We start from the raw sequence: 51921 nt of genomic DNA, 5'->3' as shown, positions 1-51921 counted from the left end.
AGAACAAACGGATTCTGAAGTACAAGGCAAAGTTTGCTGCATAAAAAGAGCTACCACCATTTGGCAGTAGCTATTCAATAACCATGTTTTAATTATTTCCCTGGTCTACATTGACAGGGGCGGATCACAAAACTTCATGGGCTGTTTTTCTTTGTAATATCAATATTGATTTCTTTTCCGAGATATATTCAGCAAAGCGAAAGCATAGAATATTATTCCGGTTGCGATTAATACGGCAATATGCAGCCACGGCTCAGCAACCCAGTCGCCGTACTTATAAGTAACACCGAGGTCCAGTTTGAACTTATCGTATGATGAAGCCGGCAAATTTGCAAAGCCCGTATCCATTGCCTTGCCCATAAGGAGTTGCCTGAATAGTGCCGCCGCATGTGCACATGGGAAACACTTAAGAACACGTCGTCCATAGTGCCGTGTAATACCTCAAAGCCCTCTATGTAGTTTTTGATGGGCGGCAGTATATCCAGTGCATCAATTGTTGTTTTAATTCTGACATCTAAGAACTCTTCGGATGACTGCCATTTCATATTCTGTTCTTCTAAGTACTTAATTACAGAGTCTTTATGTTCAGCCTTAACTTTAAGCCGTATATGGTCATAGCTATACTTTTCTTTCATCTCATAGGGTGTCCCTTGGGCGACAATAAGGCCATTATCTATTATCACAACATAGTCCGCTTTTGCTGCTTCTTCCATATAGTGAGTCGTCAAGAAGATGGTCATTTTATTTTCTTTTTGGAGTTTTTCAACAGTAGCCCAAATATGTCTCCTTGTTTGAGGGTCAAGACCTGTTGTTGGCTCATCTAAAAACAAAATTTCCGGGGTATTAAGCAAGGCTCTGGCAATATCTGCACGCCGCCTTTGCCCGCCGGAGAGTGAGCCATACTGCCTGTCAATAAAATCTCCAATCTCAGCACATTCGGCAGCTTTTGCAATTGCTTCTTTAATCTCACTTTTCTTCTTATAATAAAAGCCCGCGCGAATTTGTAGATTTTCTCTTACTGTCAGATTCTTGTCCAGTACGCTGTCCTGAAAAACAACGCCGATTTTTTTTCTTATTTGCTCAGCGTCTTTCTCTAAATCATATCCGGCAATGCTAATTTGTCCCTCATCAAATTTGTTGAGCGTACAAAGTATATCAATCGTTGTTGATTTTCCCGCACCATTTGGGCCTAAAAAAGCAAACAGGGAACCTTTCTTGACGGTAAAATCAATGCCTTTTACGGCTTCGACCTTGCCATAAGACTTTTTCAACGAAGAAACCTTGATAATGTCACTCATAGCTTTCATCCTTTCGCGCTTTATAAATCCATTATTATGGTAAGGGCTTCATTGTAGCTTGCAGGATCAACGGATATTTTGTTATTCAACGATGCCTTTGCTATAAATCTCAGTTAATTCTGAACGCCGCAAATTGGCACATGCAGATTTTAATTATGGTTCTGATTATAAAATTATGTATATTATATACAATAATAATTAAATCTGTTTAACTTAAGCATTTATAAAATAATACTATTTTTACATATGATTCGTCAATTCTTTTATGCTACGATCTCAGCACCAATAATAGGAAATATAAAATAATTAATAAAAAATATTTACAAAATCGATTTAGTATAGTTGAATATTGCCAAAGATTGTAGTATAATGCAGGTAATATATGGTGACTGATTACAAGGAGAGCGGTATGACAAAGAAAACGCGCAGACGGGTAATATGGTGTTCTGTAATCGCGGTGGTGGTGCTTGCCGGCGGCGCGGCGGCAGCGGCGGCGCTGCATATACATGTTAAAAGCGAGCAAAGTGACGAAATAGTTTTTGCAAATATCGGTGAGCCCTGCATGGGTAAGTCAGGGTTCTATTATCAAAAACAGAATCAAAATGATAACCGATACTATTATTTCGACTATAATTCAAAAGAAAGTGTGGTTTTATGTAATCGCCCGAATTGCACTCACGAAGATGAAACAACATGCGACGCATATTTTGACGGTATACCGTTGCTTGCACAGTATAACGACAAGTTGTATTTTTTAGTGCCGGGGTACGAAAATTCAGTAATCTATGTGGCAAATTCCGATGGTTCTAACAAAAAGCGGTTGATATCGATAAATGGCAATTTAGGCTTTAGGTTGGCGATTGCGGATAATAAGCTGTTTTATGAAAAAACCGTGCAGCAATATGACGAAAATTTAAATCCGATTGGTAACCCCAAAGTTAGTATCGGTATGTATGATCTGGCGGCACACAAAGACAGTACGCTTACCAAAGTACGAAGTGGTATTGACGCGTCGATAAGACTTCTCGGTTATTACAATAACGCAGTGTACTACATGTACCAGGATAATAAGAAGAAAGCGGATCCCAATATAGATTACAATGAAGCTAACTTGTCATATTTTAAGTCGCTAATAGGCCATCAATCCATATACCGTTATGATATTTCGACCGGCAAAGAGACTGAAATTCTCAATTCGCTTGATAAATTCGGCATTTCGCCAACATTGTATCAGAGTATTTTTTACATGACAACAGACAAATCATCCCATGTTACGACCCTTTACCGATACTTACTTTACAATGATGAACTGCAAATAATTGCATCGGGCAAGGATTTGTATAATGGGATTATAGAATGTGCCGACGGCAAGGTGTTTTATTCGCGCGGCGTTTTTAACGGGAAATCTGTTACATACACGAGTATAAAAACTTCATATGCGTACGACCTGAAAACAGGGAAAAGCACAGAAGTAAAACTTCGCAGCGGAAACGACTGTTATTCTGTAATCGGGGCGTCATCAGACTTAGTCTTTTTCTCGGTTGGGAAAAATGAGGCGCTGACCGGTTCGACTTCTGATTTGAGTTACGCATATATGAATAAGAAAGATTTCTATAAAGGAAAATTGAAATGCACAATAATTAAATGATCTGAAAACCAAAAGCAAAGGATAATGATAAGACAGAAGGAGGCATTTGCTATGAAAATGTAAAAAAGATTGTGAGTACTGTAGTAGCTCTAAGTTTGCTGTCCATAGTTGGACTTTCTTCGTTTGCTATAAGCGAGAAAACCGGATCGATTAATGGGAATTCTGTCGGTGGAGTTTCTGATGTAAAAAGTAATTGGTCGTATACATATTGCAGTGGTGGTTATGGTGTTGCTAATGTAAATGCAACATTTTACTGCGCCGATTCTAGTTGGAAGAGCTATAATCGAACTTTATATGGCAGTTCCTCTCCCGAGACTTCACCTAGTGCAACTGTCATATTAGATATTCCGTCGAACCACCATATGCTGTGCATTTCTGGCCACCACACTGTTACGATAAGTGGTGGTAGCTGGTCAAGTGACACCTATGACTATTAAGCACGACGTCTTTAAGTAAAGATTATTTAAAATATTATCCTTTGCTTTTGACTAGTAGAGCAGCGCGATGCGCTGCTCTACATTTGATTGTGAAAGAGGCGAACTAGATGAAAAAAATTGCTGTTGTTCTGTTAGCTTTTGCTATGTGCTTTACTTTTTTCGGCTGCGGTAATAATACCAGAAAAAATTCTAAGTCGTCAATACATAATTCATCATCAAAAAAGAACGAGCTTGTTTGGATAACAAACAAATATGCTCCCATTGATACGGATTTAGTAAATAAGCTGAACAGTCTGCTGAAAAAAAGGGGATATAATTTCCGTGTCAGTTTCAAGAAAATTGAAGACAACTGGGAATCGTATAGTCTTTTGCCGACAATTATGGAATTAAAGAATTCAGGTCAGCAGGCGGACTTAATTTATTCTGGCGTTGGCAATGCAGACAAGACTGTAAACAACTATTATGATTTTGTAAAAAACGGTATTTATACCGATTTGACGCAAATGCTTTCGACGGAGAGCGGACGGGCAGTGAAAAATGCAATTGATGATAAAATCTGGAAAGGGATAACCGTAAACGGGAAGATATACGGTGTTCGCGTTCAAGGTTATGTGGCAGTACCTGCCGCATTGGGATTCAATAAAGAGATTGTGAATAAGTATCATCTTGATATCTCAAATCCATCCGCAGACCTATGGGATTATGAGGATATGCTCAAAAAGGTCTATGAAGGTGAAAAAACAAACAAAAATTTCAGTGCATTTTTAGCAGTAATTTCAGATAACTGTCTGAACAATTATGACACCATAACCCCAGCGATAGGTATTGACCTTACAGATACGAGCGCTAAAGCAGTAAACATGTATGAACAGGATTATGTAAAGAAGTGGATTATTACAATAAAACGGTTTAGGGATCTCGGATTTATCTGTGATAACGCTGAAAATTATTTCATGCGATATGATTCTGGTTACGGGACAGGTGCAACTGAAGAAAGTGGCAAAAATTTAGTAGATGTTACCATTCAGAAAGTAGGCCCACTATATGCTAAACAATCAACAGTCAACCACGCCATCAACGGAATTGCTTCTTGGTCAGAAAACAAGGAAAATGCCTTTGAGATGCTGAAATTATGTACCACTGACAAAGATATTGCAAATCTACTTGTGTATGGTATCGAAGGGCAGAACTACACGCTGGAAAATGGTAAAGTTATTCCGAATATAAATAAATTACATGCTCCATCGAACCAGATGTTTTTTGCCAACAATCTGCTTCTGTATCCATCACCGAAATTTGGTATGGATTTTTCTAATTATAAAGAGCTCAACGCCTCTGCTAAGGAGTCACCTATACTTGGCTTTTTCTTTGACGACAGCCGTGTCAAAAAAGAGGTTGAGGCTACCGACGCCGTTGTTGCGAAATACTCGGAGCAATTGTGGACCGGCGAGGAAGCAAATGCCGAGGAGGCACTTGCGCAGATGCAGCGTGAGCTCAAGGCGGCAGGCATTGATAAGGTGCTAGATGAGGTGAACCGCCAGATTGAAGCTTGGAAGACTGTAAATAAGTAGATTATTGTTACATCTCGTTGAGGACTTTTTCAGTATCGAATTATGCCAAATACAAATATTTAAATGCTCAAGTTAACTAATAATATAAATAAATGAATAATAATCACAAAGTGTTCTAATAGAAGTTGAATATTGCCAAAGATTGTAGTATAATGCAGGCAATAAATGGCGATTGATTACAAGGAGAGCGGTATGACAAAGAAAACGCGCAGACGGGTAATATGGTGTTCTGTGATTGCGGTGGTGGTGCTTGCCGGCAGCGCGGCGGCAGCGGTGGCGCTGCATATACATGTTAAAAGCGAGCAAAGTGACGAAATAGTTTTTGCAAATATCGGTGAGCCCTGCATGGGTAAGTCAGGGTTCTATTATCAAAAACAGAATCAAAATGATAACCGATACTATTATTTCGACTATAATTCAAAAGAAAGTGTGGTTTTATGTAATCGCCCGAATTGCACTCACGAAGATGAAACAACATGCGACGCATATTTTGACGGTATACCGTTGCTTGCACAGTATAACGACAAGTTGTATTTTTTAGTGCCGGGGTACGAAAATTCAGTAATCTATGTGGCAAATTCCGATGGTTCTAACAAAAAGCGGTTGATATCGATAAATGGCAATTTAGGCTTTAGGTTGGCGATTGCGGATAATAAGCTGTTTTATGAAAAAACCGTGCAGCAATATGACGAAAATTTAAATCCGATTGGTAACCCCAAAGTTAGTATCGGTATGTATGATCTGGCGGCACACAAAGACAGTACGCTTACCAAAGTACGAAGTGGTATTGACGCGTCGATAAGACTTCTCGGTTATTACAATAACGCAGTGTACTACATGTACCAGGATAATAAGAAGAAAGCGGATCCCAATATAGATTACAATGAAGCTAACTTGTCATATTTTAAGTCGCTAATAGGCCATCAATCCATATACCGTTATGATATTTCGACCGGCAAAGAGACTGAAATTCTCAATTCGCTTGATAAATTCGGCATTTCGCCAACATTGTATCAGAGTATTTTTTACATGACAACAGACAAATCATCCCATGTTACGACCCTTTACCGATACTTACTTTACAATGATGAACTGCAAATAATTGCATCGGGCAAGGATTTGTATAATGGGATTATAGAATGTGCCGACGGCAAGGTGTTTTATTCGCGCGGCGTTTTTAACGGGAAATCTGTTACATACACGAGTATAAAAACTTCATATGCGTACGACCTGAAAACAGGGAAAAGCACAGAAGTAAAACTTCGCAGCGGAAACGACTGTTATTCTGTAATCGGGGCGTCATCAGACTTAGTCTTTTTCTCGGTTGGGAAAAATGAGGCGCTGACCGGTTCGACTTCTGATTTGAGTTACGCATATATGAATAAGAAAGATTTCTATAAAGGAAAATTGAAATGCACAATAATTAAATGATCTGAAAACCAAAAGCAAAGGATAATGATAAGACAGAAGGAGGCATTTGCTATGAAAATGTAAAAAAGATTGTGAGTACTGTAGTAGCTCTAAGTTTGCTGTCCATAGTTGGACTTTCTTCGTTTGCTATAAGCGAGAAAACCGGATCGATTAATGGGAATTCTGTCGGTGGAGTTTCTGATGTAAAAAGTAATTGGTCGTATACATATTGCAGTGGTGGTTATGGTGTTGCTAATGTAAATGCAACATTTTACTGCGCCGATTCTAGTTGGAAGAGCTATAATCGAACTTTATATGGCAGTTCCTCTCCCGAGACTTCACCTAGTGCAACTGTCATATTAGATATTCCGTCGAACCACCATATGCTGTGCATTTCTGGCCACCACACTGTTACGATAAGTGGTGGTAGCTGGTCAAGTGACACCTATGACTATTAAGCACGACGTCTTTAAGTAAAGATTATTTAAAATATTATCCTTTGCTTTTGACTAGTAGAGCAGCGCGATGCGCTGCTCTACATTTGATTGTGAAAGAGGCGAACTAGATGAAAAAAATTGCTGTTGTTCTGTTAGCTTTTGCTATGTGCTTTACTTTTTTCGGCTGCGGTAATAATACCAGAAAAAATTCTAAGTCGTCAATACATAATTCATCATCAAAAAAGAACGAGCTTGTTTGGATAACAAACAAATATGCTCCCATTGATACGGATTTAGTAAATAAGCTGAACAGTCTGCTGAAAAAAAGGGGATATAATTTCCGTGTCAGTTTCAAGAAAATTGAAGACAACTGGGAATCGTATAGTCTTTTGCCGACAATTATGGAATTAAAGAATTCAGGTCAGCAGGCGGACTTAATTTATTCTGGCGTTGGCAATGCAGACAAGACTGTAAACAACTATTATGATTTTGTAAAAAACGGTATTTATACCGATTTGACGCAAATGCTTTCGACGGAGAGCGGACGGGCAGTGAAAAATGCAATTGATGATAAAATCTGGAAAGGGATAACCGTAAACGGGAAGATATACGGTGTTCGCGTTCAAGGTTATGTGGCAGTACCTGCCGCATTGGGATTCAATAAAGAGATTGTGAATAAGTATCATCTTGATATCTCAAATCCATCCGCAGACCTGTGGGATTATGAGGATATGCTCAAAAAGGTTTATGAAGGTGAAAAAACAAATAAAAAATTCAGCGCTTTAGTATTATTAACGGATTTATCGAATAACTGTCTGATGAATTATGATGCCATAACCAAAGCGATAGGTATTAACCTTATGGATCCGAGCGCAAAAGCAGTAAACATGTATGAACAGGATTATGTAAAGAAGTGGTTTATTACAACAAAACGGTATAGGGATCTTGGATTTATCTGCGATAATCCTGATAATTATTTCATGCGATATGAAGGCTACTTCGCAGAAAGTGGAACAGAGGGCTCAGGCAAATACAAGGTTAATATGCTTTTTCGTAAGATCGGTCCGCTCTATGCAAAACAATCAGCAGTCAACCACGCTATCAACGGAATTGCTTCTTGGTCAGAAAACAAGGAAAATGCCTTTGAGATGCTGAAATTATGCACTACAGACAAAGATATTGCAAATCTGCTTGTATATGGTATCGAAGGGCAGAACTACACGCTGAAAGACGGTAAGGTTGTTCCGAATAAAAATGATTATCATGATCCAATAAACCAGATGTTTTTTGCCAACAATCTGCTTTTATACTCGTCGCCTGAATTCGGGATAGATATGTCTAATTGCAAAGAATATAACGCCTCTGCTAAGGAGTCTCCTATCCTCGGCTTTTTCTTTGACGACAGCAGTGTCAAAAAAGAGGTTAAGGCTACCGACGCCGTTGTTGCGAAATACACGGAGCAATTGTGGGACGGCGAGGAAGCAAATGCCGAGGAGGCACTTGCGCAGATGCAGCGTGAGCTTAAGGCGGCAGGCATTGATAAGGTGCTAGATGAGGTGAACCGCCAGATTGAAGCTTGGAAGACTGTAAATAAATAAGGCAGGAGGACATAGTCATGACACTCGAAATTATCGGCCTTTCCAAAAGTTATGGGACAAAGCGTGCGCTTGATTCAGTCAGCATGACGCTGACGCCCGGGGTATATGGGCTGCTTGGGCCGAACGGTGCCGGAAAGTCCACGCTGATGAACTTAATAGTGGGAAATCTTGTGCCTGACGAGGGAAAGATTTTATTTGACGGGCAGGACATATATAAGATGGGGGCGAGCTTTCGCGCACTGCTCGGGTATATGCCTCAGCAGCAGGGGCTTTATGATACATTTACTGCGAAGCGCTTTCTTTACTACATGGCTTCACTCAAAGGAATAAAAAAGTCAGATGCCCGGGAGCAGATTGCCCGTGCGCTGCGCCTTGTTAATCTGGAGGGCGAAGAGAATAAACGGTTGTCGGCCTTTTCGGGCGGCATGAAGCAGCGCATACTTATCGCTCAGGCGATATTGGGAGACCCAAAGGTGCTGGTTTTTGATGAGCCGACTGCAGGGCTTGACCCGAAGGAGCGTATCCGTATTCGGAATTTGATAGCGGGCATTGCCCTTGAGCGCATTGTCATCATTGCAACGCATGTCGTATCGGATATCGAATATATAGCCAAAGAAGTCCTGCTGCTGAAATCCGGTTCACTTATAGCAAAAGAGGAGCCTGGTAGATTGCTTGAACGGCTCGAGGGCAGAGTGTTTGAGCTGACGGTGCCGGAGGAAAAGCTGGCGGAGGTGCAGGCACATTATAAGGTCGGGAACATCGCCAAAGTGCGGCAGGGCGTTGCGGTAAGAGTTTTGACAGATGTTCCGCCGAAGGAATACTCACCGCGTGAGACTGCCCCAATGCTTGAAGATGTCTACCTCGATTGCTTTGGAGACAAGCCTGAAGGCGAAAAAGTGCAGGTGACGGCGTAGTGCAGCTTTTTGTAGGAGAATGTGCTAAGGTTTTTCTCCGGCGGAGTTTTTTGCTCACGCTGGCGGCAATGCTCATTTTAAATGGCTTTTTGCTGTGGCGCAATGAAATAACTGCAGAGCCATCCCCAAATGCTGTCTGTGCGCTTTATTCCGACCTTTCAAAACTTTCTGATTCCGAGCAGGAGCGCATGCTCCAGCAGGGCAAGCAGAAACTGCAGGTGCTGCAAAACATCGAATATGGTGCGCCATTGACGGGATTAACAAAAGAGCAGGAGGCCCAATATAGGGCACTGTACAAAAAAGGTGGATACTTAAAATACACAAATGACATTTTTCATGAGTTGCGGCTTTATAACTATGTCCTCAAAGAATATAACCGTGTTCATGATTATGACAATTATTTAAAATCAATCGACGACAAGGCAAAACAAATGCGGAAGGTATCCATATTTTCAAAACCAGATACGTTTGATTACCGCAATATACAGAAGACTGCAGCGGAAATGTCTTCTTTGCGAGGGCGAAAACTCACATTTTCACTGTCTGGTGGCGTGAATATGGCGACAGGCTTTGCGGGCACCGACATTATCGCTGTGCTGTTGCTGTTTGCCATTTGTCTGAGGCTTGTCACATTTGAAAAGGAAAAGGGGCTGTGCACGCTGACCCGCACAACACCTCGGGGACGTGCGCGCCTGATGGGTGCAAAGATAGGTGCCGTCGCCGCGAGTGCTTTTGTGCTGTTACTGTTGTTTTACGCCGTCAATTTCGCTGTTGCCGGCGGGGTATATGGCGGGTTCGGCGATTTGTCGCGCACGCTCCAATCGGTGCAGGGCTACAATGGTTCTGGACTTATGCTGACAGTGGGGCAGTACCTGATATTGTATCTTGTAAGCAAATACGTCGCTTATCTGCTGGCGGGTCTTGTTTTGCTGCTGTTGTGCATACTCGCGCGGAGCCCTATTACGGCATACGCGCTGGCAGTGGCAGTTTTCGGCGGCGAATATGCGCTGTATGCCATTATTTCACAGTATGGGACACTCGGCGTATTCAAATGTATCAATTTGATATGCTTTTTGTTTGTCTCCCCGTTATACAAGGAATATCTCAATCTTGATTTGTTTGGATTCCCTGTGAATGTGCTGGTGGCATTGTCTATTGCGGTGCCGGTGCTGGTAATTGTGCTGATAGTGCTTTGTGTGTATACTTACAGCGTAATATCAGCTATGCCTCGAGCACATTCGCTGCGGCTTCAACTGCCGCGGCCAGGTGCCAGTGTGCATGTATCAAACCACGAATGGCATAAGCTGCTTATTCCCAACAGGGTGCTATTGTTGCTCGTCGCACTTATAGCAGTGCAGTGTTATGCATTGTTCCATTATTCCTCGTCATTATCAGAGGACGATGTCTATTACCGCGGTTACATGTTAAAACTCGCCGGGCCAGTGACGCAGCAGAAAGTGGATTTTCTCAAAGAAGAGCAGACTCGTTTTGACAAACTGGACGCGGCACAGGCGGCCTTGTCGCAAAAGTTTAATGAAGGCGAACTGACCCTTGCCGAGTTCACGAGGATGTCCCAATCGCTTGCTGTTCAGAGCAAAGGGAAAATGGCCTTTAAACAGGTGATGGAGCGGTACAATTATATTAAAACGAGCAAACGCCCACTGTCTTTCGTATATGACGGAGGATATAAACGGCTGATGGGACTTGACGGGATCGATGACGGATTGATGGATGCCTTGATACTTGTGATTGCAATTATCGGCTGCTTTGCTGGCGTTTTTGCGATAGAATACAAAAACGGTGCGGTTCAGCTTATCCGGGCTTATCCAAAAGGGCGCGGCGTCACAGCTCGGATTAAAATGCTCCAATGTCTTGTAATGCTTATACCGATCATTGTACTGTGTTATGCGCCGGATTTGATTGGTGCCTGCCGATATTACGGCATTGTTCAGCTTTCCGCCCCTGCTGCCAGTATACCTGAGTTTTCCGCAATGCCGGAATGGATGACGCTGTTCGGAGTGCTTTGTATGTTTTACGGCGCCCGGCTGATTGCCGCAGTTTGCTGTGCATTGATTGTGTTGGCTTTGTCGCTCTATACACGTTCTTCTCTTGCGACACTGATTTCCTCGTTCATATTGTTTGCCGGGCCGGTGCTGTTAAGTATGCTCGGATTTCCGCTTCTTGATACATTTACTCTTAACGCATTGCTGCGGGGATTCAGACTACTGTCACAAAGCGGTGCTGTATCGGCAGTACAAACAGTGGTACCTGCTGTACTCGCAGCGGCAGTTGCTGTGCTGACAATTATGCGTTTCTCTAAAACCGGACCGCTGCTGAAAAAGAGTTAGATACGATTGCTAATCATATATTACTGCATAATTGTGATAAATACGGTATTTGACACCAATTCAAAAACCGCAGTCCTTTTGGACCGCGGTTTTTCGGTTATTCTCTAATTTTAATTACTCAAACTGCGGAAATATAATTTATATGTGGATTTGAAGCGGTTGTAACGACGGAAAACCAAAACAGTTCTAACATATAGCGATATACGACTTTAATAAATTTGTATTTTATAATATAATCATTTTAATGGAATGTTTCAAAATTTCAGTGACGTTAAAAATTTCATGCTATGCAACTCAGTAATTTCACCAAAGATAACCTTTATGAAATGATATAAGTGTATACCGTTTTTTAGGAGGACATATGACTTTAGAAGCAGAACTTATTATGAAAATCCATGTCCAGTGTGAGAAAGATATGGAGGTCAAGTCCGACGGCAGCGGATATCTGAGGGTAATTCCGATTGTCGGAGGAACGTTTGAAGGGAAAATTAACGGAACTGTTGTACCAGGCGGAGCAGATTGGAACACTCAGCGGGAAAATGGCATCTCTCATGTTTTTGCGAAGTATCTATTAAAGACGGATGATGGGGTTTATATCGCCGTTGAAAACGAGGGTAAAATACCAAATGGCTCGAAAGCACTTATTAAAACTTCGCCGAGATTTCAAGTTGACGATAATTCAAAATACGCATGGCTTAATTCAGGAGTCTATGTCGGCTCACTTACTATTGGTGAAAAGGAAGGCCAGATAGAAATAACAGTTTATAAGATGAATTGATATTTTTCATGAGATAAATAAATTTAATTCGCTGGCAGCGATAGCCGAATAAGTATTATTATAAATAAAATACAGTATTAATGGGCAAAGAACAAGCAAACTATATCAGCTCGTTATCGAGTAAATAATATGGGAGGTACAATTATGGAATGGAAGACAACATGGAGCTATCTTCTGATAGACTACAATTCAAGTATTGGCACAATTGAAAATCTTACACAGCGTACGGTTTTCAGAAACAATCTTTCAGGGGAGAAAATAAGGATAAGATTTTCGAACCTTTTTTCAGATAAGCCGCTCATACTCGAAAGTGTTGTCATTTCAAAGAAAGAGCGCGGCGGTGAGGAAATAACAAACTTTACGCCGGTAACTTATAAAGGTAATACAAAAATAACAATTGAACCTCGTAAAGAATTTTATAGTGATCCTGTTGATTTCTCTATTAACTTTAATGAAGACATTGTTGTTTCTGTTTATATAAAAGAAAAGAACGATATATATGCTGGTTGCTCTTCATGGTCGGCAAAATGCTTTACGACAAGGTACGGCATCGGCGGCGATTTTACCCGTGAACAAAGTTTTAAAGAATATGATAGCTATGACGTTTTTCCCGCTCTTAAGTCTGATCCGAACAAATCGGACGAGGTTATAGGCTTTACCAGCCTCGAAGTTTATACTGATGAGAACGTAAAAACGCTATCCTTGTTTGGCGATTCCATTACCCATATGTCTTATTACAGTGATGCGCTGACAGATAAATTATATAAGCTTTTACCAGGAAAGATAACAGTTCTCAACCGCGGTATCAGCGGCAACCGGCTTCTTCATGATCACACCGTTGTGCCGGAGATAATAGGCGGAGGTTCAATTTTTGGTGATGCAGGAGTAAAGCGTTTTGAAAAAGACGTATATAAATATGAGACGCCGGAATATGTGATAATGCTCATTGGTGTCAACGATTTCATGCACCCCTATGCTTTTAATCACATTGAAGAAGTTGTAACAGTAGATCAGTATAAAGAAGGCTGCCTTAAAATTATTGAAACAGCGCACAGACATTCAAGCAAAATTTTTCTCGGAACAATAATGCCGTTCAGACACGAGGAAAACGATTGGTTTGAAAAAGCAGAGAAATTAAGACTTGAAGCTAACCATTTTATTAGAACTCAGAAGGTAGCAGACGGAGTGATTGATTTTGATTCCGCTGTGAGGGACGAGGAGAATCCACAGTATATTAAGGATGGGTTACATCTAGGTGACGGACTCCATCCGAATACCCCTGGTGGTATTAAAATGGCTGACGCTATACCGGTAGAATGGTTTAAGTTTCAATAAAAAGTTATTGATGGAGTGATAAAGAGAACTGGACTTAAACCATTTACACGACTGATCAAAGATATTGTCGCCGGTATTGAAGTCGTCTTTATAGATGCGGGTGAACCATTAACATAATCTCTTGCAAAATTGGGAACGGAGGGATCGGGTCATGGCTCTTTTTCAGGTAGACTTTTTTTCAAAGTCTTTGGCGGGGGTAATGGATTTTAAAGTTATTCTTCCAAATGACACTGTTCCGGAAATGGTGCAAGGCAATCCGCATTATAAACGTTCTGCAAAAACCCTTTTTTTGCTTCACGGCTATTCCGGAAGCAGCAAAGATTGGCTAACAGGCAGCCGCATTGAAGAACTTGCGGGAAAGTATAATCTCGCCGTTGTAATGCCTAGCTGCAGGAATAGTTTTTATCTTGACGGCAAAGGAACGGGCAATGCTTATTGCCAGTATGTCGGCAAAGAGCTTGTGGAATATGTCCGCAAAACATTCGGTATTGCCGGCAAGCGGGAGGATACATATATTGGCGGCCTTTCAATGGGCGGCTTCGGGGCAATTCACACAGGGCTTGTTTTTCCGGATACTTTTGAAAAAATCGTCGCTCTTTCGCCGGCCCTTATAATACACAATATCGAGAATATGAAGGAGGGCGACAAGGATTTTGTTGCAGACTACTATTATTACGCCTCCGTTTTTGGTGATCTCGATAAATTAGAAAACAGCCCCAATAATCCGGAATTCCTTATCCGTAAGTTAAAAAAAGAAGGCAAGAGAATTCCTCCGATTTTCCGCGCCATCGGGACAGAAGACTTTCTAATTGAACCGAACAGGGCTTTCGCCAAGTTTCTTAAAGAAGAAAATGTGCCGGAAACTTATATAGAAAGCCCAGGGGTCCATAACTGGGATTTTTGGAACGCATATCTTGAAAAGTCAATAAAGTGGCTTCTTGAGTGATTTTATAGTAAATCTTCGGACTGGCGGCAAGTGGATATTCATGATAACCCTAAGATCTGGGATAATACAGATGTCGGTAACTGGTGGCGATATTGAATCAGTATTTAAGGGGTATTGCAATTATGAGTGAAGTTGTAGCGCTTGGCGAGGTGCTTATTGATTTTACTCCCGCAGGGTTTTCACCGGCCGGAAATCCTATTTTTGAAAGAAATCCGGGCGGGGCGCCGGCAAATGTCTTGGCTATGCTTTCAAAACTCGGGATAACTACGTCCTTCTGCGGCAAAGTAGGGGACGACCTGTTCGGGCATGACCTTAAGAATATACTCGAAAAAGCCGGCATTGAAACAAAGGGGCTCATCCTCTCAAAAGATTTCAACACTACTTTCACGTTTGTTGAACTTTCGCCGGACGGGGACCGGAATTTTGGTTTTATAAGAAAACATGGTGCGGACAAAGAGCTGACAATAGACGAGGTTGACCTTTCCATACTTTCAGGCGCAAGGCTTTTTCACTTTGGCGGCGTTTCGCTTACGGAGGAACCGGCAAGGAGTGCAACACTCCATACTGCCGGAGAAGCAAAAAAGAGAGGGCTGCTTATTTCATACGATCCAAACTTCCGTGAACCGTTGTGGAGAGAGAAAGACGCCGTTGGAGTCCTTTCGGAAGGCTTAAAGTATGCTGATATTCTCAAGGTTTCCGATGAAGAATGCCGCCTGCTTTCCGGTATTGATGACCTTTGTGAAGGTGCAGAATATATTTCAAAGACCTATGGGACCAAGATTATATTTGTTACAATGGGTGCAGAAGGCTCCGCGTATTACTTTAAAGGAAATTTTCACAAACAGCGTACTTTTGACGTAAAGACTGTTGATACAACAGGAGCGGGTGATGCCTTCTTTGGGGCAATGCTTTACCGTATTCTCAAATCGAAAAAGGAACTGCCGGAATTTACAGCATCTGAACTTGACGAGTTTTTGCGCTTTGCCAATGCCGCAGGTTCACTTGTTACAACTCAAAAAGGCGCAATCATGTCAATGCCCGATATCGCCAAGATAGAAGATCTTATAAAAAACGGCAGAATCCTGTGACCTAATTAATTTTTCTATATAACATAACGAGCATAACAAAAGCCCTGGCGCTATAATTGTTGGCGTCAGGGCCTTCGTTTTTCAGAGGTAATAATAGTGTATAAAAGGGTATGTACCAATTTGGCAGCATATAATGTAAATTGCAACTTTCAGATATAATAAAACCCCGCACAGTTATCTGCGTGGGTTTAACTGGTGCGCCAGGAGGGATTCGAACCCCCGACCTTTTGATTCGTAGTCAAACACTCTATCCAACTGAGCTACTGGCGCGTGCTGTATTTTCAAGTCGCTTAGATATATTATCATACCATTACTAATTTGTCAAGCAAATTTTTTAAATTGATATCAAGGTGTTGTTTGGCAGGTATTTGGCTAATTAAAATTTACAATTATTATATATTTATAAATCAATATAGAAAATATCAAATATTGTCGAATATAAAATGAAAATGTTGACATGCAGATAAAATGTGCTATTATTAATTTAGATATATGATAATACATAATAATTATTTATTTTACATTTAAGTTAATGTTTTCCTTGCTATCTGATTGACTTTATATTTTTTCAGATAAAAAAGTAAAGGAAGGCTTGAATATGTCAAAAGATTTAAAGAGTCTTGAATTTTATCTTGACAGATTAGCGAACGGAGATTTTTCGTTCAGTATTGACAATAAATTACTTAAGAAGAAAAATAAGGCCGGAAAGATGGCGAGACTTGTCAAAACCATAGCGGACAAAGAGCGTAAAAAAGCAGAGGCTCTTAAAAATCTATCGGACGGTAATTTCGAGGCATGCTCTATTGCCGATTCTGATGATATTTCCTTGTCCTGTATAGCGGAAATAGCGTCATCCCTTAAAAATATAAATAATCAGATTGAAAGCATTAATGAAAGAATTGGCAACGGAGATACAGCGGCAAGGCTAAACACCCGATCAAAGGGCGGTTACAGGCAGATAGCCCTCGGCGTCAACAAAATATTAGATGCGGAATCCGAGTCGCTTTGTGCCGCGAACGAAATGGTCAAATCCATGTGCCTTAACGATTTCTCTGTGCAGATGGTTACCGGATTTACAGGCGTATTTGAGGAGCTTGCACAGGGCCTTAACAAATTGCGTGAAAAATTCATTGAGATACAGCAAAGGTTCACCCAGATTTCAGACGGCAATTTTGATGGCATTGAACACATGAGAGAAAACGGCGCTCTGAGCGAAAATGACGGCCTGACCCCTGCCGTAATAAAGGCATTTGATACACTGAATGCGTTCGTAAACTTTGCCGGAGGCGCTGCTCAGAATTGTGCCCAGGGCGTGTTGTCCGGTGCAGAGACCGGCGAGTATGAATTCACCGGTAAATACAAAGCGGCAGCAGAGGATATCACCAGAGCAATCGGTACTGTTTCACTGCTGCTCAAAGAATACACAAGGGTATTGTCGGCAATGTCAGTTAATGATCTGACGATGCAATTTGACCAGAAATTTGCCGGAGACTTCGCACAACTGAGCAAGGCGGCCGAAGATCTGCGCAGCCGCATGCTGTATATTGAATCAACGCTTAAGCAGATTGCCCAGGGCAATGCAGGGGCGGTTGATCTGAATGAGACAGAACCGCTTAACGAAAACGACGGGCTGACACCTGCACTAAAGATATTGACAGAAAATTTGAAGTCTGTTGAAAATGTTGCTGCACAGATTTCAGATGCCACGGCTGAAGGGAATCTGTCCTTCCATATCAGTACAGATAATGTGGGCGGCGGAGTTGCAAAACTGTATTCCGCGCTTAACACAATGTTTAGCAGCATTTCTGAACAGCTCAATGAAATATCCTCAGTTATCGAAAAGCTTGTGAGCGGCGATACTTCGGTAGAGATTACAGAGGACTACAAAGGCATATTCGGCAAACTTAAAGATAACCTGAATGCGTTAATACTTGAGAACCGTGAAATTGTAAGCCTTACGACGGACATTTTGAACGGAATCGCCGACGGAAACCTTGATATAGATACGATAAAGGATTTGCCCGGGGATTGGAACGGTATTCCCCATGCGCTCAATAATATTGTGAAAACGATGAATGAGCTTATCGGCAATATCCACAACGCGGTCAACGAGGTTGCAGCGAGTGCAAATCAGGTCGCTTCAGCAAGTCAGGCGCTGTCACAGGGCGCGGCTGAACAGGCAAGCTCAATAGAAGAACTGACCGCTTCCATCTCGGAGATTGCTGCAAAGACAAAGAATAACGCCATAAATGCCGGAGAAGCGAGTAATCTTGCTAAGGCAATGCGTGAGAGCGCCATTTCAGGCAATAAAGAAATGAGCGAAATGCTCACTTCAATGAAGGAAATAAACGAGTCGAGCCAGAATATTTCTAAGATTATTAAGGTTATTGACGATATAGCTTTCCAGACAAACCTTTTGTCGCTGAATGCGGCTGTTGAGGCTGCCCGCGCAGGTCAGCACGGCAAAGGCTTTGCTGTGGTAGCCGAAGAAGTACGCAATCTTGCGGTGCGCAGCGCTAATGCCGCCAAAGACACGACTGAACTTATTGAGGGTTCAATAAAGAGAGTGGAGAAGGGAACACAGATTGCTTCCGATACCGCAAAAACGCTCGGCGATATAGTCAGCAGTGTCGATAAAGTTGCTGGCCTTATTGAAAATATCGCGGCTGCATCGAATGAACAGGCAACAGGTATTACACAGATAAATCAAAGTTTGGAGCAGGTTTCTAAGGTGGTTCAGACCAACTCCGCAACGGCTGAACAGAGCGCGGCTGCCAGCCAGGAACTGTCAGGACAGGCCGGACTGCTGAAAGGCAATGTGGAAAAATTCAAACTAAAGGTCAAGGTTCCCCCAAAAGCCGAAAGTATACCAGTAAAAGCTGAAATACATGATGACATTGATGAAAAAATTGATGAAAAAAAGGATACATCGCTTAACAATGACTTCGGAAAGTATTAATCAAAATACGTATTTAGCAGAAAAATGGCCGGAGATATCTCCGGCCATTTTTCTGCTTGTGTAATGGCCTATGGCTTTAAAAAGTATTATAACCGGGCAGTTGCCTACTGCGGACAAAAGCTATATTTAAGATAACCGTTTACTATTGACAACTATGGTAGAATATATATAAAAATTGGAGACTCGAATTAATGCTTGACTAAGAAGCGGGTGGCAGCGCTTGCGGCCAAACAGTTAATGCGAGTGTGTCGGGGAGGATTTATGTATTCGCTTTTGCTTGCAATAATATATCTTGCATTTATCAGTCTCGGTTTGCCCGATTCGCTTCTCGGCTCTGCGTGGCCTGTTATGTATAGGCAGTTTGGCGTGCCGCTGTCATATGCCGGTATTATAACAATGATTATAGCCGGCGGAACAATCATTTCCAGCCTTATGTCCGACAGACTGACGAAAAGGTTCGGTGCTGGCCTTATAACTGCTGTCAGCGTTTTGATGACGGCAGCAGCTCTGTTTGGTTTTTCAATTTCAGGTTCAATAATAATGCTGTGCCTGTGGGCAGTACCATATGGGCTTGGCGCAGGCGCAGTTGACGCGGCCCTGAACAATTATGTCGCGCTGTACTACACTTCTAAGCACATGAACTGGCTGCACTGCTTTTGGGGCGTCGGAGCGGCTATAAGCCCTTACATTATGAGCTATTGCCTGATGAGCGGGGCAGGCTGGGCTGCCGGATACCGCTCGGTGGCGGGTATTCAGATTGTTTTGACGGCAATACTTTTTATCAGTCTCCCGCTTTGGAAAAAGCCATCAGCAGATAAGGGCCATACAAATTCGGGTGCAGTATCACTCAATCTGTTTCAAGCTTTGAAGATTCCGGGCGTTAAATTGGTGCTTGTTACTTTCTTCAGTTACTGTGCCGTTGAGACTACGACGGGTCTATGGGCAAGCAGCTATCTTGTCCAATACCGTGGGGTAAACACTGAAACTGCCGCAAGGTTTGCTTCATTGTTTTTCCTCGGCATAACTTTCGGGCGGTTTCTCTGCGGCTTTATTTCGGAAAGGATTGGCGATAAATGGCTTATCCGCTACGGGATAATCGTAATTATGGCCGGAATCTTGTTAGTTGGCCTTCCTGTCGGAACTGATGTTTTATCACTGTTTGGGCTTATTGTTATCGGGCTCGGCTGCGCTCCGGTTTATCCGGCTGTTATTCATTCAACGCCTTCCAATTTCGGCAGGGAAAATTCACAGGCAATTATCGGTATTCAAATGGCCAGTGCCTACACCGGCAGCACATTTATGCCTCCGCTCTTTGGACTGATTGCTGATAATGTGAGCATCGGAGCTTATCCTATTTTTCTTATGATTTTTGCGGCCCTTATGCTGCTGATGTCAGAACGGCTCAACATAACAGTTTCGAAAAAGAGTATTGATCAAAGCGATAAAATTTAATTGAATCAAAAAAATATTTACTATAGTTTTTGAATATAAATAAACACTGGTTTTTAACATAAACAAATCAATTTGTGAAATATTTTAAATTAAAACAAAAGAGGGGAATTTATATGGAAAACTTCACCTTCTATGCACCGACATATTTCAGCTTTGGCAAAGGCAGTGAAAAAGATATCGGCGCCCTTGTCAAACGTTTTGGCGGCAAAAAGGTTCTTGTCCATTACGGCGGCGGCTCTGTTAAGCGAAACGGCATATTTGATAAGGTTATTGCCTCGCTTAATGAAAGCAACATTCCGTATGTGGAGCTGGGCGGTGTGCGCCCAAACCCGAGAAGCGGCCTTGTTTATAAAGGCATTGACATCTGCCGCAAGGAGAATATAGATTTTATTTTGGCGGTAGGCGGCGGCAGCGTTATCGACTCAGCAAAAGCCATAGCCGCCGGAACGGTTTATGATGGTGACTTCTGGGATTATTACAGCACTGGCAAAAAGGTTGACCGCGCTCTGCCTGTCGGTACAGTACTTACAATCGCGGCGGCGGGCAGTGAAGGCTCTCCTGACTCGGTCATAACCCATGAGGACGGCATGTATAAGCGTGGGGCTTCCGGCGAGGCACTCCGCCCGAAATTTTCAATTTTAAACCCCGAATTTACCGAAACCCTTCCGGCATATCAGACCGCCTGCGGCATTTCGGATATTATGGCCCATGTATGTGAAAGATATTTTTCAAATACAAAGAATGTTGAGATAACCGATAGGCTATGCGAAGGCGTACTCAAGGCCATGATTGAAGAGTCGCCTAAGGTTATTAAAAATCCGCATGACTATGAAGCCCGCGCTAACATCATGTGGGCAGGTATGGTTGCGCATAACAATATTGTCGGCGTCGGTCGCGAGCAGGATTGGAGCAGCCATGCGATTGAACATGAGCTTTCCGCGCTGTATGATGTAGCTCATGGAGCGGGGCTTGCCGTAATAGTGCCGGCGTGGATGAAATATGTCATGAAGAAAAATCTCGGCAAATTCGTTCAGTTCGCTGTACGTGTCTGGGGCTGCGATATGAACTTTGAGAATCCGGAGATTACGGCGATGGAAGGCATAAACCGTTACAGCGCATTTCTGACCTCCCTCGGCATGCCTTCAAACTTTAAAGAGCTCGGTGCGAAAGAGGAGGATATTCCTACCCTCGTAAAGCACCTCGGCGCTACTGACGAGAATCCCATTGGAGGCTATGTAAAACTTGGGCCTAAGGATATAGAAGCAATTTACAGGCTTGCTCTGTAAGCGCAATAAATTGTGCAGCAAAAAGCGGGAATTTCCTAAAAGGAAATTCCCGCTTTCTTTGCATAAATTAAATCAGCGATTTCAGTTCATCGTAACTCTTAATTACCCTTGACACGATGCCGTAATCTATCGCCTCAGAGGTGTTCATCCAATAGTTGCGTTCTGTGTCGACGTCAACCTTTTCTAAGGGCTGTCCAGTCGCTTCGCTGATTAAGCGGTTAATTCTTTGGCGCACGCGGATCATTTCCTCTGCCTCAATTTTAATATCGGCAGCAGGCCCTCTGACTCCGCCCAAAGGCTGATGTATCATATAGCGCGTATTGGGCAGGGAGAAACGGTTTTCTTTGTCAGCGGCAAGATAGATAGTGATGCCTGCGCTTGCCACCCAACCTGTGCCAATCATAATGACTTTCGGTTTGATGAACTTTATAATGTCATGGATAGTATCGCCTGCTTCTACGTGACCGCCCTGACTGTTGATGTATATTTTTATTGGGTCGTCGCCCATTTCTTGAAGAAGCAGAAGCTGCATCGTCACTTTTTCTGCCAAGGCCTGATTTATTTCACCGCAAATGATTACTGATCTTGTTTTAAGGAACTTTTCGGCAAAAATATTTTTGTCACGTGCATTGTCCCTTTCTTCTTCATCCGGATAATATATGGCCATGATTATCAACCTCCAATCACAATCAGTCAGTTATCGAATGTTATTATATCATGTGCGGCATAATTAATGCAATAATCTGGTTATTAAGGCAAATGGATAACAGCCCAGCCTAAGGCGCTATGTATTTAGAGCTGAAAAAGTATGGCTGGGCGGGAGATACAGATTTGCGATATAATACATGACCAAAAACAATTTAACATTTGTTTTAATATGGATTTAATCTTATTTTTGTGGTATTATTTTATCATGAGAAGCAATATACTATGCAAAATGGCATGAATAAGTGATTAAATTCCTAACTTTTCTTGGGTTTCATCTTTGTACTGTAATACATCTGTAGTCAGGATTAGACAGACGCAGTATATTGGTGAAAATTATATAAAGGAATGATCCATTTGGAGAATTACGAAAACTTAAGCGAAACACAAAAGGATGTTTTGCGAGAAATTGGAAATATAGGCGGAGGCAACGCAGCAACGGCGTTATCTTCAATTTTGACCGGCAGGGTTAATATGTCATTGCCGCAGTTGCATATTATTAATGTAAATGAAATCGCGGAATTGCTCGGCGGCCCTGAAAAGGAGATTGTCGGCATACTTGTTACGATGACGGGAGACATCCAGGGGATGCTTTTATTTTTGCTCGATAAAGCATTCACTCATATGCTGATAAATGTTCTCCTTGGCAAGAGTATTGACAGTTTTGAAAATATTAATGATATGGATTTGTCTGCCCTTAAAGAAATAGGTAATATTCTTGCCGGTTCTTACATAAACGCTATCAGCACACTTACAGGGCTGCGGATAAAATTGTTCCCGCCTGATATCGCTGTAGACATGGTAGGGGCCATACTTAACTATCCGGCGGCGCAGTTTGGCGCAATGGGCGATAAGGTTCTTTATATTGAAGAAAACTTTTCAAGCGGTCAGGATTGTGTTAAGAGCCATCTTCTAATTATGCCTGAACTTGACTCACTCAAAATTATGTTCGATCGTTTAGGTGTTTGATAATGTCAAATCTTATTGTTGTCGGAATTTCTGATTTTAAAATTGCAAGAGTACCTGACATTCTTGTTACATATGCGTTAGGCTCGTGTGTCGGAACTTGCCTTTATGACACCTCGCTTAAACTTGCCGGACTTTCTCACATTCTGCTGCCGGAATCGTCAATATGTAAGAACGACAACAATGTGATGAAATATGCTGATACGGCAATTGTAGAGCTTGTCCGCCTTATGGAAAGGAATGGCGCCTCACGCTATAGGATGATTGCCAAAATTGCGGGGGGCGCAAATATGTTTGCCTCGACAGGTACAAGTGTGGGCGAAAGGAACGTAATTGCGGTAAAAAATGAGCTCAATAAACTCGGCATAAGGATTGTCGCCGAGGATACAGGCAAGAACTATGGGCGGACTGTCGAGTTTAACCCGGAGGACGGCTCAATGTTGGTCAAATCCGTTTTGCATGGTATTCGTGTGCTTTGAAAGCACATTGATGCTGGTTGTATTAAAGATACAAGGAAAGATAATTGTTTTTATAGTTTTATATTTGAAATGGGGTGCTCAGATGGATACAACATGGCTTATAATTTGGCTTGCTGCCGCAGTAATATTCGGCATTGTGGAACTGGCAACTGTTCAGCTTGTATCAATTTGGCTTGCCATAGGCTCGGTTGTAGCTATGATTGCATGTACTTTCGGGGCTCCGGTTTGGGTTCAGTTATTGGTTTTCGGCGCGGCGTCAGCTCTCTTTCTGATATTAACCCGTCCATTTGTTAAAAAGGTTATAAAAATAAAGACTGTTAGCACAAATGCGGACAGAATGATCGGAAAAACTGTGGTCGTGACTGAAAAGATAGGCAAAAATTCATACGGAGCAGTCAAATTTTCAGGTGTTACATGGACGGCTAAAAGCGAGAGCGGGGAAGAGATTCAAACCGGTGAAAATGTCATAATAAAGGCGATTGAGGGTTCAAAGCTGATTGTCTCCAAAAAGCAGCCATAAATAAATTTATAATGTCAGGAGGAAAAATCATGGATACTTTGGAAGTAATTATCTTGGGCGTGTTTATTATTGCGGTTTTGGCTCTTTTCATAAGCTGCATTAAAATTGTCCCCCAAGCACATGCTTATGTAGTTGAGCGGCTCGGAGCATACCATGTCACTTGGATGGCAGGTTCAATCAAATTCAAGGTTCCGTTTATCGACAGGATTGCAAAGGTCATTTCACTCAAGGAACAGGTTGTAGTTTTTGACCCGCAGCCGGTTATCACGAAGGATAACGTCACAATGCAGATTGATACTATAGTATTCTTCCAAGTAACCGACCCGAAGCTTTATACTTACGGCGTAGAGCACCCGATAATTGCCCTTGAAAACCTTACGGCGACAACGCTCCGTAATATTATAGGTGAACTGGAGCTTGACCATACCCTGACTTCACGTGATGTAATAAACACCAAGATCCGCACTGTACTTGATGAAGCTTCTGACGCGTGGGGCATAAAAGTAAACCGCGTTGAGCTTAAGAACATCGTGCCTCCTCGTGAGATACAGGACGCGATGGAGAAACAAATGAAGGCCGAACGTGAGCGCCGTCAGGCAGTTCTTCGTGCGGAAGGTGAAAAGACCAGCCAGATACTTGTTGCAGAAGGCCAGAAAGAATCACAGATTTTGCAGGCTGAAGCACAAAAACAGGCTGCAATACTTAAAGCTGAGGGTATTAAAGAGGCAAAAATCCGTGAAGCAGAAGGTGAAGCCGAGGCTCTCAGAAAGGTACAGCAGGCTTTGGCGGACAGCCTGAAAATCTTAAATGAAGCAGCTCCTACCGATAAAGTCTTGGCGCTCAAATCCCTTGAGGCGTGGGCCAAGATAGCAGATGGAAAGGCGACAAAGCTTGTGATCCCCTCGGAAATGAAGACACTTGCATCCCTTGCTGCGTGCATTAAGGAATTTGTTTCCGATCCGGCCGCCGACCAAAAATCCCCGGTTTCTGGGGCGCCGGTGCAACAGTGATTCTTTGCAAAAAAAATTAAGCCAGTTGATAATTAATATCGTACAAATTATACAAATAAGAATTATGCTCACCAAAACACTTGAAAATGAGTCGTTTTTCCCATACAATATAATTGTAATTCAATAATTTAATATGTCAGTTCGGTCGGTGTTCAACAGCGTTTTATTCCTCATCTGCCGGTGAGGAATTCTCCGCGGTTTTGACACCGTTGAAATAGAATGTTTGAGTTTGTGTGAGCATAATGAATGGCGTGATAAATTCGGGGGTGTTTCTTTTGTCTTCAATGCGTTACAGCGCTGCGGTTAAAGGCTTCATTATGGAACTCTGCGGATATTTATCATGCGGTATAAGTAGTGAAAGTAAAATAAAGGAATAATTGCAAAAAGAAGACACTTCTTACGAAGTGTCTTCTTTTGTTTCATTCAATAACTATTGGAGGGTATAAAAAATGAAAAAAGTAGCTGTTATATTGGGCAGCGACAGCGACCTCCCGGTGGTCAAAGGCTGTATTGAGAAACTCAAGAGTTTCGATATTCCATATGAAGCCCACGTCATGTCGGCTCACAGAACTCCTGATGCTGCTGGGGCCTTTGCCGAAGCAGCGGAGAAGAATGGTTTTGGGGTTATCATTGCGGCTGCAGGCAAAGCGGCCCACTTAGCCGGCGCTCTCGCGGCACGTACGGCGCTGCCGGTTATTGGGATTCCGATAAAGTCCTCAACACTTGACGGGCTGGACGCACTTCTGTCAACAGTCCAGATGCCGTCCGGTGTTCCTGTGGCAACCGTTGCGATTAACGGCGCTGAGAATGCGGCTATCCTTGCGGCTCAGATACTCGCCCTGTCCGATGAAGGACTGTCAAAGAAGCTTCTTGAGATGAAAAAACAGATGGCTGATTCAGTTAAAGCAAAAGATGAAAAATTGCAGGCGGAGGTACAGAAACTATGAAAAAGCTCGAACAGATTTATGAAGGCAAGGCAAAAAAGGTATTCAAGACCGACGACCCTGAACTTTATATCGTCGATTATAAGGATGACGCGACAGCGTTCAACGGACAGAAGAAAGGTACAATCAAGGGCAAGGGCGCGATCAATAACCGCGTCACAAACTACCTTATGAAGATGCTCGAATCAAAGGGTATCCCGACACATTTCGTAGAGGAGCTTTCGGATCGGGAGACTGTTGTTAAGAAAGTTTCTATTGTACCTCTGGAAGTAATTGTGCGCAATATCGCTGCGGGAAGCATGTCAAAGAGGCTCGGTATTCCGGAAGGAAAGCCGCTTCCCTGCCCAGTGCTTGAGTTTTCATATAAGAACGACGAGCTTGGCGACCCGCTGATCAATGAATATCACGCTCTTGCAATGGAACTTGCGACAAAAGAAGAGATTGAGACGATAAAAGAGCTGACATTCAAAATCAATGATATTCTGGTCGAGTTCTTCAAGGGCGTAGGCATAGAGCTGGTCGACTTCAAACTCGAGTTTGGCAGAACCAGTGACGGAAAGATAATACTTGCCGACGAGATTTCACCGGATACCTGCCGTTTCTGGGATATAAAGACCCATGAGAAACTGGATAAGGACCGTTTCAGACGCGATCTCGGCAATGTTGAAGGCGCCTATCAAGAGATTTTACGCCGCCTTTTCGGTGAATAATATAGCCAGTTATAAATCGGAATAACGTGCGAAAAGCTTCGCTGACAGTAGTAACCGGATTTTCATGTGAATAAATATTAAGTGCACTTATGTGACAGATAGGTTTTAAGCAGGTATAGTGTCTGCGGCTGTCAAGCGCCCGCCGCAGGAGTGCAGGGAGGGAAAAAGAGATGTTTGATGAGATGCATGAGGAATGTGGGGTTTTCGGTATATACTGCCCAGATGGCAGTCTTGACCCTGCGCACCAGACTTACCTTGCACTGTACGCGCTGCAGCACCGCGGACAAGAGAGCTGCGGCATAGCTGTAAACGATAAAGGTGTAATCATATCGCAAAAGGATTTGGGACTTATTCCGGAAGTTTTCAACGAAGTAGTGCTCAATCACTTAAGCGGCGGCAATATGGCGATAGGCCACGTAAGATACTCGACAACCGGTTCCAACAACCGCGATAACGCGCAGCCGCTGGTAATGAAGTATATAAAGGGTACAATTGCCCTTGCACACAACGGAAATCTTGTCAATGCCTATGAACTGCGCAGTCAGCTTCAGCTTTCAGGCGCAATATTCCAGACAACAAACGACTCGGAAGTAATAGCATATATTATCGCAAAATGCAGGCTGAAAGCACCGTCCATCGAACGCGCGGTTGTTGAGGCAATGAATACGCTGAAGGGCGCTTATTCGATAGTGCTTATGTCGCCGAAAAAACTTATAGCGGCCCGCGACCCGAATGGATTCAGGCCTCTCTGCATGGGCAAAATAGGGGAGAATATAGTATTTGCCTCTGAAACTTGTGCGCTTGACGCCATTGGGGCGACCTTTGTTCGGGACATCGAGCCGGGTGAGGTTGTCGTCGTCAGCGACGGCAAGGTGGAAAGCATAAAAGAGCACTGCGGCGGCAAAAGCAGCCTGTGTATCTTTGAATATATTTACTTTGCCCGTCCGGACTCGATAATAGACGGTGAAAGCGTACATATGGCACGCCGGCGCGCCGGGGCGCTGCTCGCAAAGCGGCATCCGGTGGAGGCCGACCTCACTGTCGGCGTCCCCGATTCGGGAATTGACGCGGCCCTCGGTTATGCCGAAGAATCTGGCATACCGTACGGATTGGGATTTATTAAAAATAGATACGTCGGGCGTACATTTATTCAGCCGACTCAGGGTCAGAGGGTCAATTCGGTTAAAATAAAGCTGAACGCTCTTTCAAGCGCCGTCAAGGGCAAAAGGGTCGTAATGGTTGACGACTCCATTGTGCGCGGCACAACAAGCGCACGCATTGTCTCGCTGCTCAGGGAAGCAGGCGCAAAAGAGGTTCATGTCAGGATATCCTCGCCTCCTTTTAAAAATCCGTGCTTCTTCGGAACTGATATAGATTCGAGGGATAAGCTTATCGCCTGCCGGATGTCGGTTGACGAGATATGCAGAACTATCGGTGCCGACAGCCTGGGTTATCTTGATGCGGAGGACCTTGAAAAGCTGGCGCCGAACGCGAAATGCTCGTTCTGTACGGGCTGCTTTACGGGCAGATACCCGATGGAAGTACCAGACGAGATTCCAAAAAACAGATTTGAAACAAAATTTGATGTTTAACCGGGAGGACAGCAGATGATAAGCTTTAGTGAAAGCTATAAGAACGCCGGAGTGGATGTTACCGCGGGTTATAAAGCGGTAGAACTTATGAAAGAGCATGTAAAACGCACAAATATAAGCGGCGTGCTCTCGGGAATAGGAGGATTCGGCGGCCTGTTTGAACTGGGAAAAGGCTATGAGAATCCGGTCCTTGTTTCCGGAACAGACGGAGTCGGAACAAAACTGAAAATCGCTTTTCTTATGGATAAACATGACACCGTAGGCATCGACTGCGTTGCAATGTGCGCCAACGATATAGTATGCTCCGGCGCAAAGCCGCTGTTCTTCCTCGACTATATCGCGTGCGGCAAGAATGTACCGGAACGCATAGCAAAGGTCGTATCCGGCGTGGCAGAGGGATGTGTCCAGGCGGGCTGCTCACTTATAGGCGGCGAGACCGCTGAAATGCCCGGCTTCTATCCCGAAGATGAATACGATCTGGCGGGATTTTGCGTCGGTGTTGTCGAAAAAGACAAAATAATTGACAGAACAAAGGTAAAAGCGGGGGACGCCCTCATTGGTCTTGCCTCAAGCGGCGTTCATTCCAATGGCTATTCCCTTGTCCGCAAGATTTTCGGCGTCAGTGAGACCAAACTAAAGATGTATGTGGATGAGCTTTCCGGAACATTGGGAGACACCCTTTTAACGCCGACAAAAATCTATGTGAAGCCGGTTCTCAAATTGATAGAGAAATTCCGCGTAAACGGCATTTCTCATATCACCGGCGGCGGTTTCTATGAAAACATCCCGAGAATGTTGCCTCAGGGCTTGGAGGCTGTAATAAACAAAGGCTCCTTCGATGTTCCGCCAATATTCGAGTTGATAAAGCGCACTGGAAATATCCCCGAAAGGGATATGTTCAACACCTTCAATATGGGTATTGGCATGTGCATAGCCGTTGACGCTGATGATGCCGACGCCGCAGTGGAGTTGCTGAACGCCGAGGGCGAAAAGGCTTATATAATCGGTGAAGTGGCATCCGGCGAGGAGGGTGTAAAGATATGCTGAATATAGCCGTGCTGGTTTCAGGCGGCGGAACAAATCTGCAGGCATTGATTGATGCGCAAAAAAACGGCATAATAAAGAATGGGCGGATTGTCCGCGTAATATCCAGCCGCGAGGGTGTTTATGCCCTTGAACGCGCAAAGCAGAACGGCATTGAAACGCGGGTGGTCGCCAGAAAGAATTACAAAAATCCCGATGAATTCGACCGCGCCTTGCTTGCAGAATTAAAAGCAGCAAACACTGACCTTGTTGTGCTCGCAGGTTTTTTGTCAATACTCGGTGACGCAGTGCTTAATGAGTATGAAAACAGAATCATAAATGTCCACCCGTCGCTTATACCATCTTTTTGCGGACCGGGTTTTTATGGGCTTCGCGTCCATGAGGAAGCTTTAAAATACGGTGTAAAGGTTACAGGAGCAACAGTTCACTTTGTCAATAAGGTTGTTGACGGCGGCGCAATAATCGCCCAAAAAGCGGTGGAAGTAAAAGAAGGAGACACACCTGAGATTCTGCAGCGCCGCGTTATGGAACAGGCGGAATGGGTATTGCTGCCGCGCGCCGTAGCGCTTTTCTGCGAGGGTAGAATTAAGGTCAAAGACGGTAAAACTATTATCGTATGACCACCAAATTAATGTGTTAGAAATGTGCTGCATTGCGGCACAGTATATAAATATGATAATGGCCGAAAAGGCCGACATATAATAAAAAAAGAGGAATGCAAATGGCAAATGAAGAAGGGAATTCAATGACAACTCCGGTTGGACCGCTTGGGATTATCGCAATGAGAGGCTGCGAAGAGATAACCGACAAGGTTGACAAGTACCTCTGTGAATGGAGGGACGATGCGGATCAGGGCACCTTCCAGATTGAGAGCTGCTGTCCCCGTTTCAGTTCAGGCGAGGGCAAAGGCCTCATCAAAAAGTCCGTTCGCGGTCATGACATCTTTATTATCTGCGACGTTTTCAACTATGGCGTCAAGTATAAGATGTACGGCATGGAAGTGCCGATGTCGCCTGATGACCATTTTCAGGACTTAAAGCGTATCATTGCCGCGGCCGGAGGCAAGGCAAGGCGTATTACCGTCATAATGCCTATGCTATATGAAGGGCGCCAGCACCGCAGGGTATCACGTGAATCGCTCGATTGTGCAACGGCTCTTCAGGAGCTGGCACATATGGGCGTAACAAATGTCATAACCTTTGATGCGCACGACCCGCGTGTTCAGAACGCGGTGCCGCTGATTGGCTTTGACTCGGTTCAGCCTAAATATCAGATGATAAAGGCCCTTGTCAACACCTATCCAGACATCAAAATCGACCGTGAACACCTAACTATAATCTCACCCGATGAAGGCGGCATGTCAAGGTGCATCTACTATTCATCGGTTCTCGGGCTTGACCTGGGCATGTTCTATAAGCGCCGCGATTACTCTAAGATCGTCGGCGGGCGCAACCCGATAATAAGCCATGAATATCTCGGCGGCAGCATCGAAGGCAAAGACGTTATTATTGTCGACGATATTATAGCCTCGGGTGATTCGGTAATCGATATCGCCGAGCAACTGAAGGCCAAAAAGGTCAACCGCGTATTTATTTTCGCAACCTTCGGCCTGTTTACAGAAGGGCTATCAAGGTTTGACGAAGCGTATAAAAAAGGACTGATTGAAAAGGTCTTCACGACAAATCTCGTCTACCGCACCGATGAACTTAAGTCCAAAAAGTGGTACAGGGAAGTCGATATGTCAAAGTATATTGCATTTATTATCAACACGCTTAACTATGACCGTTCAATGAGCGAGCTTCTCGACCCGGTCAAACGCATTAACAAGCTTCTCGGCAAACTCAAGAAGTGACATAAGGCATTTGCTGCTGACGGCGGCAAGATTGCCTAAAACCTGTTATCAGAGTTAAAATTGACTTAAGTTTGCGGATGACAAACCGCCTAAATTCTGCTTTTAATCATAAAAAATCTTTTATGATTCCGACGAAATAATTTCACCCTACAAGACCTTGTATTTTTCATCAAATATTGTATACTATATTTGTAATTGAATAGAAACCGTATGACTGACGGAAGTGGAATTTACCACATGGAGTACGGTTTTATAGATTTGCCGACCGTCTGGGCGTAAAGAAAATTTATCCCCGGGCGGTCTTTTGTTTTTTGCCCGGGGCTGCGGAAAGGGTGTTTTTTATGAAAAAGCGTGCAGTTTTAAGTGTATCCGACAAAAGCGGAATCGTAGAATTTGCAAAGGAACTTGAAGCATTAGGCTATGAGATCGTCTCAACGGGCGGAACGGCCAGAGCGATCCGCGACGCCGGCGTCAAAGTCACAGGCGTATCTGATATCACAGGTTTTCCGGAGTGTCTTGACGGCAGGGTGAAGACCCTTCATCCGAAGATACATGCGGGCATCCTCGCTATGAGAAACAATCCGGAGCATATGAAGCAGATCGAGGAGCTCGGTGTAACCCCTATCGACATAGTTGCCATAAACCTCTATCCTTTCAAGCAGACAATACTTAAAGACGGCGTAACGCTGGCGGAAGCAATCGAAAATATCGATATCGGCGGCCCAACTATGATAAGGGCTGCGGCGAAAAACTGGCAGGACGTAGCCGTAATCGTCGACCCGAAGGATTACAAGACGGTTATCGACGAGCTTAAAGCCAACGGCGAAGTTTCAAAAGAGACAAAGTTCCGCCTTGCAGGCAAGGTTTTTGAGCATACGGCTCAGTATGACGCGCTTATCGCGGATTACCTCAGAAAACAGCGCGGCGATTCACCGTTTGCTGATAGCCTGACACTTACTTTCGAAAAGGTTCAGGATATGCGCTACGGTGAAAACCCGCACCAGAAGGCTGCTTTCTATAGGGAGATCGGAAAGGCCGACAATGTCCTTTCAGCGGCGAAGCAGCTTCATGGCAAGGAACTCTCATATAACAATATCAATGACGCGAACGGTGCTCTCGACGTCATCAAGGAGTTTGGATATGATACCCCTGTTGCTGTCGCGGTAAAGCACGCGAACCCATGCGGCGTTGCGACGGGTGCCGATATCCATGAGGCATATCTGCGCGCCTATGAGGCCGACCCGGTTTCAATTTTCGGCGGCATTGTCGCTTTAAACCGCGAGGTTGACGCAGCAACAGCCGAAGAAATGGCAAAGATATTCCTCGAAATCATAATCGCCCCCTCCTTCTCAAAAGAAGCTCTTGAAATTCTCACGAAAAAGAAGAATATCAGACTGCTCGAATTGCCCAACCTGGCAAAAGCAAATGCCAAGGGTACACTTGATATGAAGAAAGTCGCCGGCGGCCTGCTCGTTCAGGAACTGGACACAGAGCTTTTGAACGAGGAAGATATCAAGTGCGTTACAAAGCGCCAGCCGACAGCGAAAGAGCTTGAAGACCTTAAGTTTGCGTGGAAGATCGTCAAGCATACAAAGTCCAACGGCATCGCCCTTGCAAAAGACAATCAGACGGTCGGCATAGGCCCTGGTCAGACTAACCGTATAACTGCCCTGGAGCTCGCCATCAAATACGGCGGCGACAAGGTAAAAGGCTCTGTCATGGCTTCAGACGCCTTCTTCCCGTTCTCTGACTGCGTCGAGGCAGCTCAAAAAGCCGGCATAACTGCGATTATCCAGCCGGGCGGCTCAATCCGCGACGAGGATTCGATAAAGGCGGCTGATGAAGCAGGCATTGCCATGCTCTTCACCGGAATGAGACATTTTAAGCATTAATAAAGTTGCAAACGAAAGCGGCCTCTTACTGCCAATCAGCAAGGGGCCGTTCCTTTTCACTTTTGACTGTACGGTATATAATATATTGTGTAGTCAACTTTGGGGGTGATTTGATGGCTATTCGCAATATAATAAAACTCGGCGACGAGACGCTGAGGAAGAAGAGCAGAAAAGTTGATGTAATAAACGACCGCATAAAAACACTTATTTCAGACATGGCGGATACGCTTCACAGCACCGACGACGGAATAGGACTTGCTGCCCCTCAAGTCGGAGTGTTAAGGCGTGTTGTTGTCATTGATATGGGCGACGGAGTCAAAACATACATCAATCCGGAGATAGTTTCTTCACAAGGCAGCAGAAAAGCTGTTGAAAGTTGCCTCAGTATTCCGGGCAGATCAGCGACTGTTATACGGCCGGAAAAGGTTACGGTCAAAGCAATGGATGAAGACGGCAAAGAGTTTACAGAGGAAGCCCAAGGGCTGCGGGCTGTTTGCCTCTGCCATGAGATTGACCACCTTGACGGCATTTTATTTATAGATAAAGCAATAGATTGAAATATTGATGAAATTTAGAACACTTACAAGAAGCAGGGAGTTGTAGCGAATGGATAAAATCGATATTTTGGTTATTGGCGGCGGAGGGCGTGAACACGCCGTAATAAAAAAGCTGAAGCAAAGCAAGCATGCAGGTAAGGTTTACTGTGCTCCAGGCAACGGCGGCATTTCAATGGACGCCCAGTGCGTCAATATTAAGGCAACGGACACAATGCTTGTCACTGCTTTTGCAAAAGAACATAAAATCGACCTTGTCGTGGTAACTCCCGATGACCCGCTTGCCCTCGGTATGGTTGACGCCTTAGAAGCCGAGGGAATCAGAGCTTTCGGCCCAAATAAGGCGGCGGCCCAGATTGAAAGCAGCAAGGTTTTTGCAAAGAATCTGATGAAGAAATACGGCATTCCAACAGCCAGCTATGACGTATTCGACGATCCCAAAGAGGCTCTCGAATTCATAAAGAAACAGGATAAATACCCGACGGTAATAAAGGCGGACGGCCTCGCCCTCGGCAAGGGCGTTATCATCGCTCAGAACTATGAAGAGGCGAAAGCTGCGCTCCATTCGATAATGGAGGAAAAGATTTTCGGTGCATCCGGCAACCGGGTTGTTATTGAGGAGTTCCTGACAGGGCCGGAGGTTTCAGTTCTTGCGTTTACCGACTCTAAAACCTTAAAGCCTATGGTATCCTCAAAAGACCACAAGAGGGCACTCGACGGCGACAAGGGACTCAATACAGGCGGCATGGGCACGATAAGCCCGAACCCGTATTACACAGATGAAATCGCCGAGACGTGCATGAAGACGATATTCCTCCCGATGATGGAAGCCATGAACAAAGAGGGCAGGCCCTTCAAAGGCTGCTTGTATTTTGGGCTTATGCTGACAAAAGACGGCCCGAAGGTCATAGAATACAACTGCCGTTTCGGTGATCCGGAAACGCAGGTTGTGCTCCCGCGCCTCAAAACGGATCTTGTTGAGATCATGGAAGCGGTAATCGACGAGCGCCTCTCCGATATCGACATAGAGTGGGACGACGGAGCCTGCGCCTGTGTTGTGGCGGCGTCCGGCGGATATCCGAAAAAATATGAAACAGGCAAAAAGATTACAGGCCTTGATGAGGCTGAAGCAATTGACGGCGTAACGATATTCCACGCCGGTACAAAATACGTCGACGGCGAATTCTTCACATCAGGCGGACGCGTTCTCGGTGTAACAGCAACGGGGAAAACGCTTTCCGCAGCGCTTGAAAAAGCATACGCAGGTATCTCAAAAATCCATTTTGACGGAATGCATTACCGGAAGGACATAGGCAAATAATATTTTGCTGTGATTTTAGTTGGGCAGCATATACCTCGGCAAAAACGCTTATCAAAATACTATATTGTCCATAATATTAAAAAAGGGCTGTTTTACAACAGCCCCTAAAATTTATATAATATATTCAGTTAGGACAAGGGATAACAGTTATTTTCGCCTGACACCCATGCGTGTCTCGACGGATTTTATCAGATTCGACAGCGAAGAAGCAAAAAGTGGATATTTGTTTGAGAGCTTTTCCGGACTTGTCTCAAGAGCTTCGACGGATTCGAGCGGGGTAATTCCTTCCGTATCAATGCCGTGGGCGATGCAGTGAACCTTCATTTCGGAGATTTCCATTGACGCTGAAGCCAAAGCCCTGAAAACGGGCGTTCCCGCGGCAAACAGACCTTCAGGGTTCTTTGGATGTGCGGAATAAAGCTCCCGGAACATTTTATAAACGGCAGCCATCAGGTAATCCGATACCTCGATCGTGAGCTCGCGGCTGCCTACCTCTTGCAGCATATCAAATAGTATATTAAGGGAATTTGCAATTAGTTTTTTATTCAAAGTCGGCAAAAGACTGCCGTGAAAAACATTTTCCTTTCCCGCCGCGTCCGGTTCGGGAATATCATCGACAGATAAAACAGCTCCTGTGCGGTCCGGTGAGCGCCCGAGCAGATAATCGCATGAAACACCGTAATATTCCGCCGCGTTAACTACAAAGTTAAGGCCACATTCCCTTATGCCTTTTTCATAATGCGACAATAATGCCTGCGAGATTCCAAGATCACTTGCAGCCTGTTTTTGGCTTATACCTTTTTCTTTTCTCAATAGTGTTAAAATACGCGGAAAATCGCTCTTCATTGAAAATCCGTCCTTCAATATTAAACATACAGTATAATTATATTATAATATTAGGTGATTGTAAAGGAAAGTCGTTAAATTTGTCGCATTACCGCGAAACTAACGGTTGCACTACATTTATCGGCAAGTTTGCGCTTTTCTTAATGCTATGCTATATTAATTTTAATTCTAAAATATATCGGAGGAAGTATGAAAGCATACCATGTTTATCTTATACGCCATGGAATGACACAGGGCAATAAAGAGGGAAGATATATAGGCAGGATTGACCTTCCAGTTTCAAAAGAGGGAGAAGAGCAGATTCTTGAATTAAAGCGCAAATATAAATATCCCCATGCTGAGGTGTTCTTTTCAAGCCCAAAAAAGCGGTGCCTGACTACGCTTAAATTGCTCTATCCTGAGGCGGAACCGCAGATTGTCGATGACCTGAGGGAATGTGACTTTGGGGACTATGAAGGCAAAACCATTGACGAGCTAAAGGATGATCCGGAATATCAGAAATGGGCCTCCGGCAGTATTCAGGCGGCCCCAAACGGTGAGAACTCTAAGGATTTTCAGCTTCGCTGCTGTGCTGCTTTTGAAAAAATAGTGGACCAGCTTATGAGAGCGGGAAAAACTACGGCGGTCATAATGGCGCACGGCGGAACAATCATGTCGATACTTGGCACCTATGCCTTTCCGCGCAAGCCTATGTATGAGTGGGTGATAGAAAATGCCATGGGTTATGAGGTTGTTATTACCCCGCAGCTATGGCTGAGCGCTAAGGCTATTGAGGTTGCCAAAACAATACCGTTTAAAGAGGAGGAAGATGATTTCAATTAAACTTTACGCATAATACATAGGAAATTATACGGAGGGTAATAATGACACGCGGGCTTATCCATGTTTATACGGGCGACGGCAAGGGAAAAACTACTGCCGCCGTTGGTCTTTGCGTCCGGGCAGCCGGCTCCGGCCTTCGCGTTTTGTTTGCACAGTTTCTGAAAGGCCGTAAAACCGGAGAGATTGCGCCTCTTGAAAAGATAGGTGTCGATATATTGCGCAGTGAGGTCGTCAAAAAGTTTATTCCGGATATGACTCAGGAGGAACGGGCAGAATGCCGCACTGCACAGAAAGGCATCTTTGAAAAGGCGAGAAAAAGCATTCCTGATTATGACCTGGTGGTGCTCGACGAGGTTTTCGGCGCCATAGCGACCGGTATGGTTGATAAAGAAGAGGTTATAAGGTTGATTCGGGAAAAGCCTGAGGGCACGGAACTTGTAATGACAGGCCGCGACGCGCCGAAAGAGATAATCGAGCTTGCCGATTATGTTTCGGAGATAGGGCAGATAAAGCACCCCTATGAAAAGGGTATCAACGCCAGAAAGGGCATTGAATATTGACTGACACAAAAAACTCTGCAAATTGCTGTTTTTTGCGTCCGCGAGTCGGCGTGAGGGCAAACTCCGGCGCAAGAAGAGGAAACTCATTTGGCTTACCACTAAAGCGATAGACAGAATAGTTTTATGAAGACTTATTCCCATTCAAGTTAGGATAAAAAAATCTGCACATGCAGGAAGACTGCGCGGCAGATGTTACGATAGTATGGGAGGAATAAATGTGCCGGATATCGAACTTCGCAATGTCGTAAAAAAGTTTGAAAGGTTTAATACCGCAGTTAGCAATCTAAATCTACATATTAGCGATAACGACTTTGTTACACTGCTTGGCCCGTCGGGCTGCGGAAAAACAACAATTTTGCGGATGATTGCAGGGCTGGAGCATCCCACAAGCGGTGAAATTCTGATTGACGGAGAGACAGTCTACTCTTCCTCTGAAGGAATCGATGTCCCGCCGGAAAAGCGTAAACTTGGATTTATCTTTCAAAATTATGCACTGTGGCCACAGATGACAGTCTATAAAAACATTGCTTTCGGCCTGGAAAATTTGAAATGGAAGAATAGTAAAATAAAAGAAAGGGTTCATGAGCTGCTGAAAATGATGCAGTTAGAGGGATATGAAAACCGCTATCCGTCTGAACTTTCCGGCGGACAGCAGCAGCGGGTAGCTATTGCAAGAACCCTTGCGACAAACCCGAAGATCCTTTTAATGGACGAGCCTCTTTCCAATTTAGATGTAAAACTAAGAATGGAAATGCGTTTTGAACTGAAAAATCTGCATGCAAAAACCAACACAACCATCATATATGTGACGCATGACCAGTTAGAGGCCATGACCATGTCCACAAAAATTGCTTTATTGAAAGATGGCGTTCTGCAGCAATATGGTTCCCCTATGGAAATCTACTGCGAGCCGGCAAATCTTTTTATTGCGGATTTTGTTGGAAGCCCTTCAAATAACTTAATACCGTTCCGCGGAGAGAATGTGAATCTGGACGAAATCGCCCTTTCAAGGGATGAGATGTGCTTTATCTACACACCAATCAGCGGAGGTGTGGTCGTTTCAAAAGGAAAGAATCTTATATTGGGAATCCGGCCTGAGAATATTATAATTTCGGGAAGCGGCCCTCTGGAGGGGAAAGTTTACTCCACATTGCCTTCCGGCATGGATACAATTGTCTGCATAGTTATTGGTTCAATAAAATTAAACTGTGTTTTGTTCGGACGTATCGACTACCGCATTGGAGAAACCATTTATTTCGGATTTAAAGATGATATTATTCCGCTGTTTGATGCAGATACGGGCAAAAGAATTGCCCTCGGTAAAATTCAAGTGATATGAAGTAGCAGAAAGTTCTCAATGATCCGTCCCAACGGATTTATTTTTCTGCGGGGAGCCGGTCTGCAGAAGCGGAAACTTTACAGTAAAGGTACTGCCTACATGCAGCTGGCTCTCGACATCGATGCTCCCGCCAAGTTCTTCCACAAGCCCTTTTGTAATGGCAAGCCCAAGCCCAGAGCCTCCGCTTTTTTTGTTTCTCGATTTTTCGACGCGGTAAAAACGCTCAAAAATATGTGGAATTTCCGTTTCCGCAATACCAATGCCGTTATCCTGAACTTGAATAACAAAATTGCTTTCGGCTACTTTAGCAAAAAGCTGGACCATCCCGCCAGCGGGGGTATATTTTATAGCATTTTCAGAGAGGTTTGTGACAATCTGGATTATGGAGTTCTTGTCTCCCATAATCCGGATTTTTTCATTTGTAAGATCCATCCGAAACGTGATGTTATGCTTTTCGGCAAGTGCCTCCAGTGAGGAACCGATAGACTGGATAGCCTCAATGGGGTCAATAGGGGTGAGCCGCCCAATGTCTATGCGGCTTTCAATATGCGAAAGATCCAGCAGCTGTGAGATCATATGCTTTAAGCGGTTGGACTCAATTTCGATGATTTCAAGTGCATGCCGGCGGTCTTCTTCATCCAGATCGTCCCAATTCTGAAGCGTTTCCGTAAAACCGCAGATCAGCGTCAGTGGAGTGCGAAGTTCATGGGATACGTTGGAGACAAATTCGTCGCGGATCCTTTCCATCCTGCGCTTTTCCGTTACGTCGGTGATAAGAGCCTGAATTCCGTAAAAAGTAAAAGGTATGTATTTGCTGTAGACGACAGTGGTTCGAATGGATAAAATTTTTCCGTCCTCCGTCTGGAGGTCTTTTTTTATTGGCTTTTTGGTGGCTATACTTTCTTTAACCATGGAGCGTATATCGAGAAGGACTTTAGGAAGCGCTGTTTCAGGATTATTGCGTTCGGGGAAAAACAGACTGCTTTTTGCTCCAGTCAGTTGCTGTGCCATGGGATTCATTAACAGGATAGAGCAGTCAGGGCTGAAAAAGATAATACCGCTTTCAATATTGGTAAGGACTGTGCTTAGAAGACTGATGCGCTCATTGGAGTATAGCTTTATCTGATCGATCTGACTTTTAAGGTCCCAATCAATCTGCGGTTCCGCACTTTCCTTCTCCTGAATTGATATCTTCCAAAATACATAAACCACGATAGCTATAATTGGAATAACAAGGACTATGACGATCAGCACTTTTTGAATCAGAATAAACCAGTTGTAGCTATCAAGCGGAAAGGTGGCACAAAGGATTAGGTACTCATTTTCACTAATCTGTACTGGATAAAACTCGTTTATCTCATATTGGTCATCTTGGTGGTAAATGGAACTTGAGATAAACTGGTCCTTTATTTTAATACTCGTGACCGGGAAATACAGCTTTGGTTCCTTTTTGCCGGTTGTATCGGAATCTGCCAACAAATCACCATCAGGGGAAAAGATACAGATACGATATCCGGACATGGAAGACAGCTGCTTGGCTATTTTACCCAATTCAATATTTTCCTCGCGTTTTAACTGTATCAAGTATTCATTCATGAATTGCATCATGTGGCTTGCCTGCTGCCTCATTTCATCTAAATAGAGCGATTTTGCCCTCTGAGACAGAACAATCAGCAAGATTAAAATGCAACTTGCAATGAAGGCGGAAACAGTAAAACGCTTCATATGGTTCTCCTATAACTGCTTTATCTTTCGCTTCTAATTAAAATATCATTTGGGCTGTTCATTTTTTTGCAAAGCAAAAGAGCGGGACGAAATTGGAATAATTACGATTCTTCCGGATTCACAAGTTTATAGCCAAGGCCGCGAACAGTCTCGAAATATTGTTCACCAATTTTTCTTCTGAGCTTTAGCATGTGAACATTTATGGACCCAATTTCAATGGAGATTGTATCGCTCAAAGCTGAAACCAAATTCTCGCGCGTGATTACATGACCCATGTTTTCTGCCATATATTTCAGAATCTGATATTCAGTAAGTGTCAAGTTAACCTCTTTCCCATCAACACTTACCGAGTGGGCTGACGGGTCGATAATGAGGTTACCCACGCGTATTACGTTATTTTGTGGGATATCTGGTTCAGTTCTTCTGAGAAGTGCGCTGATCCTCGCCAACAGTTCGCGGATGCCGAAGGGCTTTGTCATATAATCGTCCGCGCCGACGCCGAGTCCGATTACTTTATCAGTCTCTTCACTTTTTGCCGAAAGAATAATGATTGGAACTTTTTTCAACATGGTGTCTTCACGCAGTTTACGGCATGTTTCCAGCCCATCCATATCCGGCATCATGATATCGAGCAGGATAAGGTCTGGCTTCGTTTTTTGAGCCAACTCTACCGCTTCTACGCCTGAATAAGCGCATATAGTTTCATATCCCTGTTTTTTTAAGTTCATACGAAGAAGTTCGACAATATGTTCTTCGTCGTCGACAATTAGTATCTTTTTTGCCATATATGCACTCCTGTCTATCTTTATAAAATCGAATTAAGACATCAACTGAAATTAATTCTATTATACACCATGGCATTTCAAAAATAAATATGGAAAGCGCCCAAATCACAATTTGATTGTTTATATTTTATTAATGTGAAAATAATTAATCGTTAATATTTTTGTCAATAATATGTCACAATCCACAATAAAATAAAAAATTTCAAAATAAATTTAGAAAATATATTGACAAATGAAAACGCCGATAGTAATATTAAGTTAATTAAACGTTAATCTAATATTAATATTTAATTCAAGAAGGTGAGATAGAAGTAGTTAATTGCAATTAAAAGGCATCCGTCAGTCAAGTCTAAATTAACCGGTATGAAAGGAGAAAGGTGAATTAAATGAAAAAGTTCTTAGCTTCGGCAATGGCTATTCTAATGGTAAGTACCTTATTTGCCGGATGTGCTAACAAAAACAAGGCTGCTAACGACAAAGCCGGGTCACAGAATTCTGTCGAAAGTATTATTGCACAGGCAGAGAAAATGTCCAACGACGAACTGTTCAAAAAGGCAATTGAAGAGTCAAAGGGCAAGACAATGTACGGCATTGGAAATTCCAGCCGTGGTGCTACTGCAGGAACTAACTTCATAAACAAGCTTAAGTCCATTGACCCTTCTTATGACGGTAAGATTGAGTGGTCACAGCCGAAGGACAACTCCATTTTTACACTTCTGACTTCAGATATCCAAAGTGCACAGCATACATATTCCATGACGCTCATACAAGATGGCAACCAGATTCAGTCAAAAATGCTGAATACCGGTTTTCTCAAGAACTTTATTCCGAAAGATTGGGCCAGTGCGAAAGGCGTTGATCAAAAGGCCGATGGAAATCCGTTCGCCCTGCAATATATAAACAAAGTATTTGTTTTCAATAATCTTGGCGGCGCGAAGTACAACAACTGCTGGGATTTCGTCTATAAAGATGTCCATCCACTGTTCATGGGTGTTAACTCTGAACCAGTCGGCAAGAACTTCCTCTATATGCTGACAGAAAGCAAATACTGCGATGTTATGAAGGCTGCTTTTGACGCTCTTTCAAGCGATAAACAAGCATATTTCCAGCCGATAATTGATTCTGTTGCCGGCGATGTTTCCAAACTTGGTTTGACCTCACCGAATGCTAAGTACTCCCTTGCATGGATTAAACTGTGGTGCCAGCAATACAATAAGCAGACAGATGATGGACCGATTTGCACACAGCTTGTTACAAAATCTGCTGCAAACCAGTGCGCACTGCTTGTTTATTCTAAGTTCCGTTCCGTTGAGGAATCAGCTAATTCATCCAATAAGAACGTCACAGTTGCCGCATACCAGGAAGGCTATCAGGGCGTCGGCGGTTTTGCTTACAAGCATTACCTGCAGGTTGTGAAAACTGCTCCGCTTCCGTGGACAGCTTGCGCATTTATTGCTTACATGACCACTGAAAAAGACGGTTTCGCTGCGTGGGGCAAAGACATGGGCAGCTATTGCTCCAACCCGAATCTCGTTCCGGACCATTCCAAAGACGGTTATGTCAATGGTGTTAATACTTATCCTGTAAAAAATGATAAAGGTTTAAGCTGGTGGCTTTCTTCCGACGGCGGCCGTCTTGTAGTTGAGGATCCTGCTTATTGCTCTAAGATGTCGACTAAGATGAGCGGCTGGATTGATTCTCTTGTTGGTAATAAAGGTTGATACAATGATAATTGATACTGATTATTGCCGCATGAAGGGTAACCTTCATGCGGCTTTGGAGGAAGCAGCATGGAGCAAACAATGACTCAAAAGCCAAGTAAACTTAAAATAGGCTTAAACAGAATATTTACATATCTGTCTAAACCACATAACCTTGTGCTGCTGATACTTGGCATCGTTCTTTCCATTTCAACAATTGCACCGATTATATCGATTGTTTTAGATACTTTTTCGGTGCATCTCGGTTCGGTGGATTCCACAAACACCGGACTTATATCCGGTTACACGCTTTATAACTGGATTGACCTGTTTACTGGAAGCTTAAATAAGCTAAACCTGCTAATGCCGCTTGTAAACTCACTATTACTTGCGTTTTTCACTTGCCTCGGTGCAGTCGTATACGGTGGCATTTTTGCTTATCTTGTAACTCGGACTAATCTTAAATTCAAGAAATACCTCAGTTCTATTTTTATTTTCCCTTATATTATGCCGCAATGGACTCTTGCGGTTGTATGGAAAAACCTTTTTAACAGCACAGCCGTAACAGGCGGTGCTAACGGTTTGTTGGTTTCCCTTACGGGCATTGCAATGCCCCTTTGGTGGTGCAAAGGCCTGTTCCCATGTGCGACAGTTTTGGCCATCCATTATGCGCCTTTCGCTTATATCCTTATCGGCGGAATCTTCCGCAATATGGATGCAAATTTGGAAGAGGCTGCGGTAATTCTAAATACGCCTAAGCACAAAATCTTTTTCCGCGTAACCCTTCCGATGGTCATGCCTGCAATTCTGTCCACGATTTTGTTGGTCTTTAGTAGTGCTGTGGGCAGCTTCCCGGTTCCTTACTATTTGACTTATAGCACACTTGCTACAAAGTATGTTGAAATGAGTGTTGACCGTGCCGGCGAAGCAAGCATCCTTGCTATCATCATGATGGTGTTAGGAGTCACCATTCTAATGATGAACATTGCTGCTACCAGTGGCCGCAAAAGCTATACTACTGTTACTGGAAAATCCGGCCAGATCAGCAAGGTTAATCTCGGAAAAATTGGCAAATATGCATTTGCCATTATCTTTATAATATTAACCTTTATGACAAGCATTTATCCCATTATCTCTTTTGCAATGGAAACATTTCTGCCAAACCCAGGCGACTACAGTTTCCTTAAAGGCAACTGGAACAACCTGACGCTGAAATGGTGGACAACAAGTGAAAATGTTTCTGAAAAAGGCATGTTCGGACAGTATGGTATCCTTTATAATTCCACCATTTGGAATGCCTACTTTGGCATTTTGTTTGTTGCCGCGTGCTGTGCATTGTTAGCCGGTACTATTGGCATGTTGGTTGGTTACAGTTGTAGCAAAAACCGCCACAGTAAATGGGCTAACTATGTTAACAGTATGGCATTCCTACCATACTTGCTTCCGGCACTTTCCGTCGGTGTTGCTTTCTATGTCTTTGGTTCCAACATGGGAATTTATAATACCTACTGGTTGCTGATTATTGCTGGTACTGTAAAATACATACCATTCGCAAGCAGAAGCGCGCTGAACTCCATGTTGCAATTAAGCAATGAGATTGAAGAATCAGCAGTGATTCAAGGCATTCCTTGGTACAAGCGTATGTTTAAAATTATCATTCCGATTCAGAAAGCGTCCATTATAAGTGGCTATATGTTGCCTTTCATGTCAGCTCTTAGGGAATTGACTCTGTTCATGATGTTGTGCTCGCAGACTAAGATCCTGACCACACTGCTTGCTTACTTCGATGAAATGGGCCTATATGCCTTCTCAAGCGGTATTAATCTCATTCTAATTGTAACAATCATCATCTGCAATACATTAGTTAATAAGCTTACGGGCGCTAGCATTGATAAGGGAATTGGAGGAAGTTAAGTATGCCGGAGATAGTACTCAAGAATATAACGAAGCGGTTTGATACATTCTATGCAGTTGACAATCTGAACCTTGTGATTGAGGATAATGCCTTTGTTACACTGCTAGGCCCTTCCGGCTGTGGTAAAACGACTACGCTGCGTATGATCGCAGGCCTTGAGACACCAACCAGCGGCCAGATTATAATAGACGGCGTTACAGTATTTGACAGTGAGCGGGGCATTAATATCCCTGCCAATAAGCGCAAGGTAGGGTTCCTTTTCCAGAACTATGCACTGTGGCCAAATATGACCGTATACCAGAATATCGCCTTTGGCCTTTCAAACATTACGGAAAAAATGCCAACGATTGATTTTGAGGCAAGGCGGACTGATGCTCTGATTCGTATCCTTGAAAAGCCACAGGAAGTAAAAGAGATACTTGAAGAGTGCAAGGATAAAGACGGAAAATTCGACAAAGACAAGGCTGCTATCCGTCTTATTGATAAATATGAGATTTCAATGCGCACGGCTAAAATTCTGTTGGGCTACAGAATGGAAGATGCAGACGACTACATGGCCATAGCAAAGGTAGAACGGGAAAAGCTGAAGGACAAACTCGAAGCGATCCGCAGCAAGTATCAGGCAAAAGGCTGTGATTTGAACGAAAACTTTGAAGTCGTGGAAGATGGTTTTGTCGAGGAATCGGTGCGGAAACTGACCGATGAAGAGATCGATTTGCGTGTTCGCGAGGTTTCTCGCATTGTTAAGATAGGCATGCTCATGGATCGTTACCCGAGCGAGCTTTCCGGCGGCCAGCAGCAGCGTGTTGCAATTGCACGTACACTGGCACCGAGACCGAAAGTTCTGTTCATGGACGAGCCTCTTTCCAATCTGGACGCAAAGCTTCGCATCGAAATGCGATCGGAACTTCAGCGCCTGCACATTGATACCGGAAGCACATTCATTTATGTAACCCATGACCAGTTGGAAGCCATGACGCTTGCCACAAAAATCTGCCTGATGAACAACGGCGTTCTGCAGCAATATGATGCGCCTTTGAATATTTACCAAAGACCCACCAACCTCTTTGTAGCAGATTTTGTCGGAAATCCATCCATCAATTTCATTGAGGGTAAAGGCAACCAGATGGAAGACGGCTCAATTGCGCTCACTATTTTTGATGGTGTAAAAGTCAGGTTTGTCCCAAATGAGAGCCTGAAACTTGACGAATGGCGCAGAAAAGCTGAAGCGGAAGAGAAAAAGCGTCTGGAAATTGAAGCCAATCACAAGCCAGAAAAGAGCAATAAGGATACCATCTTTAAGTATCATATTGCAAAAATCAATGAATTTGAGGATATCGGCATAGATACAACGGTTACCGACAATGACTTCGTCATCGGAATCCGGCCTGAATTCCTCGAACTCGACAATGGAGAAAATGGTGAAGGTGTAATTGACGGCAAAATCTATAGTGCCATGCCCACTGGTATGGAAACTATAGTTAAGGTCAACATCGGCAATTATCTGCTTACTGGTGTTATGTTTGGCGGCATCCTTTACCAGATTGGACAGGATGTAAAATTACATACCAGCGGAAACGATATTCTGCTTTTCGATAGGAAAACAGGGAGACTGATTTCACAGGGTTCACTTGAAATAGTGAAGGCATAAGACAATAGGAGTGGCTCTCGCTTTAAAAGCGAGAGCCACTTGGCAGATAAGAAGAGCTTTTTATTGAAGGAGTAGCGGCTGATGCAAAAGGCGAATGCAATAACCAACGATCCAAATACGCTGTGGAAATTCAGTGAGAAATTGACCGACGTTTGCATTGTCGGCGCACTATGGTTTTTATGCAGCCTTCCGATCATCACAGTTGGCGCTTCGACCACAGCGATGTATACAGTGTTTTTGCGCAATATCCGCAACCATGAACAAAAAAGGTATGTAAAACCGTTTTTTGTTTCCTTTAAGCAGAGTTTTCGAGAATCGACTATCCTCTGGATTATCCAGCTTGTAGCAACAATTGTTTTAGGAATTGATGCTTACTATTACCATCTCCGAGGTGGATTAACCAGCCTTGTTATGAAAGGCGTTATTCTTTGCCTGTTGGCTGTTGTTAGCATAATTTTTTGTTATGCTTTTCCCCTTACGGCGCTGTACCGAAATTCGGTGAAAGAAACGCTTATTGAGTCTGGACAACATGCTTTTTACAGTTGGCCGTGGAGCCTTTTGGCACTGGCTGTGCTCGTTGCAGTCCTTTTTTTACTGATAAAGGGACTGTGGTATATGATAGTGATTGCGGGCGGAGTGGTCGGTATTGCCAACAGCTATATTATGGATCATGCGCTGAAACGTGAAATCCCACGGGGTCACGGGCCAGCCAAATTTTAAGTGATAAGGGATGTTTAAATTGTCTTCTATAATTAAAAACATTGTTTTTGATATGGGAATGGTGCTTCTAAATTTTCAGCCGCTGGAATATTGCCTTAAAACACTGAAGGATCAACAGGCAGCCAAAGCTATCTATGAAAATCTATTTTGCGGAGACGAATGGATTCAGTGCGACAAGGGAGTCATGACGGAGGCAGAGTGCATTGCGTCAGTTCAGAAGCGCATCCCACAGTATGCCCAATATGTACCTCAAATTATGGCGGATTGGCCTGCCTCTTTGAGCGCGATGCCCGGTATGGAGGAGTTGGTCCGCAAGCTGAAAGACAAGGGCTATGGCCTTTATCTGCTGTCAAATACAAGCCATCGCTTTTATGAATTTTCAAAACATTATCCGGTTTTTCAGTATTTTGACGGGATGGTTATATCCGCTGCCGAAAAGCTATTGAAACCGGATCCGGCAATATACAAGCTTCTTTGTAGCCGCTTCCGCCTTTTGCCGGAAGAATGTATCTTTATTGATGATGTGCAGGCCAATGTGGAAGCAGCAAGAAATATCGGAATGGCTGCACATAAGTTCGAAGGAGCCTCTGAATTGAGCACTTACTTTAAGAACATTGGTATTTTATAGTGCTCAAAGCATTCCTTTGGGCTATCACACTGAAAGAATTTCCGCCTTTTCTTTAGCAGAAAAGACGGGCTCTCTTTTTGAAACTTTTTCCGGCCATATTTGTTCCGATAGGTGATTGAAAGGAGAATACTGCAGTGAAAGCTGTAATTTTTGACCTTGATGGAGTAATCGTATCGACGGACGAGCTTCAGTACCGGGCGTGGAAGCATATGGCAGATAGAGAAGGAATTCCATTTAACTGGGAAATAAACAACCGCTTGCGGGGGATTTCGCGCCGGGATTCCCTTGAAATTATTCTTGAAAATTCGTCCAAAACATATGATGAGCAACAGAAGATGGAACTGATAACATTTAAAAATGACTATTATGTAAAACTGCTTGACGGCCTCACCCAAGACAATATTTTGCCCAATGTCATGGAGCTGCTGAAAAAGCTGAAAAGCGATGGGGTTAAGATAGCAGTTGGCAGCGGCAGCAAAAATGCGAAAAAAATTCTGGATAAAACCGGATTGAGCAATGTATTTGACGCAATTGTGGACGGGACAGAAATAAAACACTCAAAACCGAACCCTGAAGTCTTTCTTTTAGCAGCAGCAAAACTTCATGAAAAACCGGAAAACTGCATTGTTGTCGAAGATGCCAAGGCGGGAATTCAAGCTGCTAAAGAGGCTAACATGATAGCGGTAGGCGTCAGCGACGCAAGGAATTCTGAGCTTGCGGATTACAAAGTGGATGATATTTTGGAAGTCGTAGATATTGTCAGGGAACTTTCCTAAATTATATTGACAGCGAAAAATATTCAATACGATCTACCTATAAAAATGGCATAGCCGCTTATCACGGCTATGCCGTTTTCCAGTCCTAAGTTCCACTTTAATAGGCGGAGCGTTTTTCGCATAATTAATTATAATATTTATTTCTTTCCATTTCCTCTTCTGCGCGCCTTATCATATCCTGCACAGTTTCATGTGCCCTGAAGTGGTAAGTGCGGTGTAATAGGCTGTCATTATATGAAAAATGTGTATGTCCGGTGTAATATGGACCTTTGGGCCCGCCTTTTTTCTTTTCCGGCATTATCGCACCCCCCCGAAAAAATAACTTCTGTGTTAATCGCACTGACAATATTATTTTGTTTCAGATTTGAAGAAATATAAACGTTTGGGGATGTAAAAATTTTTTATTGCCGGATATTAACTTAGAATAATTAAATTTCGCCTAAACATCTTTGTATGATTAGGCAAGTGGTAATAAATAAAATGAATTATACAATTTGTAATATTTAGTTAAACGCGATATCCTCTTTAGAGAACATTGCTTCAGTTTGCGCACGAAGCCCCGCATGTTCAGGCAGTTTCAACATCGGGTCTTTGCTTATAATGCTGTCGGCAGCGGCCTTTGCCATTCTTAAAAGCTGCATATCGTTTGTTAAATCGGCAATTTTAAGCTCGGGCAGTCCATGCTGGCGCTTTCCAAAGAAGTCACCGGGGCCGCGCAATTTCAAATCCTGTTCGGCTATCTTGAAACCGTCGTTGGTTTCACACATTGTGCGAAGACGTCCGGCGGACTGCTTGCCGTTTGCGTCAGAAATTAGTATGCAGTAGCTTTGCTCATCGCCGCGCCCGACGCGCCCGCGCAATTGATGGAGCTGTGAAAGCCCGAACCGTTCAGCGTTTTCTATGACCATAATGACGGCATTGGGAACGTCCACGCCGACCTCGATTACAGTTGTTGATACCAGCAGGTCGAGACTGCCTTCTGAAAAAGCGCGCATAACCGATTCTTTTTCAGCGGGCTTCATTTTGCCGTGCAGAAGCCCGACGCGGAAATCATGAAAATCTTCGTTTTTGATTTTTTCAAAATAGGCTGTCGCCGCAGCAAGCCCCTGTGCGCCGGTATCGCTGTCGTCAACAAGCGGGCAGACAATAAAGGCCTGTTTGCCCTGGGACAAATACTTTTTTATAAAGTTGAAGGCGCGCTTGCGTTTAGAGCTGTCGATGCAGTAGGTCAAAACCTTCTGCCGCCCGCGGGGCATCTCGTCCAGTATCGAGATGTCAAGGTCGCCGTATATAATAAGTCCCAAAGTGCGGGGAATTGGGGTTGCCGACATGACGAGAACATGGGGGTCACGCCCTTTTGAGGCGAGGGCGGCGCGCTGCCCGACGCCGAACCGGTGCTGTTCGTCAGTAATAACAAGACCGAGCTTTTGGAACTCCACATTTTGAGAAATTAGCGCGTGGGTTCCGACGATTACATCGAGTTCGCGGGTCTTGAGCATTTTAAGAATTTTTTTGCGCTCGCCTGCCGGCGTTGAGCCTGTCAGAAGCCCGACCGAGATACCGCAGGGAGAGAGCAGTCTGGACAGCGTCAAAAAGTGCTGCTGAGCGAGAATTTCCGTCGGTGCCATCAGCGCCGATTGGAGTGAATTCTGAGCCGCGTTAAAGCAAAGCGCGGCGGCGACCACAGTTTTGCCTGAACCGACATCGCCTTCAATCAGCCGGTTCATAGGGGTTTGAGCTGCCATGTCCCTTAATCCGTCCTCAATGGCGCGCTTCTGAGCGCCGGTCGGTTCAAAGGGCAGCTTATCGTAAAAGATATTCATATCCGCCGGTTTACAGGGGTCGGCGTCATAGGACTGGTTTCTGTGACGCAATAGAGCCATGCCGAGCGACAAAGTAAGCAATTCCTCAAAGATAAGACGGCGCCTTGCGGTTTCGAGCGTAGCCTTATCCTTCGGGAAATGGATGTTCTGTAGGGCATAAGTGATGTGACACAGGCTGTATTTTCGCCGAATTGAGTCCGGCAGAGGGTCGGTGATATTCTCCTCGCAAAGGGACAGGGCAAGCTTTACCTCTGCCGCAATGCTGCGTGAGGAAAGCCCGGAAGTAAGGGGATAAACGGGCTGCATAGAGTTATCTTCAGAGCTGCTCAAAAATTCAGGGGATGTCAGCTCGCGCCGAAAGAGGCTGCCGCCGATTTTACCATAAAAATAATATGTGTGCCCCTCTTTGAGCATATCGGTGATATATTTATTGTTGAAAAAGGTGATGCCGCAGACCGCAGTTTTGTCAGCCGCTTTGAATTTGTATAAGGTCATGCCGCGGCGTACCATACTAACCCTCGCGGGTTCTGTAATCGTCGCCTTGATGCAGCAGACTTCCCCGGGGATGGTTTCACTTATATTTTTTACCGACGAAAAATCGAGATAGGAACGGGGATAGTAATGTATCAGGTCATTAACAGTATTGATTGAGAGGCGCTTGTATAGCTTGGCCCGTTTTTCTCCTATACCCTTTAGATACTGAATGTCACGGTCAAAGATGTTCAAGTTAAACCTCTGCCCCTTAAAATTTATTTCCGCAGAATTTTTCCTACATAAATTGTGGTGAGCTGCGCAGGTTATTGATAATGCTCCGCGATAAAATCTTTAGCTTCCCTAAAGATGTTTTTGTCATTTTTAAAGGTTATCAAATTTTCAGCCTTGTCAAAATCGAGCCATTTGCAGGTACTGACTTCCTCAATCTGCGGCCTTATGTCGCCGCTTTTTGCTTCCGCAATAAAGAATACCACGTCCTTGACAGCGCCTTCATAGGGCGAATAGGTGGATACGCGGCGGAAACGCGTGTCGAGACTGACGTCAAGGTTGGTTTCCTCTTTTATCTCCCGCAGGGCGGTCTGTTCTTCGGTTTCATTGTTTTCAACGTGCCCTTTCGGGAAAGACCAATGTCCTTTGTTGTGTTTTATAAGAAGCGTTTTATATCCATCGGCGTCTTTTTTGATTACAATAGCGCCGCATGATTTTTCTTTTTTCATATTATCCCACCGGTTTCTTTAGTCGTTTAACCTTGCACAATAACTTTTATTATGCACAGTTTAGTAATGAAGGTATACTAACTTTCAAAAGGTATTATAATATTTTTTCACGTTGTTGGCAAAAGTTAATTCCGCGTAATCTCATGTTAAAAAGCATATGATTATGCGGATTGTTATAAAGGCATAAAAAAGGCCTGCGTAATGATATGATCCTCCTAAAGTAGACCATGGAAATATCCAAAACTACTTTAGGAGGATTTTTTATGGGTAAATCACCGCATAGTGCCGAATGGAAGTTAAGGATTATAAATGAATATCTATCAGGG

Annotated in this window: 43 protein-coding genes, 1 tRNA gene and 1 riboswitch; of the genes, 35 read left to right on the top strand and 9 right to left on the bottom strand. The window is 43.7% G+C overall.

The window, feature by feature from the left end; all coding sequences use genetic code 11:
• Nucleotides 1–227: 227 nt before the first annotated feature.
• Entirely contained in the window at nt 228–1298 is a 1071-nt protein-coding gene (locus V6C21_RS03375) for an ABC transporter ATP-binding protein (RefSeq protein WP_479268327.1), read from the bottom strand.
• Nucleotides 1299–1680: 382 nt separating this feature from the next.
• On the opposite strand from V6C21_RS03375, the gene V6C21_RS03370 reads away from it, so the two are divergent.
• From V6C21_RS03370 to V6C21_RS03325, 10 genes are all read left to right on the top strand, one after another.
• Nucleotides 1681–2946, top strand: a complete 1266-nt coding sequence (locus V6C21_RS03370) for a hypothetical protein (RefSeq protein WP_479268326.1) — start codon at nt 1681–1683, stop codon at nt 2944–2946.
• Nucleotides 2947–3490: 544 nt separating this feature from the next.
• On the top strand, nt 3491–4954 hold the full coding sequence (locus V6C21_RS03365; RefSeq protein WP_479268325.1) for a DUF3502 domain-containing protein: 1464 nt from the start codon (nt 3491–3493) through the stop codon (nt 4952–4954).
• A 165-nt stretch (nt 4955–5119) separates the two neighbouring features.
• Complete coding sequence (locus tag V6C21_RS03360) at nt 5120–6385, top strand: hypothetical protein (RefSeq protein ID WP_479268324.1); 1266 nt, start codon at nt 5120–5122, stop codon at nt 6383–6385.
• Nucleotides 6386–6929: 544 nt separating this feature from the next.
• Nucleotides 6930–8399 (top strand): DUF3502 domain-containing protein, encoded by a 1470-nt coding sequence (locus V6C21_RS03355; protein ID WP_479268323.1) that lies wholly within the window; start codon nt 6930–6932, stop codon nt 8397–8399.
• Between the two features lie 17 nt (nt 8400–8416).
• Nucleotides 8417–9313, top strand: a complete 897-nt coding sequence (locus V6C21_RS03350) for an ABC transporter ATP-binding protein (protein ID WP_479268322.1) — start codon at nt 8417–8419, stop codon at nt 9311–9313.
• A gap of 68 nt (nt 9314–9381) precedes the next feature.
• Nucleotides 9382–11661 carry a hypothetical protein gene (locus V6C21_RS03345; protein ID WP_479268321.1) on the top strand — a complete coding sequence of 760 codons (2280 nt, stop codon included), beginning with the start codon at nt 9382–9384 and terminating at the stop codon, nt 11659–11661.
• 361 nt (nt 11662–12022) lie between these two features.
• Nucleotides 12023–12439, top strand: a complete 417-nt coding sequence (locus V6C21_RS03340) for a DUF3237 domain-containing protein (RefSeq protein WP_034840405.1) — start codon at nt 12023–12025, stop codon at nt 12437–12439.
• 144 nt (nt 12440–12583) lie between these two features.
• Nucleotides 12584–13774: a GDSL-type esterase/lipase family protein gene (locus tag V6C21_RS03335; protein WP_479268320.1), complete on the top strand. Its 1191-nt coding sequence runs from the start codon at nt 12584–12586 to the stop codon at nt 13772–13774.
• Nucleotides 13775–13925: 151 nt separating this feature from the next.
• On the top strand, nt 13926–14720 hold the full coding sequence (locus tag V6C21_RS03330; protein ID WP_479268319.1) for an alpha/beta hydrolase: 795 nt from the start codon (nt 13926–13928) through the stop codon (nt 14718–14720).
• A gap of 122 nt (nt 14721–14842) precedes the next feature.
• Nucleotides 14843–15808, top strand: a complete 966-nt coding sequence (locus tag V6C21_RS03325; protein ID WP_034840397.1) for a carbohydrate kinase family protein — start codon at nt 14843–14845, stop codon at nt 15806–15808.
• 193 nt (nt 15809–16001) lie between these two features.
• Here V6C21_RS03325 and V6C21_RS03320 read toward each other — a convergent pair.
• Nucleotides 16002–16078: transfer RNA gene (locus tag V6C21_RS03320), tRNA-Arg, on the bottom strand.
• A 328-nt stretch (nt 16079–16406) separates the two neighbouring features.
• On the opposite strand from V6C21_RS03320, the gene V6C21_RS03315 reads away from it, so the two are divergent.
• From V6C21_RS03315 to V6C21_RS03305, 3 genes are all read left to right on the top strand, one after another.
• Nucleotides 16407–18767 (top strand): methyl-accepting chemotaxis protein, encoded by a 2361-nt coding sequence (locus tag V6C21_RS03315; RefSeq protein ID WP_479268318.1) that lies wholly within the window; start codon nt 16407–16409, stop codon nt 18765–18767.
• A gap of 261 nt (nt 18768–19028) precedes the next feature.
• On the top strand, nt 19029–20219 hold the full coding sequence (locus tag V6C21_RS03310) for an MFS transporter (RefSeq protein ID WP_479268317.1): 1191 nt from the start codon (nt 19029–19031) through the stop codon (nt 20217–20219).
• 113 nt (nt 20220–20332) lie between these two features.
• The gene (locus tag V6C21_RS03305; RefSeq protein WP_045085238.1) at nt 20333–21505 is read left to right on the top strand and encodes an iron-containing alcohol dehydrogenase; all 1173 of its coding nucleotides are present in this window, start codon (nt 20333–20335) and stop codon (nt 21503–21505) included.
• A gap of 67 nt (nt 21506–21572) precedes the next feature.
• Here the strand turns inward: V6C21_RS03305 and V6C21_RS03300 are convergent, their stop codons facing one another.
• A complete protein-coding gene (locus tag V6C21_RS03300; protein ID WP_479268316.1) occupies nt 21573–22172 on the bottom strand; it encodes an ATP-dependent Clp protease proteolytic subunit in 600 nt (199 codons plus the stop codon).
• 386 nt (nt 22173–22558) lie between these two features.
• Between V6C21_RS03300 and V6C21_RS03295 the strand changes: the two genes are divergently transcribed.
• The 13 genes from V6C21_RS03295 (at nt 22559) to purD (ending at nt 35094) form a co-directional block, all read left to right on the top strand.
• Entirely contained in the window at nt 22559–23179 is a 621-nt protein-coding gene (locus V6C21_RS03295; RefSeq protein WP_034840386.1) for a chemotaxis protein CheC, read from the top strand.
• A gap of 2 nt (nt 23180–23181) precedes the next feature.
• The gene (locus V6C21_RS03290; RefSeq protein WP_034840383.1) at nt 23182–23655 is read left to right on the top strand and encodes a chemotaxis protein CheD; all 474 of its coding nucleotides are present in this window, start codon (nt 23182–23184) and stop codon (nt 23653–23655) included.
• Nucleotides 23656–23737: 82 nt separating this feature from the next.
• The gene (locus V6C21_RS03285) at nt 23738–24175 is read left to right on the top strand and encodes an NfeD family protein (protein WP_034840606.1); all 438 of its coding nucleotides are present in this window, start codon (nt 23738–23740) and stop codon (nt 24173–24175) included.
• 29 nt (nt 24176–24204) lie between these two features.
• Nucleotides 24205–25185 (top strand): SPFH domain-containing protein, encoded by a 981-nt coding sequence (locus V6C21_RS03280; RefSeq protein ID WP_479268315.1) that lies wholly within the window; start codon nt 24205–24207, stop codon nt 25183–25185.
• Between the two features lie 449 nt (nt 25186–25634).
• Nucleotides 25635–26132, top strand: a complete 498-nt coding sequence (purE, locus tag V6C21_RS03275) for a 5-(carboxyamino)imidazole ribonucleotide mutase (RefSeq protein ID WP_034840377.1) — start codon at nt 25635–25637, stop codon at nt 26130–26132.
• On the top strand, nt 26129–26839 hold the full coding sequence (gene purC, locus V6C21_RS03270; protein WP_034840374.1) for a phosphoribosylaminoimidazolesuccinocarboxamide synthase: 711 nt from the start codon (nt 26129–26131) through the stop codon (nt 26837–26839). The genes purE and purC overlap by 4 nt, the downstream gene beginning before the upstream one ends.
• 170 nt (nt 26840–27009) lie before the next feature.
• Complete coding sequence (gene purF / locus V6C21_RS03265) at nt 27010–28431, top strand: amidophosphoribosyltransferase (RefSeq protein WP_034840371.1); 1422 nt, start codon at nt 27010–27012, stop codon at nt 28429–28431.
• 15 nt (nt 28432–28446) lie between these two features.
• Complete coding sequence (purM, locus tag V6C21_RS03260; RefSeq protein WP_479268314.1) at nt 28447–29478, top strand: phosphoribosylformylglycinamidine cyclo-ligase; 1032 nt, start codon at nt 28447–28449, stop codon at nt 29476–29478.
• Entirely contained in the window at nt 29472–30095 is a 624-nt protein-coding gene (gene purN, locus V6C21_RS03255) for a phosphoribosylglycinamide formyltransferase (RefSeq protein ID WP_045085241.1), read from the top strand. The genes purM and purN overlap by 7 nt, the downstream gene beginning before the upstream one ends.
• 101 nt (nt 30096–30196) lie before the next feature.
• Nucleotides 30197–31327, top strand: a complete 1131-nt coding sequence (locus V6C21_RS03250) for a ribose-phosphate pyrophosphokinase (RefSeq protein ID WP_034840364.1) — start codon at nt 30197–30199, stop codon at nt 31325–31327.
• A gap of 200 nt (nt 31328–31527) precedes the next feature.
• Nucleotides 31528–31609: riboswitch (ZMP/ZTP riboswitch) on the top strand.
• 59 nt (nt 31610–31668) lie between these two features.
• On the top strand, nt 31669–33219 hold the full coding sequence (gene purH / locus V6C21_RS03245; protein ID WP_045085915.1) for a bifunctional phosphoribosylaminoimidazolecarboxamide formyltransferase/IMP cyclohydrolase: 1551 nt from the start codon (nt 31669–31671) through the stop codon (nt 33217–33219).
• Between the two features lie 113 nt (nt 33220–33332).
• Nucleotides 33333–33776, top strand: coding sequence for a peptide deformylase (def, locus tag V6C21_RS03240; protein ID WP_479268313.1), 444 nt, complete (start codon nt 33333–33335; stop codon nt 33774–33776).
• 58 nt (nt 33777–33834) lie between these two features.
• Nucleotides 33835–35094, top strand: coding sequence for a phosphoribosylamine--glycine ligase (gene purD / locus V6C21_RS03235; protein WP_479268328.1), 1260 nt, complete (start codon nt 33835–33837; stop codon nt 35092–35094).
• 147 nt (nt 35095–35241) lie between these two features.
• On the opposite strand, the gene V6C21_RS03230 is transcribed toward purD, so the two are convergent.
• Nucleotides 35242–35940: a helix-turn-helix domain-containing protein gene (locus tag V6C21_RS03230; RefSeq protein WP_479268312.1), complete on the bottom strand. Its 699-nt coding sequence runs from the start codon at nt 35938–35940 to the stop codon at nt 35242–35244.
• Nucleotides 35941–36129: 189 nt separating this feature from the next.
• Here V6C21_RS03230 and V6C21_RS03225 point away from each other — a divergent pair, with 189 nt between their 5' ends.
• From V6C21_RS03225 to V6C21_RS03215, 3 genes are all read left to right on the top strand, one after another.
• Nucleotides 36130–36762, top strand: a complete 633-nt coding sequence (locus V6C21_RS03225) for a histidine phosphatase family protein (protein WP_034840355.1) — start codon at nt 36130–36132, stop codon at nt 36760–36762.
• A 41-nt stretch (nt 36763–36803) separates the two neighbouring features.
• Nucleotides 36804–37322 carry a cob(I)yrinic acid a,c-diamide adenosyltransferase gene (locus V6C21_RS03220; RefSeq protein ID WP_479268311.1) on the top strand — a complete coding sequence of 173 codons (519 nt, stop codon included), beginning with the start codon at nt 36804–36806 and terminating at the stop codon, nt 37320–37322.
• A gap of 217 nt (nt 37323–37539) precedes the next feature.
• A complete protein-coding gene (locus tag V6C21_RS03215) occupies nt 37540–38661 on the top strand; it encodes an ABC transporter ATP-binding protein (RefSeq protein ID WP_479268310.1) in 1122 nt (373 codons plus the stop codon).
• Nucleotides 38662–38676: 15 nt separating this feature from the next.
• Here the strand turns inward: V6C21_RS03215 and V6C21_RS03210 are convergent, their stop codons facing one another.
• Both V6C21_RS03210 and V6C21_RS03205 read right to left on the bottom strand, forming a co-directional pair.
• Nucleotides 38677–40386, bottom strand: coding sequence for a sensor histidine kinase (locus V6C21_RS03210; RefSeq protein ID WP_479268309.1), 1710 nt, complete (start codon nt 40384–40386; stop codon nt 38677–38679).
• 101 nt (nt 40387–40487) lie between these two features.
• Nucleotides 40488–41171 carry a response regulator transcription factor gene (locus tag V6C21_RS03205; protein WP_479268308.1) on the bottom strand — a complete coding sequence of 228 codons (684 nt, stop codon included), beginning with the start codon at nt 41169–41171 and terminating at the stop codon, nt 40488–40490.
• 386 nt (nt 41172–41557) lie between these two features.
• Here V6C21_RS03205 and V6C21_RS03200 point away from each other — a divergent pair, with 386 nt between their 5' ends.
• From V6C21_RS03200 to pgmB, 6 genes are all read left to right on the top strand, one after another.
• Nucleotides 41558–42892 carry a hypothetical protein gene (locus V6C21_RS03200; protein ID WP_479268307.1) on the top strand — a complete coding sequence of 445 codons (1335 nt, stop codon included), beginning with the start codon at nt 41558–41560 and terminating at the stop codon, nt 42890–42892.
• A 69-nt stretch (nt 42893–42961) separates the two neighbouring features.
• Entirely contained in the window at nt 42962–44785 is a 1824-nt protein-coding gene (locus V6C21_RS03195; protein WP_479268306.1) for an ABC transporter permease, read from the top strand.
• A gap of 2 nt (nt 44786–44787) precedes the next feature.
• Entirely contained in the window at nt 44788–46437 is a 1650-nt protein-coding gene (locus V6C21_RS03190; protein WP_479268305.1) for an ABC transporter ATP-binding protein, read from the top strand.
• A gap of 81 nt (nt 46438–46518) precedes the next feature.
• Nucleotides 46519–47157: a YesL family protein gene (locus V6C21_RS03185; RefSeq protein ID WP_034840333.1), complete on the top strand. Its 639-nt coding sequence runs from the start codon at nt 46519–46521 to the stop codon at nt 47155–47157.
• 19 nt (nt 47158–47176) lie between these two features.
• A complete protein-coding gene (locus V6C21_RS03180) occupies nt 47177–47785 on the top strand; it encodes an HAD family hydrolase (RefSeq protein ID WP_479268304.1) in 609 nt (202 codons plus the stop codon).
• Nucleotides 47786–47919: 134 nt separating this feature from the next.
• Nucleotides 47920–48561 (top strand): beta-phosphoglucomutase, encoded by a 642-nt coding sequence (gene pgmB, locus V6C21_RS03175; protein WP_479268303.1) that lies wholly within the window; start codon nt 47920–47922, stop codon nt 48559–48561.
• Nucleotides 48562–48685: 124 nt separating this feature from the next.
• On the opposite strand, the gene V6C21_RS03170 is transcribed toward pgmB, so the two are convergent.
• From V6C21_RS03170 to V6C21_RS03160, 3 genes are all read right to left on the bottom strand, one after another.
• On the bottom strand, nt 48686–48859 hold the full coding sequence (locus V6C21_RS03170; RefSeq protein ID WP_479268302.1) for a hypothetical protein: 174 nt from the start codon (nt 48857–48859) through the stop codon (nt 48686–48688).
• A gap of 205 nt (nt 48860–49064) precedes the next feature.
• Nucleotides 49065–51110, bottom strand: a complete 2046-nt coding sequence (gene recG, locus V6C21_RS03165) for an ATP-dependent DNA helicase RecG (protein ID WP_479268301.1) — start codon at nt 51108–51110, stop codon at nt 49065–49067.
• Between the two features lie 71 nt (nt 51111–51181).
• Nucleotides 51182–51595: a bis(5'-nucleosyl)-tetraphosphatase gene (locus V6C21_RS03160; RefSeq protein ID WP_034840318.1), complete on the bottom strand. Its 414-nt coding sequence runs from the start codon at nt 51593–51595 to the stop codon at nt 51182–51184.
• Nucleotides 51596–51921: the final 326 nt, after the last annotated feature.

It is taken from the genome of [Clostridium] cellulosi, assembly GCF_036762875.1.
GTDB lineage: Bacteria > Bacillota > Clostridia > Oscillospirales > Ethanoligenentaceae > Ruminiclostridium_D > Ruminiclostridium_D cellulosi.
Note: the sequence above shows the minus strand (reverse complement) of the source record. Positions and strands in the feature narration are given on the sequence as shown.

Excerpts from the sequence above, each read along its gene's own strand:
- V6C21_RS03375 (WP_479268327.1), bottom strand. The coding sequence starts at position 1,298 with ATGAGTGACATTATCAAGGTTTCTTCGTTGAAAAAGTCTTATGGCAAG.
- V6C21_RS03370 (WP_479268326.1), top strand. The coding sequence starts at position 1,681 with ATGGTGACTGATTACAAGGAGAGCGGTATGACAAAGAAAACGCGCAGA.
- V6C21_RS03365 (WP_479268325.1), top strand. The coding sequence starts at position 3,491 with ATGAAAAAAATTGCTGTTGTTCTGTTAGCTTTTGCTATGTGCTTTACT.
- V6C21_RS03360 (WP_479268324.1), top strand. The coding sequence starts at position 5,120 with ATGGCGATTGATTACAAGGAGAGCGGTATGACAAAGAAAACGCGCAGA.
- V6C21_RS03355 (WP_479268323.1), top strand. The coding sequence starts at position 6,930 with ATGAAAAAAATTGCTGTTGTTCTGTTAGCTTTTGCTATGTGCTTTACT.
- V6C21_RS03350 (WP_479268322.1), top strand. The coding sequence starts at position 8,417 with ATGACACTCGAAATTATCGGCCTTTCCAAAAGTTATGGGACAAAGCGT.
- V6C21_RS03345 (WP_479268321.1), top strand. The coding sequence starts at position 9,382 with ATGCTCATTTTAAATGGCTTTTTGCTGTGGCGCAATGAAATAACTGCA.
- V6C21_RS03340 (WP_034840405.1), top strand. The coding sequence starts at position 12,023 with ATGACTTTAGAAGCAGAACTTATTATGAAAATCCATGTCCAGTGTGAG.
- V6C21_RS03335 (WP_479268320.1), top strand. The coding sequence starts at position 12,584 with ATGGAATGGAAGACAACATGGAGCTATCTTCTGATAGACTACAATTCA.
- V6C21_RS03330 (WP_479268319.1), top strand. The coding sequence starts at position 13,926 with ATGGCTCTTTTTCAGGTAGACTTTTTTTCAAAGTCTTTGGCGGGGGTA.
- V6C21_RS03325 (WP_034840397.1), top strand. The coding sequence starts at position 14,843 with ATGAGTGAAGTTGTAGCGCTTGGCGAGGTGCTTATTGATTTTACTCCC.
- V6C21_RS03315 (WP_479268318.1), top strand. The coding sequence starts at position 16,407 with ATGTCAAAAGATTTAAAGAGTCTTGAATTTTATCTTGACAGATTAGCG.
- V6C21_RS03310 (WP_479268317.1), top strand. The coding sequence starts at position 19,029 with ATGTATTCGCTTTTGCTTGCAATAATATATCTTGCATTTATCAGTCTC.
- V6C21_RS03305 (WP_045085238.1), top strand. The coding sequence starts at position 20,333 with ATGGAAAACTTCACCTTCTATGCACCGACATATTTCAGCTTTGGCAAA.
- V6C21_RS03300 (WP_479268316.1), bottom strand. The coding sequence starts at position 22,172 with ATGGCCATATATTATCCGGATGAAGAAGAAAGGGACAATGCACGTGAC.
- V6C21_RS03295 (WP_034840386.1), top strand. The coding sequence starts at position 22,559 with ATGATCCATTTGGAGAATTACGAAAACTTAAGCGAAACACAAAAGGAT.
- V6C21_RS03290 (WP_034840383.1), top strand. The coding sequence starts at position 23,182 with ATGTCAAATCTTATTGTTGTCGGAATTTCTGATTTTAAAATTGCAAGA.
- V6C21_RS03285 (WP_034840606.1), top strand. The coding sequence starts at position 23,738 with ATGGATACAACATGGCTTATAATTTGGCTTGCTGCCGCAGTAATATTC.
- V6C21_RS03280 (WP_479268315.1), top strand. The coding sequence starts at position 24,205 with ATGGATACTTTGGAAGTAATTATCTTGGGCGTGTTTATTATTGCGGTT.
- purE (WP_034840377.1), top strand. The coding sequence starts at position 25,635 with ATGAAAAAAGTAGCTGTTATATTGGGCAGCGACAGCGACCTCCCGGTG.
- purC (WP_034840374.1), top strand. The coding sequence starts at position 26,129 with ATGAAAAAGCTCGAACAGATTTATGAAGGCAAGGCAAAAAAGGTATTC.
- purF (WP_034840371.1), top strand. The coding sequence starts at position 27,010 with ATGTTTGATGAGATGCATGAGGAATGTGGGGTTTTCGGTATATACTGC.
- purM (WP_479268314.1), top strand. The coding sequence starts at position 28,447 with ATGATAAGCTTTAGTGAAAGCTATAAGAACGCCGGAGTGGATGTTACC.
- purN (WP_045085241.1), top strand. The coding sequence starts at position 29,472 with ATGCTGAATATAGCCGTGCTGGTTTCAGGCGGCGGAACAAATCTGCAG.
- V6C21_RS03250 (WP_034840364.1), top strand. The coding sequence starts at position 30,197 with ATGGCAAATGAAGAAGGGAATTCAATGACAACTCCGGTTGGACCGCTT.
- purH (WP_045085915.1), top strand. The coding sequence starts at position 31,669 with ATGAAAAAGCGTGCAGTTTTAAGTGTATCCGACAAAAGCGGAATCGTA.
- def (WP_479268313.1), top strand. The coding sequence starts at position 33,333 with ATGGCTATTCGCAATATAATAAAACTCGGCGACGAGACGCTGAGGAAG.
- V6C21_RS03230 (WP_479268312.1), bottom strand. The coding sequence starts at position 35,940 with ATGAAGAGCGATTTTCCGCGTATTTTAACACTATTGAGAAAAGAAAAA.
- V6C21_RS03225 (WP_034840355.1), top strand. The coding sequence starts at position 36,130 with ATGAAAGCATACCATGTTTATCTTATACGCCATGGAATGACACAGGGC.
- V6C21_RS03220 (WP_479268311.1), top strand. The coding sequence starts at position 36,804 with ATGACACGCGGGCTTATCCATGTTTATACGGGCGACGGCAAGGGAAAA.
- V6C21_RS03210 (WP_479268309.1), bottom strand. The coding sequence starts at position 40,386 with ATGAAGCGTTTTACTGTTTCCGCCTTCATTGCAAGTTGCATTTTAATC.
- V6C21_RS03205 (WP_479268308.1), bottom strand. The coding sequence starts at position 41,171 with ATGGCAAAAAAGATACTAATTGTCGACGACGAAGAACATATTGTCGAA.
- V6C21_RS03200 (WP_479268307.1), top strand. The coding sequence starts at position 41,558 with ATGAAAAAGTTCTTAGCTTCGGCAATGGCTATTCTAATGGTAAGTACC.
- V6C21_RS03195 (WP_479268306.1), top strand. The coding sequence starts at position 42,962 with ATGGAGCAAACAATGACTCAAAAGCCAAGTAAACTTAAAATAGGCTTA.
- V6C21_RS03190 (WP_479268305.1), top strand. The coding sequence starts at position 44,788 with ATGCCGGAGATAGTACTCAAGAATATAACGAAGCGGTTTGATACATTC.
- V6C21_RS03185 (WP_034840333.1), top strand. The coding sequence starts at position 46,519 with ATGCAAAAGGCGAATGCAATAACCAACGATCCAAATACGCTGTGGAAA.
- V6C21_RS03170 (WP_479268302.1), bottom strand. The coding sequence starts at position 48,859 with ATGCCGGAAAAGAAAAAAGGCGGGCCCAAAGGTCCATATTACACCGGA.
- V6C21_RS03160 (WP_034840318.1), bottom strand. The coding sequence starts at position 51,595 with ATGAAAAAAGAAAAATCATGCGGCGCTATTGTAATCAAAAAAGACGCC.